Annotated in this window: 45 protein-coding genes (1 of these 45 cut by a window edge); 26 read left to right on the top strand and 19 right to left on the bottom strand. The window is 68.9% G+C overall.

Annotation, left to right across the window (positions count from 1 at the left end):
- The 3 genes from proX to J3P31_RS16190 all read right to left on the bottom strand — a co-directional run.
- Positions 1-639: the 5' portion of a glycine betaine/L-proline ABC transporter substrate-binding protein ProX gene (gene proX / locus J3P31_RS16200; RefSeq protein ID WP_210529538.1), read on the bottom strand. Its footprint begins 351 nt before the window's first position; the window shows 639 of its 990 coding nt (coding positions 1-639); the start codon lies at positions 637-639; its stop codon lies off the left edge, out of view.
- A 96-nt stretch (positions 640-735) separates the two neighbouring features.
- Positions 736-1,857: a mandelate racemase/muconate lactonizing enzyme family protein gene (locus J3P31_RS16195; protein ID WP_210529537.1), complete on the bottom strand. Its 1,122-nt coding sequence runs from the start codon at positions 1,855-1,857 to the stop codon at positions 736-738.
- A complete protein-coding gene (locus J3P31_RS16190) occupies positions 1,857-2,951 on the bottom strand; it encodes an alcohol dehydrogenase family protein (protein ID WP_246849582.1) in 1,095 nt (364 codons plus the stop codon). Before J3P31_RS16190 ends, J3P31_RS16195 begins: the two co-directional genes overlap by 1 nt.
- Before the next feature lie 354 nt (positions 2,952-3,305).
- Between J3P31_RS16190 and J3P31_RS16185 the strand changes: the two genes are divergently transcribed.
- The 5 genes from J3P31_RS16185 to J3P31_RS16165 all read left to right on the top strand — a co-directional run bounded on the left by J3P31_RS16185 (position 3,306) and on the right by J3P31_RS16165 (position 9,512).
- Positions 3,306-4,307, top strand: coding sequence for a LysR substrate-binding domain-containing protein (locus J3P31_RS16185; protein WP_210529536.1), 1,002 nt, complete (start codon positions 3,306-3,308; stop codon positions 4,305-4,307).
- A gap of 163 nt (positions 4,308-4,470) precedes the next feature.
- Positions 4,471-6,447 (top strand): oxidoreductase, encoded by a 1,977-nt coding sequence (locus J3P31_RS16180; RefSeq protein ID WP_246849583.1) that lies wholly within the window; start codon positions 4,471-4,473, stop codon positions 6,445-6,447.
- 278 nt (positions 6,448-6,725) lie between these two features.
- On the top strand, positions 6,726-7,403 hold the full coding sequence (locus J3P31_RS16175) for a response regulator (protein ID WP_210529534.1): 678 nt from the start codon (positions 6,726-6,728) through the stop codon (positions 7,401-7,403).
- The gene (locus tag J3P31_RS16170; RefSeq protein WP_246849584.1) at positions 7,403-8,815 is read left to right on the top strand and encodes an ATP-binding protein; all 1,413 of its coding nucleotides are present in this window, start codon (positions 7,403-7,405) and stop codon (positions 8,813-8,815) included. The genes J3P31_RS16175 and J3P31_RS16170 overlap by 1 nt, the downstream gene beginning before the upstream one ends.
- Positions 8,816-8,951: 136 nt before the next feature.
- Entirely contained in the window at positions 8,952-9,512 is a 561-nt protein-coding gene (locus J3P31_RS16165) for a L,D-transpeptidase (RefSeq protein ID WP_210529533.1), read from the top strand.
- 313 nt (positions 9,513-9,825) lie between these two features.
- Here J3P31_RS16165 and J3P31_RS16160 read toward each other — a convergent pair whose 3' ends face one another.
- The 5 genes from J3P31_RS16160 to J3P31_RS16140 all read right to left on the bottom strand — a co-directional run bounded on the left by J3P31_RS16160 (position 9,826) and on the right by J3P31_RS16140 (position 16,741).
- Positions 9,826-10,083, bottom strand: coding sequence for a hypothetical protein (locus J3P31_RS16160; protein WP_210529532.1), 258 nt, complete (start codon positions 10,081-10,083; stop codon positions 9,826-9,828).
- Between the two features lie 1,108 nt (positions 10,084-11,191).
- Complete coding sequence (locus J3P31_RS16155; RefSeq protein WP_210529531.1) at positions 11,192-13,675, bottom strand: PAS domain S-box protein; 2,484 nt, start codon at positions 13,673-13,675, stop codon at positions 11,192-11,194.
- A gap of 266 nt (positions 13,676-13,941) precedes the next feature.
- Entirely contained in the window at positions 13,942-15,087 is a 1,146-nt protein-coding gene (locus tag J3P31_RS16150) for an extracellular solute-binding protein (RefSeq protein ID WP_210529530.1), read from the bottom strand.
- Between the two features lie 569 nt (positions 15,088-15,656).
- Positions 15,657-15,986: an AzlD domain-containing protein gene (locus tag J3P31_RS16145; protein ID WP_210529529.1), complete on the bottom strand. Its 330-nt coding sequence runs from the start codon at positions 15,984-15,986 to the stop codon at positions 15,657-15,659.
- Positions 15,983-16,741, bottom strand: a complete 759-nt coding sequence (locus J3P31_RS16140; RefSeq protein ID WP_210529528.1) for an AzlC family ABC transporter permease — start codon at positions 16,739-16,741, stop codon at positions 15,983-15,985. The genes J3P31_RS16145 and J3P31_RS16140 overlap by 4 nt, the downstream gene beginning before the upstream one ends.
- 902 nt (positions 16,742-17,643) lie before the next feature.
- On the opposite strand from J3P31_RS16140, the gene J3P31_RS16135 reads away from it, so the two are divergent.
- Together J3P31_RS16135 and J3P31_RS21445 are read left to right on the top strand one after the other, a co-directional pair.
- Entirely contained in the window at positions 17,644-17,934 is a 291-nt protein-coding gene (locus tag J3P31_RS16135; protein ID WP_210529527.1) for a YfbK domain-containing protein, read from the top strand.
- A 671-nt stretch (positions 17,935-18,605) separates the two neighbouring features.
- Positions 18,606-19,667 carry an SGNH/GDSL hydrolase family protein gene (locus tag J3P31_RS21445; protein ID WP_210529526.1) on the top strand — a complete coding sequence of 354 codons (1,062 nt, stop codon included), beginning with the start codon at positions 18,606-18,608 and terminating at the stop codon, positions 19,665-19,667.
- Between the two features lie 83 nt (positions 19,668-19,750).
- Here the strand turns inward: J3P31_RS21445 and J3P31_RS16125 are convergent, their stop codons facing one another.
- A complete protein-coding gene (locus J3P31_RS16125; protein WP_210529525.1) occupies positions 19,751-20,845 on the bottom strand; it encodes a LacI family DNA-binding transcriptional regulator in 1,095 nt (364 codons plus the stop codon).
- Positions 20,846-21,039: 194 nt separating this feature from the next.
- Between J3P31_RS16125 and J3P31_RS16120 the strand changes: the two genes are divergently transcribed.
- The 12 genes from J3P31_RS16120 to J3P31_RS16065 all read left to right on the top strand — a co-directional run bounded on the left by J3P31_RS16120 (position 21,040) and on the right by J3P31_RS16065 (position 35,089).
- On the top strand, positions 21,040-22,659 hold the full coding sequence (locus J3P31_RS16120; protein WP_210529524.1) for an ABC transporter substrate-binding protein: 1,620 nt from the start codon (positions 21,040-21,042) through the stop codon (positions 22,657-22,659).
- Between the two features lie 89 nt (positions 22,660-22,748).
- Positions 22,749-25,286, top strand: a complete 2,538-nt coding sequence (locus J3P31_RS16115) for a hypothetical protein (protein ID WP_210529523.1) — start codon at positions 22,749-22,751, stop codon at positions 25,284-25,286.
- A 34-nt stretch (positions 25,287-25,320) separates the two neighbouring features.
- A complete protein-coding gene (locus J3P31_RS16110) occupies positions 25,321-26,256 on the top strand; it encodes an ABC transporter permease (RefSeq protein ID WP_210529522.1) in 936 nt (311 codons plus the stop codon).
- Entirely contained in the window at positions 26,253-27,137 is an 885-nt protein-coding gene (locus J3P31_RS16105) for an ABC transporter permease (RefSeq protein WP_210529521.1), read from the top strand. The genes J3P31_RS16110 and J3P31_RS16105 overlap by 4 nt, the downstream gene beginning before the upstream one ends.
- Entirely contained in the window at positions 27,134-28,129 is a 996-nt protein-coding gene (locus tag J3P31_RS16100; RefSeq protein ID WP_210529520.1) for an ABC transporter ATP-binding protein, read from the top strand. Before J3P31_RS16105 ends, J3P31_RS16100 begins: the two co-directional genes overlap by 4 nt.
- Positions 28,126-29,124, top strand: coding sequence for an ABC transporter ATP-binding protein (locus tag J3P31_RS16095; RefSeq protein WP_210529519.1), 999 nt, complete (start codon positions 28,126-28,128; stop codon positions 29,122-29,124). The genes J3P31_RS16100 and J3P31_RS16095 overlap by 4 nt, the downstream gene beginning before the upstream one ends.
- A gap of 43 nt (positions 29,125-29,167) precedes the next feature.
- Complete coding sequence (locus tag J3P31_RS16090) at positions 29,168-31,384, top strand: alpha-amylase family protein (RefSeq protein WP_210529518.1); 2,217 nt, start codon at positions 29,168-29,170, stop codon at positions 31,382-31,384.
- A 227-nt stretch (positions 31,385-31,611) separates the two neighbouring features.
- A complete protein-coding gene (locus J3P31_RS16085; RefSeq protein ID WP_210529517.1) occupies positions 31,612-32,520 on the top strand; it encodes a LysR family transcriptional regulator in 909 nt (302 codons plus the stop codon).
- A gap of 167 nt (positions 32,521-32,687) precedes the next feature.
- On the top strand, positions 32,688-33,017 hold the full coding sequence (locus J3P31_RS16080; protein WP_210529516.1) for a hypothetical protein: 330 nt from the start codon (positions 32,688-32,690) through the stop codon (positions 33,015-33,017).
- Between the two features lie 282 nt (positions 33,018-33,299).
- Positions 33,300-33,908, top strand: a complete 609-nt coding sequence (locus J3P31_RS16075) for an NADPH-dependent FMN reductase (protein WP_210529515.1) — start codon at positions 33,300-33,302, stop codon at positions 33,906-33,908.
- Between the two features lie 81 nt (positions 33,909-33,989).
- Entirely contained in the window at positions 33,990-34,310 is a 321-nt protein-coding gene (locus tag J3P31_RS16070) for a nuclear transport factor 2 family protein (RefSeq protein WP_210529514.1), read from the top strand.
- On the top strand, positions 34,310-35,089 hold the full coding sequence (locus tag J3P31_RS16065) for an SDR family oxidoreductase (protein WP_210529513.1): 780 nt from the start codon (positions 34,310-34,312) through the stop codon (positions 35,087-35,089). The genes J3P31_RS16070 and J3P31_RS16065 overlap by 1 nt, the downstream gene beginning before the upstream one ends.
- 114 nt (positions 35,090-35,203) lie before the next feature.
- On the opposite strand, the gene J3P31_RS16060 is transcribed toward J3P31_RS16065, so the two are convergent.
- Positions 35,204-35,683, bottom strand: a complete 480-nt coding sequence (locus J3P31_RS16060; protein WP_246849585.1) for an Lrp/AsnC family transcriptional regulator — start codon at positions 35,681-35,683, stop codon at positions 35,204-35,206.
- Positions 35,684-35,981: 298 nt separating this feature from the next.
- On the opposite strand from J3P31_RS16060, the gene J3P31_RS16055 reads away from it, so the two are divergent.
- Positions 35,982-36,758 (top strand): alpha/beta fold hydrolase, encoded by a 777-nt coding sequence (locus tag J3P31_RS16055; RefSeq protein WP_210529512.1) that lies wholly within the window; start codon positions 35,982-35,984, stop codon positions 36,756-36,758.
- Positions 36,759-36,959: 201 nt separating this feature from the next.
- Positions 36,960-37,601, top strand: a complete 642-nt coding sequence (locus tag J3P31_RS16050) for a VPLPA-CTERM sorting domain-containing protein (RefSeq protein ID WP_246849586.1) — start codon at positions 36,960-36,962, stop codon at positions 37,599-37,601.
- 402 nt (positions 37,602-38,003) lie between these two features.
- On the opposite strand, the gene J3P31_RS16045 is transcribed toward J3P31_RS16050, so the two are convergent.
- Positions 38,004-38,585 carry a VPLPA-CTERM sorting domain-containing protein gene (locus J3P31_RS16045; protein WP_210529510.1) on the bottom strand — a complete coding sequence of 194 codons (582 nt, stop codon included), beginning with the start codon at positions 38,583-38,585 and terminating at the stop codon, positions 38,004-38,006.
- Positions 38,586-38,938: 353 nt separating this feature from the next.
- Between J3P31_RS16045 and J3P31_RS16040 the strand changes: the two genes are divergently transcribed.
- Positions 38,939-39,394 (top strand): metallophosphoesterase family protein, encoded by a 456-nt coding sequence (locus J3P31_RS16040; protein ID WP_246849587.1) that lies wholly within the window; start codon positions 38,939-38,941, stop codon positions 39,392-39,394.
- 521 nt (positions 39,395-39,915) lie between these two features.
- Here the strand turns inward: J3P31_RS16040 and dmeF are convergent.
- Complete coding sequence (gene dmeF / locus J3P31_RS16035) at positions 39,916-40,911, bottom strand: CDF family Co(II)/Ni(II) efflux transporter DmeF (protein ID WP_210529508.1); 996 nt, start codon at positions 40,909-40,911, stop codon at positions 39,916-39,918.
- A gap of 8 nt (positions 40,912-40,919) precedes the next feature.
- A complete protein-coding gene (locus tag J3P31_RS16030; protein WP_210529507.1) occupies positions 40,920-41,195 on the bottom strand; it encodes a metal/formaldehyde-sensitive transcriptional repressor in 276 nt (91 codons plus the stop codon).
- Between the two features lie 445 nt (positions 41,196-41,640).
- Here J3P31_RS16030 and J3P31_RS16025 point away from each other — a divergent pair, with 445 nt between their 5' ends.
- Positions 41,641-44,673, top strand: coding sequence for a PAS domain S-box protein (locus J3P31_RS16025; RefSeq protein ID WP_210529506.1), 3,033 nt, complete (start codon positions 41,641-41,643; stop codon positions 44,671-44,673).
- Between the two features lie 8 nt (positions 44,674-44,681).
- Complete coding sequence (locus J3P31_RS16020; protein ID WP_210529505.1) at positions 44,682-45,053, top strand: response regulator; 372 nt, start codon at positions 44,682-44,684, stop codon at positions 45,051-45,053.
- 58 nt (positions 45,054-45,111) lie between these two features.
- Here J3P31_RS16020 and J3P31_RS16015 read toward each other — a convergent pair whose 3' ends face one another.
- The 3 genes from J3P31_RS16015 to J3P31_RS16005 all read right to left on the bottom strand — a co-directional run bounded on the left by J3P31_RS16015 (position 45,112) and on the right by J3P31_RS16005 (position 47,109).
- Positions 45,112-45,876 (bottom strand): SDR family oxidoreductase, encoded by a 765-nt coding sequence (locus J3P31_RS16015; protein WP_246849594.1) that lies wholly within the window; start codon positions 45,874-45,876, stop codon positions 45,112-45,114.
- 223 nt (positions 45,877-46,099) lie between these two features.
- Complete coding sequence (locus tag J3P31_RS16010; protein WP_210529504.1) at positions 46,100-46,630, bottom strand: MFS transporter; 531 nt, start codon at positions 46,628-46,630, stop codon at positions 46,100-46,102.
- The gene (locus J3P31_RS16005) at positions 46,555-47,109 is read right to left on the bottom strand and encodes an MFS transporter (protein ID WP_210529503.1); all 555 of its coding nucleotides are present in this window, start codon (positions 47,107-47,109) and stop codon (positions 46,555-46,557) included. Before J3P31_RS16005 ends, J3P31_RS16010 begins: the two co-directional genes overlap by 76 nt.
- 152 nt (positions 47,110-47,261) lie before the next feature.
- Here J3P31_RS16005 and J3P31_RS16000 point away from each other — a divergent pair, with 152 nt between their 5' ends.
- A complete protein-coding gene (locus tag J3P31_RS16000) occupies positions 47,262-48,149 on the top strand; it encodes a LysR family transcriptional regulator (RefSeq protein ID WP_210529502.1) in 888 nt (295 codons plus the stop codon).
- 405 nt (positions 48,150-48,554) lie between these two features.
- Here the strand turns inward: J3P31_RS16000 and J3P31_RS15995 are convergent, their stop codons facing one another.
- The 3 genes from J3P31_RS15995 to J3P31_RS15985 all read right to left on the bottom strand — a co-directional run bounded on the left by J3P31_RS15995 (position 48,555) and on the right by J3P31_RS15985 (position 55,879).
- Positions 48,555-49,691 carry an NAD(P)/FAD-dependent oxidoreductase gene (locus tag J3P31_RS15995; protein ID WP_210529501.1) on the bottom strand — a complete coding sequence of 379 codons (1,137 nt, stop codon included), beginning with the start codon at positions 49,689-49,691 and terminating at the stop codon, positions 48,555-48,557.
- Between the two features lie 202 nt (positions 49,692-49,893).
- Positions 49,894-54,558, bottom strand: coding sequence for a N,N-dimethylformamidase beta subunit family domain-containing protein (locus tag J3P31_RS15990; protein WP_210529500.1), 4,665 nt, complete (start codon positions 54,556-54,558; stop codon positions 49,894-49,896).
- Positions 54,559-54,583: 25 nt separating this feature from the next.
- Positions 54,584-55,879, bottom strand: coding sequence for a GTP-binding protein (locus tag J3P31_RS15985; RefSeq protein ID WP_210529499.1), 1,296 nt, complete (start codon positions 55,877-55,879; stop codon positions 54,584-54,586).
- 1,065 nt (positions 55,880-56,944) lie between these two features.
- On the opposite strand from J3P31_RS15985, the gene J3P31_RS15980 reads away from it, so the two are divergent.
- Positions 56,945-57,671, top strand: a 727-nt coding sequence (locus tag J3P31_RS15980) for a hypothetical protein (protein ID WP_210529498.1), incomplete at its 3' end; no start/stop codon positions are given.

Here is a 57,671-nt window from a genome sequence, read left to right as displayed (position 1 = left end):
CACCCAGTACGGCGTCCAGGTGTAGTACAGGATCGGCTGGCCCTCAGCGTGGCGGGCGATCGTGTCGGCGATGATGGCGTTGTATTCGCCCTGGTTGTGGGTCACCGTGCCGCGCAGGCCGTACTCGTCGAGGTGATGCTCGATCACGCGCTCGCAGCCCCAGCCCGGCACGCAGCCCGCGAGGTCCGCCTTGCCGTCGCCGTCGGTGTCGAACCTGGCCGCGGTGGCCGGATCCTTGAGGTCCGACACCGAGTGGACGCCCGCGTCGTAGCTGGCCTTGTCCACCAGATAGCCCTGCAGGGCCCCGTCGATCAGGTGGCCGATCTTGGTCATAACGGCGTCGCCGCCCACTTCCTGGTAGAAGGGGTCGTGCAGCGTGTTCCAGCTCGCGGTGAACAGGTCCGCGTCCCCCGAACCCACGGCGAGATGCGCGGTCTGGGCCAGCACCTCGTTCGGCTCGGCGACCGTATAGCCCAGGTCCTCGAGCGCGCGGAACACGAGCCGCGCCTGGAACATCTCCTCCAGCAAGGGCTGGATCACCGGGCGCACGGTAACGCCTTCGCCGGGCTTGTCCTGGGCCATCGCTGCCATCGGCAACAGCGTGAGCGCGAGGGTCGCAGCCAGTCTGAGCGGTTTCATGGATCGTCCTTCCCTGTCGGTTCTTGTTTGTTGTTCCGCAACGGCCATGCGGCCCGTCCGGTTGGGTCCGGGCCGGTCGGCCCAGGTCATCTCGGGTCAGCCCCAGCTCGCCACCGGAGCGCCAAGGGCGTTGTGATTCACCGTAATCCCGAGCCCCGGCGCATCGGGGACGAGCACCCCCCCGTTCATCACCGGGGCGTCGAAGCGCGCCGTCTCGAGCGTGACCATGTCGCGGCAGTCGAGGATGCAGCGCAGCAGCCGCGGCGGCACCGTCGCGCCGAGATGGGCGATGGCGGCAAAGGCGATGACCGAGCCGGTCGTGTCCTGCACGCTCATGGTGAGGCCCGCGGCGCGGCAGATGTCGCGCTGCCGGCGGGACGGGGTGAGGCCCCCGGCCGGGGTGATCTTGAGCCCGATCCCGTCCGCGGCATCGAGCGCGATGAGGCGGGCCAGCTCCTCGTCGCTCTGCGCCAGCTCGTCGAGGATGATGGGCACGTTGCAGCGGGCCCGCAGGGACAGCGTCTCCCGCCAGGTGGCGCAGGGGGCCTCCAGCACGAAGTCGAGCCCCTCCGGCAGGAGCCTCAGCATCCGCAGCGCGGTTTCCGGCACGAGTCCGCCGTTCGCATCGACGATGAAGTACTCGCCGGGCCGGCGGTCGGCGAGGCTCGCGCGGATGCGCTCGGCATCAATGGTCGGCCCGCCCTCGCCGTCGAGCGCGCCGATCTTGATCGAATGGCCCATGTAACCGCGCGCGCGATGGTCGGCGACGCGGGCGCGCATGTCCTCGGGATCGCCCATGTAGATCGAGGAGATCGTCGCCATGGGCACGCCGGTCGAGCCGCCCAGAAGCTCGCAGACCGGTCGGTTCAGCGCCTTGCCGAGCACGTCCCAGCAGGCGGCGTCGATGGCGGCCTTGGCATGGGCGTGGCCGACGAGAACTTCGTCCATCCGGTCATAGATGCGGTCGGTCTGGCGCGGGTCGCGGCCCAGGAGGTGGGGCGCGATCTCCTCGATGCCCGCGCGCGCCCCGCGCGCATGGGCGGCGACATAGGTGGAGCCGAAGGGCGTGCTCTCGCCCCAGCCCTCGGTGTCATCGTCGGCCACGACGCGCACGATGGCCGCGCCAAAGCTGCGGTACTCGCGGCCGCCGGACAGGAGATAGACACCCCCGGAATAGGGCAGCTCGACCTCATAAAGCTCAATTCGCGCGATCTTCATCAAGGAGTTCCAGTGGGAGGGATCAGAACCAGCTTGCCGGTGTGCGCCTTGGACAGGAAATCGGCCTGGGCCTCGGCAAGACGGTCGAGCGGATAGGTCCGCGCCACCACGGGCCGCACGGCGCCGGCCTCGACGTAGGAAACGAGGTTCTCGAACACCTCGTCTTCCTGGAAGGTGCAGCCGAAGAGGCTGAGGTCGTTGAGGTAGAGGGTCCTGAGGTCGATCTCGGCGATCGGCCCGGCAATGGCGCCCGCCACCGCGTAGCGCCCGCCCTTCACGAGCAGGTCGAGAAGCCGGCCCGCGCCCGGGCCGCCCACCACGTCGATCACCACGTCGATGCTGCCCGGCCCGAGCAGGGCCACCGGATCGTCCTCGCGCGCGATCACGCGGTCGGCCCCCAGCGCGCGCACCTCCTCGGCCTTGGAACGCCCCGCGACGGCGACCACCGTCGCGCCCCGCCGCCTGGCCAGCTGCACCGCCGCCGAGCCCACGCCCCCCGAGGCGCCGGTGACCAGAACCCGCTCCGCCCCCACGCGGGCGCGATGGAGCATGTTCTCGGCCGTGGACCAGGCGCAGGGCACGGAGGCCAGCTCTGCGTCCGTCCAGTCGCAGCGCACGGCGTAGGTTTCGGCGGAGGGGGCCGCGACGAACTGGGCGAAGCCGCCGTCGCATTCCGAACCGATCGTCCAGCACTCCCAGGGGCGATAGGCCACGGGGGTGCGGAGCATGTTCCGCACGAGCACCCGCTCGCCGATCCGCGCCGGGTCCACGCCCTCCCCCACGGCAACGACATGGCCGCAGATGTCCGCGCCCTGGATGCGCGGAAAGGTCAGCGGCGCGCCCGACCAGCTCGCGTCGGCGGCGTCGGCCTCCTGTGCCCCGCCGTCCGTGCCGTCGGTCACGCGCTTGGAGTACCAGCCGATGCGGGTGTTGATGTCGGTGTTGTTGACCGCCGCGGCGGCAACGCGGATCAGGAGCTCCCCCAGGCCGGGCCGCGGCACAGGCAGGTCCTGCCGGTAGACAAGCTTGTCGAAGCCGCCGTGCCCGGTGAGTTGCACGCCGCTCATCATCGGCGGGATAGGGTCAGTCGCCATGCCTGGTCCTTGGGTTGCAGATCGATCGGGGAGAGCCGGGCCGGAGCCCAAGGGGCCTGCCTGCGCGCCAAGATGTCCGCTCCCCTGCTTTGCCCAGGACGGGACGGCCGGCGCCGCTTCGGCTGCGGCGTACCGGACGGTCCTGGGAGGTCATTCCGTTGAGCGCGGGCACGGCGATGGCAGGGTCGCCGGCGACGCGCGACGGATGCAGGAAAGCGGGATGCCCCCGGTCTGGCAACGTGGGAAAAGATCACGTTTGACTTGAGCTGGGGTCAACACGACAAGGTCCGTGGCGGGCGCATCCCCTCGGGTCGGCGCACCGCGATCCCGGCGTGGGGGTTCATGGAGGTCCCATTGGTCAGGCGCTTCTACGACCTGCCGCCCGTGACCTCGCTGTCTGTCTTCGAGGCAGCGGCACGCCACGCGAGCTTCACGCTGGCCGCGGCCGAGCTCAACGTCACCCCGGGCGCCGTCAGCCGTCAGATCCGCGCCCTCGAGGAGGACCTCGGCGTCGCGCTGTTCCTGCGCCACAACAAGGGAGTGCGGCTGACCGCCTCGGGCGAGGAGCTGTTCCATGTCCTGGCCCGAGGGTTCGCCCAAGCGTCCGAGGTGGTGCGCGCCATCCGCCGGGGCGACACCGCCCGCAAGGTCACCGTCGCCTGCTCCGACGTCTTCGGCTCGATGTGGCTCCTGCCCCGCATGCCGGAGTTCTGGCGGCGCTTTCCCGAGGTCAAGGTCGACCACCTGATCTCCGACAACACGCGGGACTTCCGCCGGGCCGAGGTCGACCTGCGGGTGCGCTTCGGCTCGGGAGGCTGGGCGGAGGAAACGGCCCAGTTCCTGTTCGATGATCGCGTCTATCCGGTGTGCAGCCCCGCCTATGCGAGGGCGCATCGGGACGATGCGGCCCGGGACTGGACGAACCTGCCGCTTCTGGACGTGGAGTGGGTCGCCTCGGACTGGCTGCGGTGGGAGGACCTGCTGGCCCAGGCGGGCCTGGCCCGGCACACCGCCGACATCCGGCGCTTCGGCAAGTTCAGCGTGGCGCTGCAGGCGGCGATGGCCGAGCAAGGCCTCGTCATCGGCTGGCACCGGATCGTGGCCCCCTTGGTCAGGGACGGGACGCTGGTGCGGTTCACCGATCTGGTGCTTTGTCCGCCCGGAGGATACCACCTGACCTGGAACTCCAACCGGGCGCTGACGCCTGCGGCCACCCTGTTCCGGGCCTGGATGCTGGAGATGGCGGCCGCCGAGCGGCTGGCTCCAAGTCCTTCACCGACGGTGCGCCCGTCGCCCGACGCGTCTGGCACGGCCCATGCCGATCCTCCTGCATCGGGAAGTCCGCCCCCCGAATGATGCGACGGAGCCGCGGAAGCCGCCGGCGCGGCCACGCGCACAGGCCGCGGCGCCCGAACCCTCGGTCGGAGGATCACCTGCTTGACTCGGGATGGGCGAGGCGGCGTACTCGGCCCGGCGGGGACGACTGGCACCGGCGTCCGACCCCGTTCGGAGGACGACCTTGAGCCATCACCCCCACCTCCTGTCGCCGCTGGACCTGCGGGGCCACCGGTTGCGCAACCGCATCGTCTTTGGCGCGCACACGAACAACATGTCGGACGATGGCCTGCCGGGGCCCCGGACGGCGGCCTACCTGCTGGAGCGGGCGCTGGGCGGGGCGGGCATGATCGTGGCCGAGCCGATGCCCGTCCATCGGACGGGGGTGCTGACCCGCGGCAACTTCCGGCACGGAAGCGACGAGGTCATCCCCCACTTCCGCAAGGTGACCGAGCCCGTGAAGGACGCGGGGGCGGTCATCCTCCAGCAACTCTATCATGTCGGCGCCCATGGCGACTCGGACCTGAGCTTCGCCCCGCACTGGTCGCCGTCGGGCGACCGGAGCTACCACGACTCGGACGGCTCGCACCGCATGACCGAAGCGGAGATCCTGGAGCTGATCGACGCCCATGTCGCGGCGGCCGTCCGCTGCCGGGCGGCCGGGTTCCAGGGCGTCGAGGTCTGGGCCGCCTATCATTCGCTCCTCGACCAGTTCTGGACGCCCTGGAGCAACCGCCGCGACGACCGCTGGGGCGGCTCGCTGGAGAACCGCACCCGCTTCTCGCGCACGGTCATCGAGGGCATCCGCAGGGCGTGCGGGGACGACTTCATCATCGGCCTCGCGGTCAGCGCCTCCGACGCCCACGATGTGACCCTGTCGGTCGAGAGCCTGCTCGAGATCATCGCGCTGCACGACGCGACGGGGCATGTCGACTACGTCACCTGCGGGCACGGCGGCTATCTCGACTACGACCGGCTGATGCCGACCTTCCTGTTCGCCGAGAAGCTGACGGCCCCGGTAACCGAGCAGATCAAGGGCGTCGTCGCCCACGCCAGGGTCACCTCCGAGGCGCATGTGCGCACGCCCGAGAACGCCGAGGCCATCATCGCCTCCGGACAGGCCGACCTCGTCTCGATCGTGCGCGGCCAGATCGCCGACCCGCATCTGGCGCGCAAGGTCGAGGAAGGCCGCGCCGGGGACGTGCGGGGCTGCATCTCCTGCAACCAGATGTGCTGGGGCCGGCGCTCGCGGGACTACTGGATCTCGTGCCTGATCAACCCGAGCGCGGGGCGCGAGTTCGAATGGGGCGGCGACCGCTTCACGCGGGCCGACAGCCCGAGGTCGGTCCTGGTCGTCGGCGGCGGCCCGGCCGGGCTCGAGGCGGCGCGGGTGGCAGGCGAGCGCGGGCACCGGGTGGAACTTGTCGAGGCGGCGCCGCAGCTGGGGGGCCAGTTCCGCCTGGCGGGCCTGCAACCCCGGCGCGGGCAGATCCTCGACCTCCTCGGCTGGTACGAGCGACAGTTCGCGAAGCTGGGAGTCGAGGTGCGACGGAACACCTTTCTCGACACGGAGGAGGTGGCCGCCCATCCGGCCGAGGTGGTGATCCTGGCCACGGGCTCGCTGCCCGATGCCGACGCGCGGCAGCGCTGGCTGCCCGGCGAGGAGCGCCTCCCCGGACTGGAGGCCGGCGGCGTCTGGTCGCCCGAGGAGGTCCTGCGGCGCGAGGCACGGCTTGGCGACACCGTGGTCGTTTACGACGAGGGCGGCACCTGGCGCGGCGTCGGCACCGCCTGGGCGCTGGCCGAGCAGGGCAAACGGGTGATCCTGGTCACCCCCGACCCCTTCGTGGGCAAGGAGATCGCCCGGACGACGGCCGACGGCGCGGCGCGGGCGCGGCTCGCCCGGGCCGGCGCGCGGTTCCTGACCGAGCATGTCATCGCCCGCTGGCACGGCAACGGCGTCACCCTGCGCTCCATGCTGGACGGACGGGAGGAGACCCTGCCCGCCTCGGCGCTGGTGATGGCCACCACGAACCAGGCCTTCGATCCCTTTCCCGACTCCCTCCCTGGCAAGGAGGTTCATCGCATCGGCGACTGCGCCGCCCCCCGGCAGGCGCCCTACGCCTTTCATGAAGGACGAAAGGTGGCCCTGGGGCTCTGATCGTTCACCGGGATCATGGCCCGCCGTGGCAACCGGTCTGTGAGGAGTAGGGCAGACACCAGAAATCGCAGCGCGCGATGGCCTCATCGCGCAGGCCGGTCCGCGCCGGGGATCGGATCAGCGGCATCAGACCAGGGCATTCATCAGGGCGGCTCGCTGTCCTCCGGTCTCAGGCTCCTGTCGGCGTCGGATCACCTCCCCTTTCCTTTGGACCTTAAGCCGGGCTTAAGGATCACCGCCAATGAGAGCCCCATCCCGCCCGAGCGTGAGGTCCCATCGTGAGACTGCTGATCGTCGAGGATGACGAGGTCCTGCGGGACGGCCTTGTGGTGGGCCTGCATCTGGCAGGCTTCACCTCCGAGGCGGTCACCACGGTGGCAGAGGCCGAGGCCGCCCTGGAGATGGGCGGCTTTTCGGGCGTTGTGCTCGACCTCATGCTGCCCGACGGCTCGGGGCTGGACCTGCTGGCCCGGCTCCGCGCCGGGGGCTCGACGCTGCCGGTCCTGATGCTGACGGCCCGCGACCGCCCGCACGAACGGGTGGCGGGCCTCGACGGCGGGGCCGACGATTACCTGGGCAAGCCCTTCGACCTAGGGGAGCTCGCGGCACGCCTGCGCGCCATCCTGCGCCGCGCGGAAGGGCGGGCCGACGGTCGCATCGCCTGGAACGGGCTCGTGCTCGACCCCGCGAAGATGGAAGGTGAGATCGACGGCGACGCGCAGACCTTCTCGCCCAAGGAGTTCATCCTCCTGCGCGCGCTCCTCGAGCGCCCCGGAGCGGTGTTGGCGAAGGCCACCCTCGAAGAGCGGCTTTACGGCTGGCAGGAGGGGGTGGAGAGCAATACCGTCGAGGTCCATATCCACCGGCTGCGCAGCAAGTTGGGCGCGGGCTTCATCGAGACCGTGCGCGGCGTAGGCTACCGCCTGGCCCCCGAGGCCGCGAAGGAGACCGCCTGATGTCCATGCGCCTGCGCCTGTTCCTGATCCTGGTCCTGGCCACCGGCACCGTCTGGGCCTCGGCGGTGCTCTGGACGCGGGCACGGACCGAGGCACATGTGGAGCGCGTGCTGGATGCCCGCCTCTCCGAGGCGGCCCGCATGGTCGTCTCGCTCATCGACAGCCACGGCATCGATTTGGGCGCCACGGCCGGCTCGGTCGACACGAGTGGGGTCGATTCAGTCTTTGTGCCTGCGGCCGACTACGAGCATCGTCTGTCCTGCCAGATCTGGTCGGTCGAGGATATCCTCCTGGGGCAGTCCGAAGGCGCTCCGGACGGGCGTCTCAGCTCCAGCCCGTCCGGCTTCAGCACCAGCGAGGTCGATGGGCAGGCCTGGCGCGTCTACACGGCCGAGGACCCGGACCTCGGGATCCGCGTCATGGTGGCCGACACCATGGCCATGCGCGAGAACCTGGTGGGCAGCATCATCACCGCCCTGGTCCTGCCGGCCGGGCTCGTGCTCCCGGCCCTCCTGGGCCTGATCTGGATCAGCCTGGGTCGGGGCCTCGCGCCATTGGACCGCGTGGCCCGGATCCTTGCCGCACGCTCGGCCAGCGATCTCACGCCCCTGCCCGACGAACCTGCCGCCCGCGAGGTGCGCCCCCTGATCGAGGGCCTGAACGGCCTCATGACCCGCGTGGCCTCCGCCCGCGAGAGCGAGCGCACCTTCACGGCCTTCGCGGCCCACGAACTCAAGACCCCGCTCTCGGGGCTCAAGACCCAGGCCCAGGTGGCGGCCCTCGCCCAGGATCCGGCGGTCCAGGCCAAGGCGCTGGCGCAGATCCAGCGCGCGGTGGACCGGACCGACCGCATGGTGCGCCAGCTTCTCGACATGGCGGCGGTGGAGGCGGAGGGTCCAGGAGGCGAGGAGCCCGGCGCCGGAGTGGGCCTGATGCTGACGGGCCTCGTCGAGGACCTTGCGCCCTTGGCTCAGCAGAAGGGCGTCGGGCTGAGAACGGCACGAAATCCCACAGGTCCGCTGGTCTGCCGCAGCCCGCTCCTCCTCGGGATCGCCGTGCGCAACCTCCTCGAGAACGCCGTGGCGGCCTCGCCGCCCGGCGGCGTGGTGACCCTGACCATCGATCGTCTCGACCAGGGGCGGCGCGGCCTGATCCAGGTCCGGGATCAGGGACCGGGCATTCCCGCCGATGAGTTGGCCCAGGTCACCCGCCGCTTCGTTCGGGGGCGCCAGGCCAAGGGCACGGGCAGCGGCCTCGGGCTCGCCATCGTGGACCTCGCGACCCAGCGCCTAGGCGGACGTCTCGCCCTTGGACCGGCCGAGGGCGGGGGCATGATCGCGGAGATCGAGTTTCCCTGCGTCCCCCAGGACCTTGGCACGTCGGCTGGCGCGCCCACCCCCAGTCCTGCCTGACCGGGGGCCACCCCATCCCGCGCCGACGGCTGCGCAATGGATCGGCCAGCGTGGCTCCCCGGCAAAGTCTTAAGGTTGGCGTAAGCTTCGCTTGCGACTCAGCCGATCTCATGTGGCCGCCGAGCAGGACAGAACGATGACCCTTCCCACCCCCCGCCGGACCCTTCTGCTGGGAGCCGGCACCCTTCTGGCATCGCTGGCCGCCCCCGGCCTCTTGCGCGCGCAGGACAGCCGCCGTAACGCCTCTGCTTTCGTGACGCACGACTGGCGCGACCACTTCGAGACGCTGGGCGCCGGGGCCATCCTGGCGGACACGGGCTCCACGTCGCTGCACTACTGGAGCGGGGATGGAGAGGAGCACCGGGTCTACCCGACCTCCGTGCCGGCGAGCGACGAGCTGACCCGCCGCGGCTACACCGAGGTGGTCGAGAAGAAGGTGGCCCCGACCTGGACGCCCACGCCGTCCATGCGCCAACGCTTTCCGGAATGGCCCGCCGTGGTGCCGGGCAACGATCCCCTGAACCCGCTCGGCCCCTATGCGCTCTACCTGTCCTGGCAGTACTACCGCATCCACGGCACCCACGACACGCGCAAGATCGGGCGGCCCTCCTCGGACGGCTGCATCGGCCTTTACAACGAGCACATCACCGAACTCTTCAGCCTGGTGCGGGTCGGGACCCAGGTGCGGATCCTCTGAGGCCCGACACCCGTCGCCCTCTTCAACTCCCGAGAAACTGGCAGCGCTCAGGGTCCCCCATCCGCGCGGTCCTGAGCGCGTCAGCCTTGGATCGTTGCCTGTCCGTCGACTGGCGCACCCAAGGGGGGATATGGCAACTGAAGGAAAACCCGCTTGAGCTTGCCCTGGCAGGCCCGGGAACGGGAGCCTGCCGGAAGTTGCGGCGCTTGGGCCGCAGATTCCGGCGTGCAACCTGCTCGTCTGGATCCAGGCCTGGCAGGTTTCCTCCACCTTGCCCCGGTCCGCGACGCTCCCTGTCCCTGGGCGTCCCCCGTCACGGCAGCGCCGGCCGCCGCCCGCCGAAGCCCAGGCCCGGCCAGCGCGAACGCAGCATCTGGGCCAGTTGCGCGAGGTTCAGGACCAGGAACACCAGGTTCCACGCGACCACGTTCATCATCGGCTCGGGCTGGCTGTAGAAGTAGGCGACGACACAGGACGTGCCGACGACGGACAGCAGCCGCAACCGGAGCATGTCGGTGGTGAAGTAGCCCAGGACGAAGAAGATGTTCGCGGCATTGATCAGGACGTTCATGACAGAAGCTCGAATACAGGAACTCAAATGGCGGGCCCACCACGGCGGATGACCGGCGGCGCGGGCTCGTGTGAAATGCAGGCGGGCGGGACCACCGGGTGCGAGCGGCGCTTGTCGCCACGCCCTCCCCCGGAGAACCCTGGGCGCTCTCTCGCGCCGAACGCGTTTGGCAACAAGTCAGGAAAACAGGACCACGCGCCACCGGCGGGCCGGAGGTTCCTCGGGGCACCGGACCGTCCTGCCGGCGGCACGCCAGGCTCATGGCCCCGTCCCGCTCTCCCCGGGAGCCGTTCCGTGCTTGAGCCCTGCCACCGACGGATCCCGTGTCGGCGCACTGCCGAAAGAAGGCCAGCACCCTGGCCCCGAGGGCTGACGGCCCTTGTCGCCGCGTGGGGCGGAGGGCCCCATGCTCCGCAAGACGTTCGCGCGCTGGCCGCGTTGATCGGGCACACGCCGCCGATGGCCCACTGCACGCAACGGGCAGTTCCGTGACCGGCAGCACCCTCCGCACGTCGGGGTGCCTGCGCCGAGGAGGGCAGCTTCAGAAGGGTTGGCAGGCCTTGGTCGGTGAATGGCGGCACCGTGAAGATCTGTTGCAGGGTCGCGCCAGCATAGCGGGCACCCAAGACCTCCTGCCAGGCGCGGACGTCTGCCCTGTCGCCGGCCGGATGCGACGCGGCCACCGCCGTCACCAGCATGTCGATACGGGGACTGGGCGCCCGGCCCCGCTGCTGGCCCGTTCGACGGCCTCCCCGTGCCTGCCGTCCGCAGGTTGGGCGGCGCCCGTGCAGGCCTGCATCCCGCAGAGCACGGGATCGAGAGGGCTGAACTCGATGGCCCGGTCCATGTCCACGCGACAGTCCGAAGTCCGGCCCGCCAGCATGGCCGCGAAGCCGCTCGACCGCGGTCCGGTGCGTATCGCATCGCGGCGGACTGGCGGCTCGTGAACGACAGGCCCGCGAAGGCACCGGCGAAATGAGGGGCGAGCCGGGTGTCGCGTTCGAAGTACCCTGCCACGATGGCGTTGCCGGCCTCCGTAAAGCGGACGATGTGCGGCAGCCCGAGGTGGCAGGCGCCCCAGGCGTCGAGCCGCTCGGTCGGGCCGGACCTATCCCGCCCGATCCTCGATCATCTCGCGGATCCGCATCATCAGGGTGTCCACCGAGAACGGCTTGGTCATCATCGCCATGCCGGGCTCCAGGAACCCGCCCGCCTGGGTCGTGTTCTCGGCATAGCCGGTGATGAACAGGACCTTGAGGTCCGGGCGGGCCAGACGGGCCTGATCCGCCAGCTGCCGCCCGTTGAGGCCCGGCAGACCCACGTCCGTGACGAGGAGATCGATCCGCCGCCCCGATTGGGCGAGCCTCAGCCCCTCCGGCCCGTCCGAGGCCTCGAGGGCGTGGTAGCCCAGGTCGTTCAGGACCTCGACGATGAGCGCGCGCACCACCGGTTCGTCCTCGACCACCAGGACCGTCTCGCCCGGGCCGGCGCGCGGGACCGAAACCAGGCCGGCCTCCTCGTCCTCGGGGTTCGCCGCCCCGCGGTGACGGGGCAGGTAGAGCTTCACGGTCGTGCCCTGCCCTTCCTTGGAGATCACGCGCACATGGCCTTCGGACTGCTTGGCGAACCCGTAGACCATGGACAGGCCGAGCCCGGTTCCCTGGCCGATGGGCTTGGTCGTGAAGAAGGGGTCGAAGGCGCGCTCCAGCACCTCCGGCGGCATGCCCGACCCGGTGTCCGCGACGCAGATGGTCACATACGAGCCCGGCTTCATGTCATGATGCGCCACGCAGGCCTCGGCAAGGTCGAGGTTCGCGGTCTCGACCGTGAGCTTGCCTCCGTCCGGCATGGCGTCCCGCGCATTGAGGCACAGGTTCAGGATCGCGCTTTCGAGCTGCACGGGATCGCAAAGGGTCCGCCACAGGTTCCCGGCCAGCTTCATCTCCAGCGTGATCCCCGGCCCATGCGTCCGCTGGAGCAGATCCTCCATGTCCGCCAGGAGCCGGTTCGCCTCGACGGGCTTGGGGTCGAGCGGCTGGCGGCGCGAGAAGGCCAGCAGGCGATGCGTGAGCGCGGCCGCCCGCTGGGCCGAGGTCATGGCCGCTCCGATGTAGCGTTCGAGGTCGGCGGTCCGGCCCTGCCGCAGCCGGTTGCCCATCAGGTCCAGCGACCCCGTGATCCCGGTCAGCAGGTTGTTGAAGTCGTGCGCGAGCCCGCCGGTCAGCTGGCCCACGGCCTCCATCTTCTGGCTCTGGCGCAGCGCCTCCTCCGCCTGGGTACGCTCGGCCACCTCCTGTGCGACGCGAGCCTCCAGGATCTCGTTCAGCTCGCGCAGTTCCACCTCGCGGGCGCGCCGATCGGTGATGTCGGTGTGGACGCCCACCCATTCATGAACCTTGCCCGAGACATCGCGGGCGGGAATGGCCCGCATGGAGAACAGGCGCCACTCGCCATCCTGGCGGCGCACGCGATGCTCGTGGACGAAGGCGCGCTGCTCCGCCACCGCGAGTCGCCAAGCGTCGACCGTGGGATGCACGTCGTCCGGATGCACGGCACGGGTCCATCCATAGCCCTGGTACTCGTCGAAGGACTGCCCGGTCAGGGCGGCCCAGCCGGGCTGCTCGCCCACCATCTGCCCGGTGGTGTCGTTGGTCCAGAGCCGGCCCTGCATGGCGTCCACCGCCGCGCGGAAGCGCGCCTCGCTGAGCCGGAGCGCCGCCTCGGCCTCCTTGCGGGCCGTGATGTCGAGCACGAACTCCACCACCTCGTCGCCCACCCGACGGGCCGCGAAGAGCCCCCACCAGCGCGAGCCGTCCTTGCGGTAGTACTGCTTCTCGTAGGGCGTCGTCTCGCCCAGCGTGGTCACCTCGCCCACGGCCTTCCAGGACGGCTCGACGAACTCCGGCGGCGTGAGCTCCTGCCAGGTCTTGCCCATGGCCTCCTCGCGCGTGAAGCCGGTCATGCGCAGGAAGGCCTCGTTCATGTCGGTCAGGCCGAAGCCCTCGCCCCAGAACATCACGCCCACGGTGCTGATCGCGAGCACGTTGCGCAGCCGCTCCTCGCTGCGCCGCACGGCTTCCTGAGCCAGATGCTCGGCGGTGATGTCCCGGGACACGGCAAGAAGCTTCTCGGGTCGTCCGTCGGCCCCACCGATCGGGGCGACGACCACGTCCCACCAGCGGGGCGTGCCCTTGGCCGTGAGGGCATGTCCGCGGAAGCGCGCCTCCCGGCCCGACCTGGCCGAGTCCAGGGCCGCCTCGGCCGCCACCCGATCCGCCCCGGACCAAAGGTCCGCGAAGGGACGGCCCCGCAACGTCTCGAAGTCATCGAGCTCCATGACCGTGTGACCGCCCGGGCTCATGAACTGGAGCCGCGCGTCGAGGTCGAGCACCTTGATGCAGTCGCTGGACGCGGCGAAGATCCGGTCCTTGAGCTCGGCGCCGGCCCAGACCTCCTCCTTCGCCTGACCGGGCGGCCGGTCGGGGTCGGGCTCCCTGGCTGCCAGATCGGCTCTCAGGCGGGCGTTCTCGGCCTCGAGGGCCGCGACCCGGCGGTCCAGGCGATCCAACTCGTCAGCGTGCTGAATGGTCAAAGGGCGCATCCCCCACATGGGCTCGATCCCAAGCAGGGTCCCGGCTTAAACAATCGTTTCACCTGCGTCGACAGTTTTGACGCGCCGACGGGAGGATGCGGCACCCGGACGCGGCCGGACCGGAGCGCCCGGGGTCGGCCCCGAGAGGATGGCCCCGGGTCCCGCCCTGCCTGACGGTTCCGGCCACGGCCTGCTCCGGGCCTCGCCCGCTTACGGGACCTGGTGGCACGGGAGGGGCCCATGGGACCCTCCCGGTTTCCCGGCCCCTATTGGGCCAGCCAGGCCTGGAAGCGCCCGTCGAGCTCGTCGCGATGGTCGGCCCACCAGCCGTAGTTGAACAGGATGCTGTGGGCGGCGTTCTCCGGCGACGTCGGCATATGCGGAGTCATGTCGATGCCGAGTTCGGCGTGGGTGGACACCAAAGGCTGGGACGAGGCGCGCATCGGGCCATAGGAGATGTACTTCGTCTGGTTGGCGAGGTGCTGGGTGTCGGTGGCGAAGCGCAGGAAGTGCTTTACCCGGTTCAGCCGGTCCTCCGGCAGGTTTGCCGGAACCACGAACCCGTCGATGTCGAGGACCTCGTAATCCCAAAGCATGGCCACCGGCTGCTTCTGCTCTTCGATCACCGAGAACAGGCGGCCGTTGTAGGTCGATCCGATCACGACCTCCTTGTCGGCGAGCAGCTGGGGCGTCTCGGCGCCGGCGGTCCACCACACGACCTGGTCCTTGATGGTGTCGAGCTTGGCCAAGGCCCGTTCCACGCCCTCGTCCGTTTCCAGGCTGTCGTAGACGTCCTCGGCCGGGACGCCGTCGCAGATCAGCGCCCATTCCAGATTGTTGATCGGGCGCTGCTCAAGAGCGCGCTTGCCCGGGAAGGTCTCGGTGTCGAAGATGTCGCAGATGTCGTCCGGGGTCTGGCCGTTCCATTCAGCCACGTCGGTGCGGTAGCCGAAGGTGGTCGAATAGGCGTTCGTCGGAACGTGGCACTCGGACACGATGTTGTCGCCGAAATCCTCGCTGGCCGGGGTGCCGTCGGGCGCCGGGGCCAGCCAGTCGTCGAGGGGCACCTCCATGACGGCGCCTTCGTCGCAGAGCCGGATCGCATCGGCGCCAAGCGCGTCGACGACGTCGGCGGTGACATTGCCGGCCTCGGTCATCGCCCGAAGCTTCGCGACGGCCTCGGCCGAACTCTCGTCCCAGGTCACCTTGACGCCGGTGGCGTCGATGTAGGGCTGGACATAGGCCTTCAGCTGCATGTCCTGATAGGCTCCGCCCCAGGACATGATGACCATGGAATCCGAGCACCCCTCGCACGGAGGCAGGTCGGCGGCTGTCGCATCCTGTGCCAGAGCCGCGCCGGCCATCGGCATGAGCGCGAGCGCCGCCGAACCCATCAGCATGGTGATCTTCATTGATTGTTCCCCCTGTTCGATCTTGTTGGCTTCGTGGGCCGCACCAAGGGTGCGGCGAGCTTCATTGGCGGCCAACCCAGGACGACCGGGCCGGCCCACACCGACATGTTAGGCCATTTTCGCGGCGATGTGGCTTGCAATCATGAGGTCGGGATGCGCGCCCCAGCCGTTCGCGGATCGGGCTGCGGCCGGCCTCAGGACCGCGACAGCTGCAGGTCCGGGCCATCCTGGCCCCCGCCGCCCCCCGTGGCGGCACGCAGGATCGACCTGGCCTCTGCCGATGCCTACACCCGCTCGGGCGCCCGCGTGGCTGGCGGAACGCGCCGGCGCCACGGCTGGCCTTCGGGGCCGCGTCTGTTTTCCTGCGCCCGGAGGACCAGCCCGAGGCCTCGATTTCAAAGCGGCTGGAGTGGATCTGCGGGCGCTGCTGGACATGGTGGTTGGACTTTGGGCCGCTCGGAGTCGCGCGGCGTCCAGACCCGGACCCCAGGAGCCTGAGAACCTGTTCGCCCCCGTCTGCGCCGTGCCCCCTGACGCGGAGGCTGGGCCAGGTTCTCAGGCTCCCGGGCCTAGAGCAGGGCTTCCGCTCCCAGCACCAGGTAGAGCGCCAGCGCTCCCGCCCCCATGGCGCCCAGCACGCTGCGCGTCCACAGTCCGGCGCCGACCGTCGCCAGAGCCGCCAGGATGCGGGCCGGGTCAGGTTGGCCTGCGGTGGCCTGCGGCCAGAGCACGAGGGGCGCCACCAGGCCCGGCAGCACGGCGACGGCCGTGTAGCGCAGATGGCGCAGGACCCACTCCGGCATCGGCCTCCGCCCGATCAGTCCCAGAAACGAGAAGCGGATCAGGAAGGTCCCAACGCCCAGGACGATGATGATCGCCCATACGGTCGCGACCGTCATGCCAGTCTCCCTGTCAGGCGCCGCTCGACCTCGGCTCCGACGGCCATGGCAAGGATCGCCGCGATCAGGAGACCCAGGGAATAGGGCACCCAAGCCAAGGCAAGCGCACCCGCCACCGAGGTGACGGCCGCCGCGACCTGCGGCAGCGTCCTGAGCCCGGGGGCTACCATGGCCAGGAAGCATATCGGCACCGCGAAATCGAGCGCGAGCCAGCCCGGGATAGTGGCGCCCAAGGCGGATCCCGTCGCCGTCACCAGCAGCCACATGGGGATGGCCGGCCCCGCAGCGCCCGCGAAGTACATGAGCCGGTCCCGCATCGACCAGTGAGGGTGCCGGGGATAGGCCTGCGAGGCACAGGCGTAGCTCGAGTCGAAGAGCGCATAGGCCGCCAGCGCACGCTGCCACACCGGAGCGGCGCCCAGATGAGGGGCAAGGGCGGCCGAATACATCGCCATGCGCAGGTTCACGGCCAAGGCGGTCAGCACCACGACCACCGCAGGCGCGCCGTCCGCCATGAGGCTCACGGCCGTGAACTGCGACGCCCCCGCGATGACCCCGATCGAAAAGCCCATCGCCGCACCGAGCCCCAGTCCCGCTTCGGTGGCCGCAACTCCGAAAAGGAGCCCGAACGGCGCCAGCGCCGCCATGAAGGGCAGTCCGTCCCGCAGACCTTGGGCGAAGGCGCTTCGCCCAAGGCGCCGATCCTGACCGTCGGAGGAGGCGGCGTCCTCCGGGCCCGATCCAAGGTTGCGCATTCCGTCCCCGCGAAGGGGAGGCGCATCTTTGTCGACGCTTTCGGTCAATCCCGCTCTCCGGACAAGATCACACGGTCCCAGCCTGCGAACAGGTTGCAACCTGCTCTGCCTTATCGGTCAGGGCACGCCGGCTGCTACGGTTTATTGTGGGTCTGCGCCCTCAAAGCACCGGGACCAGAGCCCGGCAGGTCGTCCGCACGGAATTGGGCCCTTCTCGCCCGATGGCAACGGCTGCCAGACCTTCAGGCGCGCAAAGGCATTCTCGATGTGGCAGCGCTGTCGGGGACGTCCGTTGTGTCGGGCTTGCCGCAGCCCCGTTCGGCGACCAACGATGTGGAGACGTCGGCCCCGGGCCTTCAGTTCGCCACGACGTCGAGGCAGGGGCATTTGCCATTCTGGGCGTCGCCTGTCCGGGCCGGGACGATGCAGCTGGCTTTCCTTGCCAAGGGGCAAGACCACCTCGCACGACCCAACCGGCAATCACTTGCGTGAATGAGGTCTCTTTCCCCAAGCCCAAAGGCGTCAAAAGAGGCGAACTCCAATTGGGAAACCAAGCACAGTCGAAGATCGGATGAAGCACTCCGGCCTTTCCGATCGAGCGCATGGATTGCTCGGGGGTCGCTTGATCTGAACCCTGCTCGGCCGACCGGTCCACGGCGGAGGCGAGGACTTGCGCTTCCGCCTGTTTCGAGCCGGGAAAGCCGCGTCCTGGACGCCGACCTGGGCTCCGCGCCATGATGATGGGCGTCGATGCAGAGATCGACCGGCTGTCGGCCAGGGCCGGCTTTCGTCGGTGCTGACGAGGACAGGAAAAGCCTCTCCGGTCATTCTGAAGCGGCAGACTCGACCGGGATCGTTCTTGTCGCGAACGAGAAGCGGAGTGCAGTTTCGTCTCATGCTCCTTGCGGGGTGAAGATGCCGCGCTCCACGAGGTCCGGCGCGACGGCCACGACGCTGGGACGCTCCGGCTGCTCTGGAAGGAGCCGGACCAGGGCAGCAGCCTCTTGTCCGAGCTGCCGATCCGGGCCACGGGCCCGGTCTCCTCGGAGGGGCGCTTCGCCGTTGCCATCGCGGGCTTCGGCCAGTTCCTGCGCGGCTCGCCGTCCGTGGCGGGATGGAGCTGGGACGAAGCCATCGCGCTGGCCCGGGCCAACCGCAGGACCGGCTCTCCGATGATCCGTGCGCGCAGATGACCTTCGGTCGTCCGCAATCCGGCGTTCTGGCTGTCGCCCGAAGCCGCCATCAGAGCCAAGCCGCGCCGGGTTTGCCGTAGGCCGTGCGGCGACGCGTCGCTGGTCTCCTGCCAGCTTCGAAGCCGGGGACGAGCCGCTGCAGGTCCGGCTTTCGGCTTGGTGAGGTTCACCGGGACCGTTGGCACCGATCTGACGCTGCCGCAGAGGACGTCCGGACAGGACACGACATCCAGAGCGAATGACGGCCCCGCCCTGGGCGGCTCGACGCCGATCCTGGTCCAGCTACAATCTTGCTTGGACGGAGGTGAGAGGCTGGCCAACAGGCTCCAAGCCGTCCGGGAGGAGGACACATGTTCAAAGCGAACCAAGGCCGTTCGGCGGCGTTCCTGACGATGAAGCCCTGCCGAGCCCTGACTGCCATCACGATCGCTGCCCTGCTTGGCGCTCAACCCATCGGGCTGGCGGCCCAAGAGGCTGCAACCGACCCCGGGAACCAGACGTCCAGTCCTGACACTCAAGTCGAGACGACTGGCGCGGACTGAGCGGCCGGAGCGGGAAACTGGATCGACACCTGGACGGCGAGCCCGCAGCAGGACTGGGGCGATGACTTCTTCGCGGCGCCCGGGATCCCCCGCTCCCTTCGCGATCAGACCATCCGGCAGGTCGTGCGGGTGAGTCAGGGCGGCGACCGGATCCGGGTGGAGTTCTCCAACGAATATGGCGAGCATCCGCTGGTGATCGGGGAAGCGCATGTGGCCCTGGCGGGCGAGAGCGGCGCCATCCAGCCCGGCACCGATCAGGTGCTGACCTTCGGCGGCGAGCAGGGCATCACGGTGCCCCCGGGCGCGCCGGTCTGGAGCGATCCCGTGGACCTTGCCGTCCAGGACCTCGGTTCCCTGTCCGTCAGCCTCTACCTGCCCGAGGTCGCGCCAACGACGACCTGGCACAATGATGCGCGGCAGACGGCCTACATCGGCACCGGCAATGTCGCGGACGACGAGACCTTCGAGGCCACGCAGACCTTTCCTTCCCGCATCTGGCTCAGCGGCATCGCCATCGATGCGGTTCCCGGAACGCGTTCCATCGTGCTCTTCGGGGACTCGATCACCGACGGCGACGGCTCCACGCTGGACGCCAACAACCGATACCCGGATCAACTGGCCGAGCGGATCGTGCCCATGGGCGCCGAGGTGACCATTCTGAACGAGGGCATCTCGGGCGCGCGCGTGCTACGCGACCGCATGGGAGAGAATGCCCTGGCCCGGTTCGACCGCGACGTGCTCAGCCATCCGGGCGTGGACACCGTGGTGCTGATGATGGGCATCAATGACATCGGCTGGCCGGACAGCGCCCTGGTCCCCGAGGGCGAGCCCGCCCCTACGGCCGAGCAGATCATCCAAGGCTACCGGCAACTCATCGATCGTGCCCACGCCCATGACCTGCGCATCATCGGGGCAACTCTCACGCCCTTCAACAATGCGTTCGAGGGCGGGCCGCTCGAGGGCTACTACAACGAAGCAAAAGAAGCGAAGCGGCAGGCGGTCAACGAGTGGATCCGCACGGGCGGCGCGTTTGACGGGGTGATCGACTTCGATCAGGCCGTACAGGACCCTGCGAGCCCCGGCCGGATCCAGGCGGCGTTCGACAAGGGAGACCACCTCCATCCCAATGACGCAGGCTACGAGGCCATGGCCCAGTCCATCGACCTTTCGCTTCTCGGGATCGGCCAGTGATCCAGGCGACGCCCGTATGAGCCTGTCCGGGCGGGGATGGCGTGCCGTCCCCGCCTCGGGACATTCACCTGCGCCACTTGCGGCTAAGTCCGGCCAACCGCCTCGTCCATTGGCAGTCGGCCACAACGATCCGTGCTCTTGCGGAAGGACACCTCTGTTCCGAGGTCGATGATCGGCTCGGGGTTCGGCTGCCCCTGGATGACGGCAAGCGCCTCCTCGACCGCACGGAACCCGATCTCGTAGCGGGGCGTGCGCAGACTTGTCAGGCTGGGGTGGGCGCCCAAGATCATGTCGCTGTCGTTGAAGCCGGCAATGCCCAGGTCCTCGGGGACACGCAATCCCTGGGCGATCGCCTCGAACAGGACCCCCAGAGCCAGGGGGTCGTTGTTACAGAAGACGGCATCGACCCTGGGCGTCATGGCGAGAAGCTCCCGGAGCCCCGCACGGGCATGGAGGGGCGTGATCACCTCGCCGCGTTGCTGGCGCGACTGGCCCTCCGGGTCCTTGCTTGTACGGGTCATCAGCAGAGAGGGGTCGTAGAGACCCGCCTCCTCGAGGGCTCGCTGCCAGCCCTGCAGGCGCCCGACGGACCGGGTGTTCATCCAGCCAACCAGGAACAGGTAGCCGATGCGGCGATAGCCCTGATCGATGAGGTGCCGGGTCATCTTGTAGCCCGCATCCACGTGCGAGAAGCCGACGACCCGATCGATGGGATCCCCGGTCAGGTCCATCATCTGGACCACCGGGCAGCCGGCATCCGCCAGCATGCTTCGCGCCAGGGGACTCTGGTCGATGCCCGAGACGATCATCGCGGCCGGCTTGTGCCGCAGGAACTCGCCGATGAGGCGCTCCTCCTCCGCCGGGTCATAATGGGTGTTGCCCAGGTGGACCCGGAGGGGCGTAGGCTGCACGGCATCGTACACGCCCCGGAGCACGTCGCTGAAGATGTGCTGGGCAAGGGAGGGCACGATCACGCCGACCACATGCGTCCTGGTCGAGGCCAGCGCGCGAGCATTGAGATTGGGTCGATAGCCCAGATGCTCGACGGCGGCCATGACGCGCTCGCGCAGATCCACCGAGACGATCCCGGGAGTGTTGATGGCCCGTGATGCGGTGATCGGACTGCAGTGCGCCAGCCGTGCCACGTCCGTGAGGGTGGGTCGCCTATCGGCTCTCATGCGGCTCACGTCCTGACATCCAGCGTTCCATGGCAGATTGTATCACGGACATTTCTCGTTGACCAAATCACAATGACAGCGCTACCAATTCAGATGACAGCGCTACCAAACTCCGAATCAGGTCCGGCACAAGGGCCATACACAACGCGCTAGGCCGACCCGGAGGAGGGGCGGCATCCAAGGGAGGAAAATCGATGACGCTTACTCGTCGGGCCTTCGTCGGAAGGTCAGGAGCGGCTTTTGCCGGACTCGCATTAACTTCGACATTCGCAGCCAGGGCCATCGCTCAGGGCTCGGACACCCTGCGGATCGCTCTCTCGGCACGTGGCTTCCGGACGCTGGACCCGGCGCGTTCCATCCAGGGCGCCGACGAATGGGCCATCATCCACATGTTCGATACCCTGGTGGACATGCCGCTCGGCCGCTTCCCCGACAGCGTGGAGGAGGTCCAGCCGAGCCTTGCCGAGAGCTGGACGGCCAGCGAGGACAGCCGCACCTGGACCTTCAAGCTGAGGCCGGACGTCCAGTTCCACAAAGGGTACGGCCCGCTCACCTCGGAGGACGTCAAATTCAGCTTCGACCGCCTGCTCAACCCCGAGGAGCTGGGCGTGAGGTCGGCGCTCTACGAGAACCTCGAGAGCGTGACGGCCGACACGCCCGATACGGTGACCTTGCAGCTCAAGCTGCCGGATCCGCTCTTCATCATGGGCACGCTGTTGCACCACTCGGCCTCGATCGTCTCGAAGAAGGCCTATGAGGAGAAGGGCACCGAGGCCTTCGAACGCGACCCGATCGGCACCGGGCCCTACCAGCTCGAGAGCGTCGCGGAGGATCCGAGCCAAGGCATCCTCCTGGCGGCGAACCCGGACTACTGGGGCGAGGCCCCGCTCGTCCCCCGTCTCCAGACCATGTACATCGCCGACACGACGGCCCGCACCCTGGCCCTCATGTCCGGCGACATCCACATGATGGAGGGCGTGCGTGCGCCGGGATGGGTTCCCTCGATCCAGGCGCAATCGCCCGGCCTGCATTTCGATGTCGCCTCGCCCGGGTCCTTCTTCACCATCTCCTTCAACCTGGCGGCGCCGCCCTTCGACGACGTACGGGTCCGGCAGGCCGTCGCCTACCTGATCGACCGCGGCCAGATCGCCGAAGCCATGGCCCCCTTCGGCCAGCGGACCTGGGGCATCAACCCGCCCTCCTTCCCGGGCGGCTTCACGGCCGAGACGATCCCCGAGGAGATCCGCTACGAGCGGAACGTCGAAAAGGCCAAGGAGCTGCTGGCCGAAGCGGGCCACCCGAACGGGTTCTCGTTCAAGGCCTACACCTCGCAGCGCGAGGACTATTCCTCGATCATGCTGATGATCCAGCAACTCCTGCGCGAAGGCGGCGTGGAGATGGAGCTCGAGCTCCGGGACCACACGGCCTTCCATGCCGACCAGGCCACCGGCACGAACACGCTGTACCAACGCTCGGCGGCCTATCCCCCGGTGCCGACGCAAGCCATCTCCGAGCAGCTCGCCGCCACCTCCGAGGTCAAGCCGGACGGCTCCGGCGGGCCCAACTTCTCCCGGTACGGGGTCGTCGTCCCCGGCATCGACGAGATGCTGGCGGCCACGATGGCGGAGTCCGACCTTGAGAAGCGCCTGGCGATGGTCAGGGACATGGAGGTCAAGATCCTGACCGACCTGCCGCTCCTGCCGATCGTCACCAACGGCTACATGATGGTCCGGGCCGCCGACCTCGATCTCGGCTACGAGGTCCAGTCCGGCTACGCCCACTGGCGGCTGACGAAGGCCAGCTTCGCCGGCTGACGCCAGCCCGCCTCGGCGCGGGCGCGCCGGAACTCCCGCACTTCCCGCGCCCGCGCTTCCTCTGGAATCGTGATCAGGACCGCTCGCCCATGCCTTACCAACCGGATCTCCGGATCGACGACCCCGCCGGACTCGCCGCCGCTGGCGCGACTGCCTGGGCCTGCGAGGACCTTCGCCAGGCCCTGCGGAACCGACCCTCGGGCGCCGGCCTCCCGATCAGGCTGGTCGCGGACGGCTCCGGCGCCCCGGTCGAATGCCCGGACGCGGCCGAGGCCTTCGCCATCTGGCGGGACGATGAGGCGATCTCGGTCTGGGGCCACGACGCGCGTGGTCTGGTCTATGCCCTGACCGAGCTCGCGGACCGCGCGCGCCACGCCGAGGGGGACGACCCTTTCGCCGGGCCGTTCCCGCTGGTCGAGCGGCCCTCCGCCCGCATCCGGTCCATCGCCCGGCTCTTCTGCTCCGAATCCGAGGACCTGGGCTGGTTCCACGACCGGGACGGCTGGCGCGACTACCTGACCATGCTGGCCACGAACCGGTTCAACCGCTTCAGCCTGACGCTGGGGATGGGGTACAACTACCCCTATCACAACGCCTGGATCCGGGACGTCTACTTCTACTTCCCGTATCCGTTCCTCCTGGCCGTCGACGGCCACGACGTCCGCGTACCCGAGCTTTCCGACGAGGAGCGCGACCGCAACCTCGAGACCCTGAAGTTCATCGGACGGGAGGCCGCGCGGCGCGGGCTCGACTTCCAGCTGGCGCTCTGGACGCAGCGCTACGACTTCGACGACGTCCCGAACGCCAACTACACCGTCGAGGGCGTCACCCGGGACAACCTCGCGCCCTACTGCCGGGCCGCGATCACGCGGCTCCTCACCGAGGTCCCGGAGATCACCGGGCTGACCTTCCGCGTCCATGTCGAGGGCGGCATCGCCGAGGGCGAGTACGGCTTCTGGGGGGAGGCCTTCGCGGGCGTCGCGGACGCCGGGCGGCCGGTCGAGATCGACATGCACGGCAAGGGCCTGGACCACACCACGCTGGAGCTGGCCCGCCGCTCCGGCATGCCGTTCACCGCCTCGCCCAAGTACATGGCCGAGCACATGGGGCTGGCCTATCACCAGTCCTCGATCCGCGAGAAGGAATACCCGCCCGAGCAGGCCCGCAGCGAGCGCGAGCAGCTCTCCGAGGGGTCGCGCAAGTTCCTGCGCTACAGCTACGGCGACCTCCTCCGGAAGGACAAGGACTACTCGGTCCTTTACCGCATCTGGGCCGGGACCCAGCGCATCCTCCTGTGGGGCGATCCCGCGCTTGCAGGGGGCTACGGACGTCTCTCGATGTTCGCCGGGAGCGACGGGGTCGAGTGGTGCGAGCCGCTCAGCTTCAAGGGCCGCATGGGGACCGGCGTGCCGGGCCAGCGGTTCAACTACCAGCGCGAGGGGCTGGCCCCCCGGCGCGACTGGGAGAAGTACCTCTACCAGTACCGGGTCTGGGGCCGTGGCCTCTATGCCCCGGACGGGCCGGCCGACGGTTGGCAGCGGCACCTGCGCCGGGAGTGCGGCGACGCCGCCGAGGCCTGCGAGAAGGGTCTCGCCAGCGCCAGCCGGGTCCTGCCCCTGGTCTCCCTGACCCATGGCCCCTCGGCCTCGAACAACCACTACTGGCCCGAGGTCTACTCCAACCTTGCCCTGATCGACGGCATGGGGCGGCTGAACTACACCTTCGACATGCCGGCGCCCGTCCGCTTCGGCAACGCCCCCACCTTCGACTCCGAGCTTTTCGCGACGGCCCGCGAATGGGTCGAGAAGCTGCTCGCCGGAGGCACGGAGCACCGCTACACGCCCCTCGACGTGGCCGACTGGCTGACCGACCTCGCCCGGACCTCCGAGCAGGCCCTCATCTCCGCCAAGGAGGCCCGGGACTACCTGCGCCCCGAGACGCAGCGCATCCTCATCGACGTGGAGATCTGCGCCGGGCTGGCCCGCTTCTTCGCCGAACGCTACCGCGCGGCGGTCTGGGCGGAGCTGTTCGTCGCGACCAAGGCCTCGGTGCTCTTCGACCGGGTGCTCGACCACGCCCGCCGCTCCACCATGGCCTGGGACCGGATCGCCGACCTGTCGCGCGACGTCTACCACGACGACCTGACCTACGGACCGCAGGGCTGGCTGCGCGGCTCCTGGCAGTCCCGCCAGGCCGAGATGCGCAACGAACTCCTCGACCTCGAGTCGCTCCGAGGCGGGGGCCGGACCGAGAGCCTGGCCCTCTCGCCCGAGGCCGAGCGGGCGGCGGCCGCCATCGAGGCGCGCCGTCCCGTCACGACGGCCGGTGGGCTGGAGGTGCCGGAGACCTTCCTGCGCGGCGGGGACCTCACGATCCGCTACTCCGGCCCGGCGGACGCGGCGCCCGTGCTCCGGTACCGCGTCGTGGACCAGTCCAAGCGGTGGCGCGCCGATCCCATGCGGGCCGACGGCAACGGCTACGTCGCGGTCATCCCCGGCGACTATCTCGACACGCCGTTCCACCTCCAGCTCTTCGCCAGCGCCACCGTCTCGGGCGCGCCCGTCCTCGTGCCCGGGCTCGCGGGCGATCTGGCGAACCAGCCCTATCATGTGGTGATGCAGGCCTGACGGGGCCGGTCGCCATGCAACGGGAGACGCAGCCATGACCCGCTACATCGTCGTCAGGCTCCTGGACGCGATTCCGACCGTCCTGCTCGTCCTGACCCTGGTGTTCATCGCGATGCGGATCCTGCCCGGGGATCCGGCTGTCGCCGCGCTCGGGGACTTCGCGACCCCCGAGCAACGCGAAGCCTTCCGGGAGAAGATGGGGCTCAACGCGCCCTTGTGGCAGCAGTATCTGACCTTCGTCGTCAACTCCCTCACGCTCGACTTCGGCGCTTCGATGATGAACGGCCGGGATGTCCTCGGGCTGATCGCCTACAACCTGCCCTACACGATCGAACTGACCATCGCGTCCGTCCTCTTGGGTGTCCTGATCGGCGTCCCCTTCGGAGTCTGGGCGGCGACGAACCCGAACCGGGCGCCGGACTCCGCGATGCGGGGCTTCTCGCTCATCGGCTATGCGGTGCCCGACTTCTATCTGGGCGCGCTGCTCCTGATCGTCTTCTCGCTCAACCTCGGCTGGTTCCCGATCAACGGCGGAGGGGAAGGCTTCCTCGACCGGATGCATCACGTCTTCCTGCCGGCCCTGACCCTCGCCTTCATCAAGGCAGCCTTCCTCGGCCGCCTCACGCGGACCGCGCTGCTCGAGGTGCTGGGGCGGGACTACATCCGCACCGCCCGGGCCAAGGGCGCGCGCGAGCCCCGGGTGATCTACCGGCACGGGCTCCGGAACGCGCTGCTGCCGCTCACGACGGGCCTGGGCCTCACCACGCTCACCGCCCTCTCGGGATCGGTGGCCATCGAGCTCGTATTCAACCGACCCGGCCTGGGCAAGCTCCTGATCTCCGCCATCGCCGAGCGCGACTATGCCGTGATCCAGGGGGGCATCGTGGTCTTCGCCCTTTTCGTGGTCGCCATCAACCTCGCCATGGACCTCGCCTATGTCCTGGTCGATCCCCGGATCCGCGTATCATGACCGCCTCCATCGACCCCGCCCTCCAGCCCCTGGCCGCGCAGCCCTCGGCCTTCGCGACGCTCCGCCGCGTCATCTTCGACCGGCCCGCGACGATCTTCGCCCTGGTCGTCGTGATCCTGTTCATCCTGGTGGCCGCGCTGGCGCCGCTGATCGCCCCCTACGATCCGCTGGCCCAGAGCATCCTCGACGTCAACAAGCCGCCCTCGGCCGCCCATCCCATCGGCACCGACCAGTTCGGGCGCGACATCCTCTCGCGCCTCGTCTTCGGCTCCCGCAACTCGCTCATCTTCGGGTTCGTCTCTCCGGTGCTGGCCGCCATCATCGGGACCTTCCTGGGCGTGATCGCCGGCTACTTCGGGGGCCTTGTCGACCGGATCATCAGCCGGGTCATCGACCTCCTCCTGGCCTTCCCCGAGCTGCTGCTGGCCATCCTCATCGCGGCGGTCCTGGGGGGCGGCTTCTGGAACGTCGTGGCGGTCCTGACCGTGGCCTTCACGCCCGGCTTCGCCCGCGTGGCCCGCGCCTCGACCCTCGCCGTCAAGCAGGAACCCTACATCGAGGCGGCGGTGGCCGTCGGGCTCCGGACCCCCATGATCATCCTTCGCCACGTGGTGCCCAACATCGCCGCGCCCATCGTCGTCCTGACCACCCTCTGGATCGCCTCGGCCATCCGGCTCGAAGCCTCGCTGAGCTTCCTCGGGATCGGGACCCAGCCGCCGAACCCGTCCTGGGGCAACATCATCCGCGACGGGCTCAACAACCTGTTCGGCTCGCCCTGGCCGATCATCGGCGCGGGCGCGCTCATCACGCTGGTGGTGCTGGCCTTCAACCTCCTCGGCGACGCGGTCCGCGACGCCCTTGACCCGGAGGCGTCGCGATGACCCCGGACCTTCTGCGGCTGACAGACGTCACAATCGAGTTCGGCTCACCGAAGAAGCCGATCCGCGTCGTCGAGGGCGTGAGCTTCTCCATCGGGCGGGGCGAAAGCGTGGGCCTTGTGGGGGAGAGCGGCTCCGGGAAGTCCGTCACCTCGCTCGCCATCATGCGGCTGATCGGCGGGCGCGTGGTCCAGGGGCGCATCGAGTTCGAAGGGCGCAACCTTCTGGACCTTCCCGCCTCCGCGCTGCCGGAGATCCGCGGCCGCGACATCGCGATGATCTTCCAGGAGCCCATGTCCTCGCTGAACCCGCTGATGACCGTCGGCGACCAGATCGGCGAGGCGCTGCTCCTCCACGGCTGGCGCGACCGCACCAAACGGCGCGAGCGCACGATCGAGATGCTGCGCCTCGTTGGCATCCCCAACGCCGAGGGCCGGCTCGGGGCCTATCCGCACCAGTTCTCGGGCGGGATGCGGCAACGGGTCATGATCGCCATGGCCGTTGCCTGCGAGCCCAAGCTCCTGATCGCCGACGAGCCCACGACCGCCCTCGACGTGACCATCCAGGCCCAGGTCCTCGACCTGATGAAGACGGTCCGGCGCGAGCTCGGCATGGCGATCCTGCTGATCTCGCACGACCTCGGCGTCATTGCCGACGTCTGCGAGCGGGTGGTGGTCATGTACGCCGGCCGCGTCGTCGAGGAGGCCGACATCCGCACCATCCTGACACGGCCCCAGCATCCCTACACCCGGGGCCTCCTTCGCAGCGTGCCGCGCCGCGGCCACGAGGCGGAGCGCCTTTACCAGATCCCGGGGTCCGTGCCGCCCGCCGGCTCCATCCGCCAGGGTTGCCCCTTCCGGGACCGCTGCGAACTCGCCGTATCCCGCTGCGCCGAGGAGATGCCCCCCATGTTCCGCTTCGGTCCATCCCAGTCGGCGGCCTGCTGGGTCACGGCGGCGGCCGAAGGCGTCACCCAGGCAGGAGCTGCGGCATGACGGCACTGATCCGGGCCGAGAACCTCGGCAAGACCTTCGGCGCCACCGGTGGCTGGTTCGGCGGCGGTTCCGACCAGGTCCGGGCCGTGGACGGCGTCACCTTCGACGTGGACGCTGGCGAGACCCTGGCTCTGGTGGGCGAGTCCGGCTGCGGCAAGAGCACGCTCGGGCGCCTGCTCCTGCGGCTGATCGATCCCACCGACGGGACGATCCGGTTCGAGGGGCAGGACGTGACCCGGCTGTCCTCGGCCGAGATGCGGATGATGCGGCAGCGCATGCAGATCATCTTCCAGGATCCCTTCGGCTCGCTCTCGCCCCGGCGCACCATCGGGCAGATCATCGGAGAGCCGCTCGAGATCTTCGGTCTAACCCGGGGGCGACGGGCCCGCCGCGACCGCGTGGCCGAGCTGCTCCAGCAGGTGGGCCTGCCGCCGGCCTACATGGACCGGCTCCCCCGGCAGTTCTCGGGGGGCCAGCGCCAGCGGGTCGGCATCGCGCGCGCCATCGCCGTGAACCCGGCCTTCATCGTCGCGGACGAGCCCGTCTCGGCGCTGGACGTCTCGATCCAGGCGCAGATCATCAACCTCATGCAGGACCTGCAGCGCGATGCGGGCTTCTCGTACCTGTTCATCGCGCATGATCTGGCCGTGGTGCGCCACATCGCCGACCGCGTCGCGGTGATGTACCTGGGCCGGATCGTCGAGGTCGGCCCCAAGCGCCTGATCTACGACGCGCCCCAGCACCCCTACACCCAGGCCCTGCTGTCGGCGGCCCCCGAGCCCGAGGTCGACACCGTCTCGCGTCGCATCATCCTGAAGGGCGACGTCCCGAGCCCGTCGAACATCCCGCCCGGATGCTCCTTCCACACCCGGTGCCCCATCGCGCAGGAGGTCTGCCGCCGGGACCGCCCCCCTCTTGCGCAGGTCGCGCCGGGCCAGCTGGCCGCCTGCCACTTTGCGCGACCGAACCCGATCCCCACAGGCAACGCGGCCTGAGCGCCGCCGCCGCCCGCCCGATCCCCACGACAAGGACTCCCCCATGGACCACGCTCCCTGGTATCGCACGACGCTGCGCTGGGCTCAGACCAACCTCACCGAGATCGATCCCACCCGCTACGACGCCGGCTTCTGGCGTGAGCACTGGCGCCGCACCCGCGTCCAGGGTGTCATCGTCAACGCGGGCGGCATCATCGCCTACTACCCGAGCGAGATCCCCTTCCATCATCAGGCCGAGACCCTCGACGGGCGCGACCTTTACGGCGAGATCGTGGCCGCCGCCCGCGAGGAGAACCTGGCCGTCATCGCGCGCATGGATTCGAACCGCGTGGTCCGGGAGCTTTACGAGGCGCATCCCGACTGGATCTGCGTGGATGCGGAAGGCCGGCCCTACAAGCAGGCCGACAAGTTCGTCACCTGCATCAACTCGCCCTACTACTCCGATCACCTGCCCCAGGTGATGCGAGAGATCATCGCGCGTTCCAGCCCGGACGGGTTCGCCGACAATTCCTGGGCCGGGCTGCCCCGGACCAAGATCTGCCATTGCCTGAACTGCCGCCAGCGCTTCGCGGCCGAGGGCCATGACCTCCCCGAGCGCGAGGACTGGGACGACGAGGCCTATCGCGCCTGGGTGGCCTGGAACTACCGCCGCCGGACCGAGCTTTGGGATTTCAACAACGCCGTCACCATGGAGGCGGGCGGACCGGACTGCCGCTGGATGGGGATGCTTTCGGGCGAGGTCCTCAACAATTGCAACCGCTTCATCGACCTGCGCGAGATCCTGGCCCGCTCCGAGATCGTGATGCTGGACCACCAGCGACGGACGCCCGAGGACGGCTTCGAGCAGAACACCGAAGCCGGCAAGCGGCTCCACGAGCTCCTCGGATGGGACAAGCTCATCCCCGAGAGCACGCCGCAGTACCAGCTCGGCTCCCCGGCCTTCCGGCTGTCCTCGATGCCGCCGGCCGAGGTGCAACTTTGGACCCAGGCCGCCTTCGCCGGAGGCATCCAGCCCTGGTGGCATCATATCGGCGCCGCGCACGAGGACCGGCGCCAGTATCGGACCGCCGAGCCCATCTTCCGCTGGCACGAGGCGAACCAGGACATCCTCGTGAACCGCACGCCCCTCGCCCGGATCGGCGTTGTCTGGAGCCAGGCCAACCACGACCTCCATGGCCGCGACCGGCCCGAGCAGCGGACCCTCGATCCCTACCGGGGCATGGTGCGGGCCTTGTCTCGCGCCGGCCTCGACTGGCTGCCGATCGAGGTCAAAGACATCGCCCGGGCCCAGGGCCGCTTCGACGTCCTTGTCCTGCCCAACCTCGTGGTGATCGACGGGGACGCGGAAGCCGCGCTCCGGGCCTATGTCGAAGCCGGGGGCTCGCTGGTCGCCACCGGCGAGACGGGCCGGAGGGACGGCCAAGGCCAGTGGCGCGACGCGCCTGCCCTGTCCGACCTTTTCGGCCTCGTTCCCGACGACGAAACCTTGGGGGCGGACACCACCCCGGACCCGAGCATCGAGATCCCGCTCCGCCACTCCTACCTTCGCCTCGCGCCCGAGCGGCGCCACGACGTCTATGGCCCGCGGGACGAGGAGGCCCCGGCCGAGGTCCTGCCGCGCCATCCCGTCCTCGATGGCCTGGACGACACTGACACGCTCCCCTTCGGCGGCCTTCTCCCCTCCATGCGCGCCGAGCCGGGCACCACGGTCCTCGCCACCTTCATCCCCGAGTTCCCGATCTACCCGCCCGAGACCTCGTGGATGCGGACACGGCGGACACAGATCCCGGCCATCGCCGTCCGCGATGGTCCGAACGGCTCGCGCCTTGCCCACGTCCTTGCCGACCTGGACCGCTGCTACGCCCGCGAAGGCTCGTTCGAGCACGCGCAGGTTCTGTCCAACGCCGTCCGCTGGGCGCTGAGCGGCCAAGCGCCGGTCGAGGTCAGCGCCCCCGGCGGCCTGGTCGCAGCGACGGCCTATGCCCAGGAGGGCCGCTGGATCGTGCACCTGACGAGCCGCATCGTCACGGCCCCGGTCCCCGGCCGGCAGGATCACGTGATCCCGATCGGGCCCGTCGAGCTCAAGGTCGATATGGGCCGCCGGGCCGGCTCCAGCGTGCAGTTGCGCGTGTCCCAGGATCCATCATCGATCGAGGTGGACGGCACGAACCTGACCATCACCCTGGACCGGGTCGTCGGGCACGAGGTGGTCGTCATCGAGGCCGGGGACCTCTCCCGATCCGGGGACGACGGAAGGTGAGCGGCGCCTGACGGGGCGCGGGGGCACCAGCGGCTGGGCGGCACGCTGGCCTCTTGCCCCGGAACCTCCTGCAGGGCGTTCGCCGACATGCAGCGCCCGAGGCCCCGCACGCACACGGCAAGCGAGCCAGCCGCCCCCCGGCCCATGGCTCGCCTTGGCCGAGTTGCGTCTCCCTGATCGAACAATCATCCTCCCGGATCATCGACGCGGGACAGGATGGCGGATCCATGCAGGACCTGAACGACCTTGCGTTCTTCCATGCCGTGGCCACGCATCAGGGCTTCTCCGCGGCGGCCCGAGCGACCGGCCTGCCCAAGGCCACGTTGAGCAAGCGGGTCGCCCTTCTCGAGGAACGTCTGGGGATCCGGCTCCTTGAGCGGACGACCCGGCGGCTTCGCCTGACCGACGTGGGACAAAGCGTCTATGAGCAGGTCGACGCCATGCTGGCCGGCGCGGAGGCGGCCGAAGCAGTGGCCGCCCGCGCCCAGACCGAGCCCAATGGGATGGTGCGGGTGAGCTGCCCGCAGGGACTCATCCAGGATCTCCTGATCGACATCCTGCCCGGGTTCCTGTCGCGGCACCCCAAGGTGCGCGTGCAGATCAAGGTGCTCAACCGCAGGGCCGACCTGGTGGAGGATGGCGTCGACATCGCCCTTCGCGCCCGGGCAAGCCTCGACACCGATCCCAACCTGATCGTGCGGGCGCTTGGTCGGTCCACGCTTGTGCTGGTCGCCAGCCCCGCGCTCCTCGCCACCGTCCAAGGCGGGATCACCATCGACCGCCTTGTCGAGCTGCCCTGCCTGTCGATGGACGGCGAGCGCGACGAGGTGACCTGGGACCTGATCGGCCCGGCGGGCGAAACCCGCGTGATCCAGCACCGGCCGCGCCTGATATGCACGAGCTTCGATGTCCTGCGCGCGGCCGCCCTCGGCGGGGTCGGGGTCGCGCATCTGCCGGAACATGCCGCGCGGGCACCCATCGCCTCTGGCCAGCTCGTGCATCTCCTGCCCGAGTGGCATTCGGCCTTCGGGATCATCCATGCCGTGTTCTCGTCGCGAAAGCAGCTCGTGCCAGCGGTTCGGGCCCTGATCGATCATCTGGCGGTGGAAGTGCCCCGACGGGCGTTCCCGCTCTAGGCCGGTCCGACCGAACCGGTGGCGCACCCTGCCCCGACGCGGCCTCCTGGCCATCCCGACCAGTCGATTGTCTTCATGCAGAGACACGGCATCCAAAACGGCCGACTTCTGCCACTGATTGTCCAGAAGTAGTTCATGAGCACACCAAGCCCATGAAAGGACACATCATGACGAAGCTCCTTCCCTCCCTCGCGATCAGCATCCTGCTCGGCGCTGGCGCGGCGTCCGCCAGCAACACCTTTGCGCTGAGCGAGGTGCAGGGCTCGCAGACCCTGATCGAGCTCGGCACCGTCGTGGCCGGCGACCATGGCCGCGTGGCGATCCATGACTACCATGCCGGCCAGAAAGGTCGTCTTCTGGGTTCCGCGGCCGTGCGGGCGGGCGCCAACAGCGACGTGAAGGTCTCGCTCACGCCGTCCACGACCGACAAGGTCCTGGCTGTTCTCCTCGTGGATGGGCAGGCCGTCGCCCAGCAGATCATCAGGATCCACAACTGAGTGCGAGCGCCGGTGGCCGCAGCCGGGCCTCCGTGGAACGTCGGCCGTTCGACGTCTCGCGGGGCCAGCCACACGACATCGGTCAAAGACGCCGGATCGAACCGTCGAGGCTCCTGACGGCCGGAGACGCACCGGGATCCCGCTGGCCGTCTCCCGACAGAGACGCGGCGTTCCGATCCGGCGACTTCTTCCGATTCCTGCCCCCGCTAGGTCGGCCCCCAGAGAACGTGTCGAGCCAACCCCAACCCCGGCCCAAGGGCCGCAGACAGTAGAGTCCTGCCCATGACCACCACTCCCAAGATCGCCCTCGTCATCGGCTCCACGCGCCAGTCCCGCTGGGCCGACAAGCCCGCGCAGTGGATGCTCAAGAAGATGCGGGAACGGGGCGACATCGACGTCGAGCTCGTGGACCTGCGCGACTTCGACCTGCCCTTCTTCGACGAGGTCGCGTCCAACATGTGGCTGCCGTCCAAGGATCCCCGCGCCACCCGCTGGCAGGAAACGGTGGCGGGCTTCGACGGCTACGTGTTCGTCGTCGCCGAATACAACCGCTCGATCACCGGGGCGCTCAAGAACGCCCTCGACCAAGACTATGTGGGCTGGAACCGCAAGCCCATGGGCGCCATCGGCTATGGCGGCGTGGGGGCCGCGCGCGCGATCGAGCACCTGCGCCTCATCGCGATCGAGGCCCAGATGGTCCCCGTCCGCTCCGCCGTCCACATCGGCGGGTCCGAGTTCTTCCGTGTCAGCGCCTACAATCCGAACGCCGAGCCCATGGAGGCCATCGAGGCCGCCATCGGCGGTTCGGCCAAGGACATGCTCGACCAGGTCGCCTGGTACGCCCGGGTCCTGAAGCAGGCCCGCCAGGCCGAAACGAGGCAGGCGGCCTGACCGGACATCCGCCGGCCCGCCCGCAAGACCTGGGTCGCGAGCCGACGGTACGACCAGCAGTTCAAGCGAAGGAGTCCGAAGATGCAACTTTCCCCAGCTGTCGACGCATTCTTCCAGGCCGAGAAGCGCAGCGACGCCTCCGCCCTCGCGGCGGCCTTCTCGCCAGACGCCACCGTCAAGGACGAAGGGGCGGAACATGCGGGATCCGAGGCCATCCTTGCCTGGTGGCAGGCCGCCAGGGCCAAGTACCGGCACAGGGCCGAACCGCTCGACGCGACCACGGCGGACGGACGGACCGTCGTGCGCGCCCGCGTCACCGGCGAGTTCCCCGGGAGCCCGGCAACCTTGACCTTCGCCTTCACGCTGGCCGGCGGCCGCATCGCCCGGCTGGAGATCGGGTGATGCGGGACTTCATCTCCCTTGCGGGCAAGCGCGCCCTTGTCACGTCCGGCACCAAGGGCGCCGGCGCAGCGACCGTGCAGCTGTTTCGCGATCTCGGGGCGCAGGTTCTCACCACGGCGCGGTCGCGGCCCGGGACGATGGCCGAAGACCTCTTCGTCGCCGCCGACCTGACCACGCCGGAGGGCTGCGCGACCGTCAGCGAGGCCGCGCGCGACCGCCTGGGCGGCGTCGACATCGTGGTCCACATGCTCGGCGGCTCCTCCGCCCCGGCCGGGGGCTTCGCTGCGCTCTCGGAGGCCGATTGGCGCAGGGAGCTCGACCTCAATCTCTTTCCGGCGGTCCGCCTCGACCGCGCGCTCCTGCCGGCGATGATCGCCCAAGGGAGCGGCGTGGTCGCCCACGTCACCTCGATCCAGAGCCGGCTGCCGCTGCCAGAGGCCACGACCGCCTATGCCGCCGCCAAGGCCGCGCTCTCGACCTACAGCAAGGCCCTGTCGAAGGAGGTCTCCCCGCGGGGCGTCCGCGTGGTCCGGGTGTCGCCCGGATGGATCGAGACCGAGGCCTCGGTCCATCTGGCGGAGCGGCTCGCGCGGGACGCGGGGACCGATGCCGCAGGCGGGCGGAAGATCATCATGGACTCGCTCGGGGGCATCCCGCTCGGCCGCGCGGCCCGGCCGGCCGAGGTCGCCAACCTCCTGGCCTTCCTCGTCTCGGACCGCGCCGGCGCGATCACCGGCTCCGAGCACCTGATCGACGGCGGAACGGTCCCGACCGTCTGACGTCCGGTCGCGCCGCCACCGCCCGACCAGTCCCGCCGCGACGGCGGCGTCCATGCATGGAGACGAACCATGGACCGGAGCACCACCCCTCCCCTGCCGCTGGCCGGCCCTGGGTCAGAACGGCAGCCGCGCGTTCTCCTTGACCTCCTTCATGACGAAGAAGGTCCGGGTCTGCCGGACTCCGGGAAGGGCGATCAGCTTCTGGGCATGGAGCCTGTTGAAATCCGCCATGTCGCGAACGCGGATCTTGAGCAGGTAGTCGAAGTCGCCGGCCACGAGGTTGCAGTCGAGCACGTCCTTGAGCGCCAGGACCGCCTGCTCGAAGGCCGCGAAGCTCTCGGGCGTCGAGCGGTCGAGCACCACGCCCACCATCACCAGGGCGCCGAGGCCAACCGCGGCCGGAGCAACGACGGCCCGCACTTCGGTGATGTAGCCCGCGTCGAACAGACGCTGCGTGCGGCGGTGACAGGTGGCGGGGCTGACGCTGACGCGGGCCGCCAGCTCCGCATTGGTCAGCCGTCCTTCCGCCTGCAGGTGGCGCAGGATCCGCAGATCGATTCGGTCCAGATCACCCTTGGAAGGATCTTCCATCATGCAGCTTCCATCCGGAACATCTGATCGTTCTATCCTGACATACCCTGTCAGGACGGAAATTGCTGCGCGAAGTTAGAGAGCACCTTTCCCGGCTTCTTCGGTAGATTCTCCCTGCGGATCGACGGAGCGCCTACGGCTCCCTCGGTCAAGCGCAACTGAGACACTCCAAGCCGTGACCCTGCCGGGCAAGCCCGGCGACCGCCGGACTGACGCCTGTCAGCCCGGGTGAAGAGGACGCGTGCCTGCGCGTCCGAAGCAACCGCCGCCCCGTGCGGCCAACCCAAGAGGAGACCAAGAGATGACCCTGAGACAGACGACCCTGCTCGCTGGCGGAGTGCTTGCGATGGGACTCACAGGCGCTGTTGCTGCCCGGGCCGAGCCGATCCGCAACGTCGTGATCGCCCATGGGGCGCTGGCGGACGGCTCCGGCTGGCGCAAGGTGCATGACCTCCTGACGGCCAAGGGCTTCGCGGTCACCGTCGTGCAGCCCCCGATGACCTCGCTCGAGGATGACGTGAAGGCAACGCGGCGCATCCTCGACATGCAGGACGGCCCTTCGATCCTGGTCGGCCACAGCTACGGCGGCATGATCGTGACCGAGGCCGGGCGCGCGGACAACGTGGCCGGGATCGTCTATGTGGCGGCCTTCCAGCCGGACGCGGGCGAGACGCTGCTCGACCTTGCGGGCCGGATGCCGGCCGCCACCACCGGCATCACCGCCACCCCGGACGGGTTCCTCTATCTCGACCCGACGGTGTTTGCCGCGGACTTCGCCGGCGACCTGCCCAGGGAGGAGGCGGAGTTCATGGCCCGCTCCCAGGTCTTCCCGGCGGCCGCGGCCTTCGGGACCCCGGTCGGAGAGCCCGCCTGGAGATCCAAGCCAAGCTGGGCGCTGATCGCGACCGAGGATCGGGCCATCAATCCCGACCTGATGCGGACGATGGCCGAACGGGCCGGCAGCACCGTGGTCGAGGTCGCCGCCAGTCACGCTGTCTTCGCGTCGCAGCCCGAGGCGGTCGCTCACCTGATCGAGGAGGCTGCCATGGCGCTTGCTGATCAGACCCTCGCGCAATAGCCTCGACGGCCCCCAAGGCGCGGACCTCGGTCCGGCAGGGCGCCCTCGACGGCCTCGATCCGCCAAGGTGCGTCCCTGAACCACTGCTGGACCGAGCATCAGTCACGGGATTGCCGGCGCTTCAGGGTTCCGTGTGGACATCCGCCACAGTACTGCCGCAATCTGGGCGGGCGCGACTGAGCGCCCGTCATGGAGTTCCAGATGAAACGATGTGCGGCGACGTTGGCGGCAGCGCTGACGATGGCGGCTGGCGCGAGCCAGGCTGGGACTATCACTTATGATTACCAGGGACTGACGCTGACCTGCCGAGATGGCGAGGTCTGCTTCGATGAAACGCGCTACCCGCAGACCAGCCATTCGGGTTTCTCGGCGCATCTTGCCATCAACGAGGACCTGCTGCCGGTCGACACCCTGGCGGGCGCCAACCTTCTGATCCGCACGGACGGCATCGATCTCACGACCACCCTTACCTCCGGGGAGCAGACGGTCAGTTGGAAGACCACCGGGCGAGTGCTTCCCAAGTTCGACTGGCTCACGGCCTCCGGGTCCTTCTTCGGTGACCTGCGGGAGTCTGTGGTGGGCGGGTATCTCTCGATCACATTCGGGACCGACCGCTATCGGCGCGTCACGAACTGGTCCGGCGTCTTCGACCAAGGTGTCGTCTTCAGCTCCACTGGCTCGGAAGGGGATTTCTTCGGCATGGAAGGGTCGCATGACCGGCTCGGGACCTTCCATGGCTCCTACTGGAAGGTCGCGCCCGTGCCGCTGCCCGCCTCGGGTCTTCTCCTGCTGGCGGCGCTGGGCGGGGTGGCCGGGCTGCGGCACCGGCGCAAGGCGAACTGATGAGCCATGCCTGCGGGAACCAACCCACCCATCGGGGTCCCTTAGGCCGAACGGGCGTGAGTGGGTCGAAACGCCCTGGCCTTTCCCTTGGCTAGCGCCAAAGGACAGGGGCATGGTCCGGAAGGCCAATGAGCCGGCCAGAGGACATGTTTGCAAAGATCATCGTGAGCAAGCTGAAGGCCGGCGCCAGTTCGGCTCTTGCACGCTGCAGTCCATCATCCGCCCGACGAAACGGTCCGAGTGACGCAAGAGCCCGGCCGTAGCAGCAGTCCAGGACAGAACGGCCCAGGCCGAGCTCGCTACCAAAATCTTCATCGGGGATCTCCCGATCTGTGTGGGCTGCAGCCTGCGCTGGAGAGCCAGCCCGCCAGGGGCTTGGGTCGTGCGAGGTGCGCGCAACCTTCAGCGCCGACGGCGCCGCAGGAGGCCCAGGGCACCGAGGCCGACCAGCACGAGCGCGCCCGAGGCGGGCAGCGGCACGGGCAGGGCCTTGGGAAGGTCGTAATGCGGCCGGCCCTGGATCCAGTCGGGCAGCGGCCGGCCCCATTGGCCGGTGAACCGGCCGGTGTAGTAGAACAGGCTGCGCCGGGACGGGTCTGGGCAGTCGACCGAGGCGTAGGTGTCGTCCCAGCAATAAGTCGAGCCGTAGTAGGCCGACTTCGCCACGCCGCCGGCGATCGGGAGATAGACGATCCGGTTCGGGTCGTCCTCCCAGAGGCGACCGTATTCGTCCTCGTAGCCCTTGTGCCGATAGATGTAGTTGACGGCGATGTAGTCGCCGTGAAGGCCAGCCTCCTCCAAGACCGAGTTCAAGCCCGGCCAGGGGCCGCCTTCGTAGCTCACGTTGATCTGGCCCATCTCGTTACGCTCGATGCGGATGTCGTAGCCCGCAAAGGAGTAAACGTTGGGGTCGTCGACGGTTGTGGCCGAGGCGGCGCCTCCGATCGTCGCAGCCAGGGCCACGGCGGCAGCAAGAATCTTCAACCTGATCTCCAGCAATGGAATGTGCGCTCAGTTGGAAACACTCTATCCGGACCGGAAGCGTTAGCTAGAACTTTTATCCCGAATGCGTGATCAGTCCGTGATTAGCAGGAGCATTGTTGTCATCTCAGTCGGACGCCTGCTGCACCGACGCGCTCCATCGGCTCGTACGGCGCCTCGTCGCTTGCAGGTCCCGCAGTCGAGCCGGAAGCGAAGTGAGCGCCGCGGGCGGGACCCGAGCGATGCCCAACGTCGCATCCAGAGCCGGTGGCAGGCCTGGGCTGGCGCGGCCAGGGTTGCTAGGATTGTCGTCGACGAGCTTGGGACGGCGCGCAGGGACCATGAAACCCGGGGTCATGATCGGCATCATCTCTGACACGCATGGCCTCTTGCGCCCCGAAGCGCTGGAGCCGCTCAGGGGAGTCGACCACATCATCCATGCCGGCGACATCGGAGCCCCTGAGATCATCGCCACGCTCCACGGGCTTGCGCCCACCACCGCCATCAGGGGCAACATCGACAAAGCGGCTTGGGCTCAACTTTATCCCGCCAGCACCACTCTTCGTCTGGGTGGCCTCGGTATCCACGTGGTGCACGACCTGGCCGACCTGCGTCCCGATGCCCTGGAGCCCGACATGTCCGTGGTGGTCTACGGCCACTCGCACCGCGCCAAGGTCGAGACGCGGCGTGGGGTGCTGTTTCTGAACCCGGGCAGCGCCGGTCCGAAACGCTTCAAGCTTCCGGTCACGGTGGCGACCCTCGGGATCGATTCCGGTCACTTGACGCCCGAGATCCATGTCCTTGCAGTGTAGCGATCACGGAGGAGCGCCTGACGCGGGCGGCCCCGCAGGGGCGCTCCATGCACATCGGTCCCGCCCTACCCACGCATGACAACCGCTCCCGCCAGTCATTCTCCCAGGCATGGGGCCTGCGCCGCCCAATGAGGCAACAACCGGAGTGCGCCCGTCCACCCACATGATCCACATCCGCAACAGGCCTCCCTGGGCGTCTTGCGCACCAGGCCAGCAACCCTGAGCAGCTTGAGGCCGGGATGGGCCTCCAGGACGCGCTCTACGCCCATGGTCCTGGCCCCATTGGGCAGCGCCGCGGCAGGGATCTTCCCGAGCGCCGCAGCAGGAGAAGGGGTGTCGGCAGGAGTGCAGACGCCACGCTGCGGTTCAAGGGTGCCCCGGTCTCCATCGGCTCGGTCCCGCAGCGTTGCGAGGTTCATCCATGGTCCGGGATGCCCTGAGCGCCCGGCCAGCAGGGGCGTTCGGTCGCCTGACGCGAGGCAAAGGCCCCCCGCAGGCGGATCAACAGCGTGAGCCGCCCTTCAGCGCACCTCGACAGTGACATGCGCCAGTTCGTGCACGGGCCTGAGCCGGGCGTGAACCGCCTCGACATCGACCGGGCCCGTGACGCTGACGATGGCCGCATGGGCGTCGGGCCCCACGCGCCAGAGATGGAGGTCGGTGATGCGGGCGTCGCCCGCGCCTTCCACCTGCTCGCGCACCTCCTCCTCCAGCGCGGGATCGGTGGCATCGAGCAGGACCAGGGCGGAGTCGCGCACGAGGCTCCACGACCAGCGCGCGATCACTATGGCGCCCACGATCCCCATGGCCGGGTCGAGCCAGACCCAGCCCAGCGTGCGGCCCGCGATCAGCGCCACGATGGCCAGCACCGAGGTGAGCGCGTCGGCCAGGACGTGAAGGTAGGCCGCCCGCAGGTTGTTGTCGCCCTGGCGCCCCAAGGGGCCGTGCGCCTGCTCGTCCTCGTGATGGTGGGGGCCGTGATCGTGCGAGTGGTCACGGTGATGGCCGTGATCATGCGGGTGGTGCCCGTGATGATGGCCATGGCCGAGCAGAAGGGCGCTGATCAGGTTCACGGCGAGCCCGAGCACGGCCACGAGGATGGCCGACCCGAAGGCCACCGCCTGGGGCTCGAGGAGCCGGGCCAGGGACTCGATCGCGATGGCAACCGCCACCACGCCCAGGAGCAGCGCCGAGGAGAAGCCGGCCAGGTCGCCCACCTTGCCGGTGCCGAAGGTGAAACGCGGGTTGCGGGCATGGCGCCTGGCAAAGGCATAAGCCGCCGCCGCGACGCCCAGAGCGCCCGCATGGGTGGCCATGTGGACGCCATCGGCCAGCAGGGCCATGGAGCCGGTCAGATAGCCCGCCACGATCTCGCCCACCATCATGAGGGAGGTCAGCCCGACCACGGCCAGGGTCCGGCGGGCATTCGCATCGTGGTCGCGGCCCAGGAACACGTGCTCGTGGGTCAGGGCGTCCCGAGCATGGTCATGGTCGTGAATGGCATGGTCGTGGGGCATGGGCGTCCTCACCTCGCGTAGCGGCGGATGGCAGCGATCAGGTCCTCGGCGCCTTCGGCGCGGGCCGCCTCGGAAAGGTCGGGGTGGGCCACGTGCTCGCGCACATGGTCCTCGACCAGCTCGTCCATGAGCCCGAGGACGGCACCGCGGATGCTGGCCACCTGATGGAGGACGACCGAACAGCCTGCCTCCTCGGCGATGGCCTTCTCGATCGTGGCGACCTGGCCGGCGATGCGACGCACCCGGGCGAGGAGGTGGTCTTTGTTGGTCTTGGTATGGGACATGGGATACCCCCCTATACCATCCTGAGGGCAGGAGAAACCCGTCGCGCCGTGGCAGGTCGCCGCACGGCTCCTGCAAAGCCTGATCCCTAAAGCCGTCCTGAGGGCGCAGGGACCCTGCACGGATCTCCGGACCGCGCGAGATTCCGGCGGGGTGCTCTGACAGGTGGGGGACCACCTTGGTCGTCCCAGTCATGGCGCATCGTCATGGACATGGCCGCTCGCAACTCCGGCCCAAGGCGGTGGACGACCACCGGGGCCATCTTCCGTCACCGAGGGTCCCCGTTCCCTGCCACTGGGGTTCGGCTGGGGCTCCGCACGGCCCGGAGGGCCTGCGCAGGACCGGCCCGAGCGCCGGGAGCCATCCTGCTCCTGGCCATGAAACCCAACCTCGCGCGCTCCTGTTCTCCCCGGAGGCCATCGAGGTCTATGGAAGCAGGTGCCCGCCATGCCCGACCGCGACAGAAGCGAGACCCTGCTGAGGCAGCGCAAGGTGCTGGCCGACTTCGGCGACGTGGCGCTCCAGTCCGAGGACCTGGACGCGGTGCTGGCCGAGGCCTGCCGGCTGGTGAGCGCGGCCCTGGGCACCGGCCGCGCCAAGGTCCTGGAAATCGAGCGCGGCCGCCAGACCCTGTTCGTGCGCGCCGGCGTGGGCTGGGCCGCGGGCGTAGTGGGCCAGCTGCGCCTGTCGATGAAGGAGCACTCCTCGGAGACCTTTGCCATCGAGGCGGGCGAGCCCGTCGTCACGCAGGACATCGCCCGCGAGGACCGCTTCGACGTGCCCGATTTCATGAAGGACGAGGGCGTGGTGGCGCTGGTGAACGTGCCGATCTTCCTGCCGGGGCGGCGGGCCTATGGCCTACTCCAGGTCGACGACACCGAGCCCCGCGACTTCGACCAGGACGACATCGAGTTCCTGCGCACCTACGCCACCATCCTGGGACCGGTGATCGACCGGCTCTTCAAGCTCCGGGACCTGCGCGCGACGGAAGAACGCTTCGGCGCCTTCGTGACCGCGAGCAACGATGTGGTCTATCGCATGAGCCCCGACTGGCGCGAGATGCGCGAGCTTCAGGGGCGGGGACTCCTCGCCGAGATGCCCAGGCCCACCGGGAACTGGCGGGAGCACTACGTCCACCCCGAGGACCGGGACAGGGTGCACGCCGCCGTCGACGAGGCGATCCGAACCCAGGGCCTCTTCGAGATGGAGCACCGGGTCAGGCATCCCGAGGGCCGGACCGCCTGGGTGCTGTCGCGGGCCGTGCCGATCAAGGACGCGGACGGCCACATCGTCGAGTGGCTGGGCGCCGCGCGGGATGTCACTGCCCGGCGCGAGGCTGAGAAGGCGCTGCGCGAGCGCGAGGGGCGGCTCCAGAGCGTGCTGGGGGGCATGGGCGAGGCCTTCGGCCTCATGGACCGCGACTTCCGCATCCTGATCTTCAACGAGGCTGCGCTGCGGCTGGAGACGCGACCCCTGTCGGAGATCGTCGGCCGCAGCCATTGGGAGGTCTACCCAGGCTCCGAGGACAGCGAGATCGGCCGCCGGTTCAAGCGTGCCTTGGCCGAGCAGCAACCTGTCTCCCTCGAGCACCGCTACACCTGGCAGGACGGCACCGCGCGCTGGCTGGAGATGCGGGCCTATCCCGTGCCCGAAGGGCTCGCGGTGTTCTGGCATGACATCTCCGAGCGCAAGGAGGCCGAAGCGGAGCGCCTGAGCCTGGCCCTGCAGAACGCCGAGATCCTGGAAAGCATCTCGGACGCATTCTACGCCGTCGACCGGGACTGGCGCTTCACCTACGTGAACCGGGAGACAGAACGGTGGTGGGGCCGCTCGCGCGAGGAGCTCCTGGGCCGGGTCTACTGGGAGGAGTTTCCCCAAGCCGTGGGCTCGGAGCCCTACAAGGCGCACCGGCGCGCGGCCGAAACGCGCGAGGTGGTCCGGCTGGAGTCGGTCTCCCCCATCCTGGGCCACTGGGTGGACATCAGCATCTTCCCGACCCCGGACGGCGGGCTGTCAGTCTACTTCCGCGACATCACGGACAAGAAAAAGGCCGAGGCCGAGCGGCTGAGGTCCGAAGCGGCGTTGCGCGAGAGCGAGGAGCGCTTCCGCGCCATCGTGGAGACGGCGACCGACTACGCCATCTTCACCACCGACGCGGAGGGCCGCATCGCGATCTGGCCCAAGGGGACCCAGGAGGTGTTCGGCTGGTCTGCCGAGGAGGCGGTGGGCCAGCCCATGGAGATCACCTACACGCCCGAGGACCGGGCGGCGGACGTGCCCGCGAAGGAGCGGCAGACGGCGCAGGAGGAGGGCCATGCCCCGAACGTGCGCTGGCACCTGCGCAAGGACGGGGCGCGGGTGTTCATCGACGGGGTGGCGCGCCCGCTCACGAACCCGGACGGCACCGTCACCGGCTTCGTCAAGGTGGGCCAGGACGTGACCGAGCGGCGGGCCACCGAGGAGGCGCTGCGCGAGAGCGAGGCGCGCTTCCGGCAGTTCGGGGAGGCGTCCTCGGACGTGCTCTGGATCCGCAACTGCGAGAGCCTGGCCTACGAGTATCTGAGCCCCGCCTACGAGACGGTCTATGGGCTCCCCCGCGAGGAGGCGCTGCGCGGCAACCAGGTCTTCCGCTGGGTGGAGCTGGTGCATCCCGAGGACCGGGAGAAGGTGCTGGACCTTCTGCGGCGCGTGCGGGCGGGCGAGAACGCGACCGAGACCTATCGCGTCATCCGGCCCTCGGACGGTCAGACCCGCTGGATCCGCAACACCGACTTCCCGCTGCGCGATGCGGACGGCCGCGTGCAGCGGATCGGCGGCCTCTCGCACGACACCACCGAGGAGATCGAGGCCCGCGAGCGGCTCGAGATGCTCGTGACCGAACTTCAGCACCGCACGAGGAACCTGATCGGCGTGGTGAGCTCCATCGCCAACCAGACCATGGCGCACACGGGCCCGACGGAGGCCTTCCGCGAGGAGTTCAACCACCGCATGGCCGCGCTCTCGCGCGTGCAGGGATTGCTGTCCCGCGCACAGGTGGAGCCCATCACCCTGCACGCGCTCCTCAGGCTGGAACTGGACGCCTTGGGGGCCAAGGAGGGCGAGACGGTCCGGCTCGAGGGTCCCGCGGTGAGGATCCGCCCCACCATCGTGCAGACCTTGGCCCTGGTCATCCACGAACTGGCCACCAACGCCCGGAAGTATGGCGCCCTGTCGGGTCGAGGAGGGAGGCTCAGCGTGATGTGGCGCCTCCACCAGGTTGAAGGCCAGCGGCAGGTCCATATCGAATGGCGCGAGGAGGAGCTGCCGCCGACGCAAACGGGCCCCTCCTCCGCCGCCGAGCGGGGGGGCGGCTACGGGCGGCGGCTCATCGAACGGGCGCTCCCCTACTCATTGGGCGCCCAGACCACCTACGAGCTGGGAGACGCGGAACTCCGCTGCACCATCGACCTCCCGCTCGACCGCGAGCCGCAAGGCCGATAGGGTAAGCCATGGCCAGCGCCAGGACCCTTGCCGGACAGAAGATCCTCATCGTCGAGGACGACTTCTTCATCGCCGACGACTTCACCGCCATCTTCGAAGGCGCGGGGGCCGTGGTGGTCGGACCGGCGGCCACCCTGGCCGAGGCCATCGCCCTGATCGACCGGACGGAGCGGCTCGACGGGGCGGTCCTCGACATCAACCTGCAAGGCGAGATGGCCTATACGCTGGCCGACGCCCTTAGGGGGCGGGGCGTGCCAATGGTGTTCGCCACCGGTTACGACCGGGGTGCCATTCCCGAACGCTACGCCGACGTGCCCCTCTGCGAGAAGCCTATCGACCCTCGGCAGGTGGCCAGGGCGATCTTCGGTTCACGGGCGTAAGGCCGAACTTCCGTCCACCACCACCACCACCACCTGCTACGGGGGCGGCGTTCACGCCTCATGCACAGGTCAACCCGTCAGGTCCCGAAGCCGAGTAGGCCGGCTCCGGTCCGGCCGCCTCTCCGCACCCGACGGAGCCCCATCTCACCAGGGGCTGGTTGGCCGGCCCGACAGTGAACTCGTTGACCGTGGTGTCCGCCGGCTGGCCGATGGCGAAGGCCACGACATTGGCGATCCGGTCCGGCGAGATCCCGAACCTGTCGTAGATGCCCTGCATCGCTTCGGACGTTCCCTTGTCGCTGATCGTGCCCAGCAGCTCGGTGTTGATGGCGGCCGGGTAGATCGTCGCCGTGCGGATGTTCGTCCCCTCCATGGCGGACTCCATGCGCAGGACCTCCATGGAGTCGCGCAGGAACCACTTCGTCCCGCCATAGACCGCGCCGTTCGGATAAGCCTTGAGCCCGGCCACCGACGAGGTCGCGATGACGTGCCCGGACTTCCGCTCGGTGAAGGTGGGCAGCACGGCCACGACGCCGTTCAGCACGCCCTTGATGTTCACGTCGACCATCTGGTGCCAGTCGTCGGTCTTCAGCGCGGAAAGGGGCGAGTTCGGCATGATGCCGGCATTGAGGAAGATGACGTCGACGCCGCCGAAGGTCTCCTGGGCAAGCTTCACGATGGCGTCGTTGTCGGACGGACTGGTCACGTCCAGCTCCTGGTGGACGGCCTGACCGCCGTCTCTCGCGGTCTCGTCGGCGATCCGCTTCAGGTTGTCCGCGCGCCGCGCGCCAAGGACGACCTTGGCGCCCTGACATGCGAGCAGCTTCGCGGTCGCTTCGCCGATGCCCGACGATGCCCGACGATGCGCCGGTAATGATGACGACCTTGTCTTTGATCATGATGGGCCTCTGCTGCGGGAGGCGTGGGTGGAGGCGATCACCTCGCCGGGAAAGTTGGCTGGTCGTCTCCTCGATCGCCCGGTCGCGGCGGCGAGGGCACGTCGAAGACGTTGGGCTCCGGCCATGAGCGGGGCCGCTCGGGCGAAGCTAGGCAGGCGGAAGCGCGCGGGCGCTGACGAACGCGACCACCGACCCAAGGGCCAGGATCGCGGCGCTGCCCGTGACGTCCGCGACCGGACCGGCCGCATCGAAGACCAGGCCGCCGACGGTCGCACCAAGGGTGATGGCCAGCCGGATCACCGCGACCTGAAGTCCTCCGCCGGCCTCGGCGTCCTCGGGCAGGGTCCGCGCGAGCCAGGTGCCCCAGACCACCGGCCCGCCCGTTCCGATCAGGCCCCACAGCGCCAGGAGACCAGCCACGGCCCAAGTGGAGGCCCCGAAGAGTGCCAGGGCCAGCGCGAGCCCGGCCATGACCAGCGGGACCGCCACGAGCGTGACGGACAGGCTCGCCCGGATGGCGTGGGCGGTCAGAAGGGTGCCGACGAGGCTCGCCACGCCGTTGACGAGGAGGAGGGCCGACAGCCTGGACACGCCGACGCCGGTCACCTGCTCGAGGAACGGTCGCAGGTAGGTGAACAGCGCGAACTGCCCCATGACGAACAGCAGGATCGCGCCCATGCCGACCCGCAACCGGCTGTCCCTGAGGAGCCGAAGGACGTTGCCGGTCTGGCCCTGCCCGCTTGTGGGCAGCCGCGGGAGAGCCATGGCCTGCCAGAGGGCGGCGGCGAGAGCCAGCGGTCGGTCATCAGGACGAGGAAGTCGGGCGCGAGCGCGACCACCGTGCCCGAGACGGCCAGGAGCAGGGCCATCCCGATCACGACGATGCGCCGGTCGAGGCGGCCCACGACCACCATGATGAGCAGGCTGGTCATCACGGCAAAGAGGCCAAAGATGGAAATGGCTTGGCCCGCCTGCCCCTCGGTCAGCCCGAGATCCTGCGCGATGGGCGTGAGCAGGCTCACCGGCATGAACTCGGAGGCGATGAGGACCACGACGCAGAGCGTCCTAGCAAGCACCGCGCCCCAGGCCGGCCGGACCGAGCCATACGCGGGCTCCGAGGTCGCGGAGCTGGTCACGTTGGTGCCGATGACCGTCATGGGTCGGGAGTCCACTTCAGGTTGGCGGCAGGAGATCCGGCGCCCGAACGCCGCCGAGCCTGCCGTCCGTGGCGATGACGCGGGACATAGACCCCGACAGCTCTTGTGATCAGGTGCGTCAGATCGCTTGAGCCTATGGTTGGATGCCATAAATGCGCCGCGAGGACCTGACCGTGTTCCTGGCCGTGGCCGAGGAGCGGAGCTTCACCCGCGCTGCGGCACGGCTCGGGCTCACGCAGTCCACCCTGAGCCACGCGATGCGCGCCTTCGAGGAGCGCCTGGGCGTGCGGCTCCTGACCCGCACCACGCGGAGGGTCGCGCCGACGGAAGCGGGTGAGCGGCTCCTGCGCGCCGCGCGGGCGGGACTCGAGGCGATAGAGGCGAAGCTCGCGGCGCTAACCGAGCTACGCGACACCCCGGCGGGCACGGTGCGGATCACCACCAGCCAGCACGCTTACGAGACAATCCTCTGGCCCGCGCTCGCGCGTCTCCTGCCGCTCTACCCGGACCTGCGCGTCGAAGCCGTCATCGAGCACCGCTTCATCGACATCGTGGCCGAGCGCTTCGACGCCGGCATCCGGCTTGGCGAGGCGGTGGAGCGCGACATGATCGCGGTCCGCATCGGGCCCGACCTGCGCTGGATCGTGGTCGGGGCGCCGGCCTACCTGGAAGGGCGGGATAGGCCGGTGATGCCGCAGGACCTGACGGCGCACCGTTGCATCAACTACCGCCAGACCACGTCGGGGAGCCTCTACGCGTGGGAGTTCGCGAAGGAGGGCCGGATTCTCGACGTCCGGGTCGAGGGGCCACTGGCCGTGAACGACGTGACGCCGGCGCGCGAGGCGGCCGTGGCAGGCCTGGGCCTGGCCTACCTGCCCGAGGACGTAGCGGCAGCGGCTCTGGCCGAGGGTCGCCTTGTCCAGCTGCTGGCGGACTGGTGCCCGCCCGCCCCGGGCTGTCACCTCTACGACCCAAGTCGACGGCAGATCGCCCCGGCCCTGGCCGTGGTGATCGAGGCCCTCCGGCGGCAGGCCCGCTGATCAGGCAACGCACGCGGCAGGTCCGTGGGCCTTGGCTGCGGCGGCGCAGACGTCTCAGGATACGCATCGTCTCATCTCGCGCCCTTCCTGCGGCCCACCAGGAGGTTCCTTGGCAGCGACTGCCCCCTCGGCAGCCTGTTCAACTTCCTCCTCCTGACGGCGGACCTTTCCTGCTTTCCGGCGGCTCTCATCGAGGAGCCGGATCAGCAACTGGTCAGGTTGATCCGGGGCCCTGTCGCGATCGACAAGCCAGCCCGTCAGCTCCAGGCGCACCAGGCGCCAGCCCAGCTGATCGGGGATGATCGGTCGGGCGCGTTGATCGTCAGGGGACGGCCCTCGCTTCTGCGGGTCGTCACGGCACCAGCTCGGCACGGCGAAGTACTGAGAACGGAGCCGCCCACGCCATCAGACCAGGCGTACCCCCTCGCTCCGAGGGGATGCCTCTAGCCGGAGCACCACGTCCTCGGCAAGCGCGAGCGCCGAAGTCAGGCCGGGCGATTCGATCCCGAACAGGTTCACGAGCCCCTCAAGGCCATGCTCGGCCGGTCCCATGACCGCAAAGTCGGCCTGTGGTTCACCGGGGCCGCTCAGCTTTGGACGGACGCCTGCATAGCCGGGGCTCAGGCGGTCGGGATCGATGTCGGGCCAGAAAGCACGCGCTGCGGCAAGAAACGCGGGCTTGCGCCCCGGATCGATGCTGTAGTCGACGTCTTCGATCCATTCCACGTCCGGCCCGAACCGGGCACCGCCCGCCAGATCGAGAGTGAGATGAGTGCCCAGCCCCCCCGGCACCGGCACCGGATAGATCAGGTGCGAGAACGGCACCTTACCCGAGTAGGTGAAATAGACGCCACGGGCGTAGCGGACTCTCGGCCGGAAACGGGCGTCCAGCCCTTCGGTATGATCAGCCAGCGTCCTGGCGTGCAACCCGGCTGCGTTGATCACGTTACGCGCCACTGCCATGGGTTCCGCTTCGCCACCAAGATGAAGGCCCCAGCCCCCCGGCTGACGTGACAGATGCGTAACCTCCGACCGGCCCACGAATGATCCCCCGGCGGCGGAGATCTCCTCAAGGAAGGACGTCATCAGCGCCCGTGAATCAACGATGCCCGTCGATGGCGAGAGCAGCGCAGCCTGGCAGTCCAGAGCAGGCTCCAGAGCGCCGACCTCGGCCCGCCCCAACCGCCGGAGGTCCTCCACGCCCGCTCCACGCCCGTTCGCCTCGATGGCATCAAGGACCGCCTCGTCGGATGGCCGAGTGGCGAAGATGATCTTGCCCAGTTGCCGGTGAGGCACGCCCCTGCGCCGGCAGTAGTCGTAAAGCAGAGCTTTTCCACGTACGCAGAGCGCCGCCTTCAGCGAACCCGGAGGATAATACAGGCCCGCATGTATGACCTCGCTGTTGCGCGAACTTGTGTGCAGGCCGAAATCCATCTCACGATCGAGCACGAAGACTTCGTGGCCCAAGACAGCCAGCTGACGTGCAATCGCGAGGCCTATGACGCCCGCGCCGACCACTACCGAGTCGATGATCTCAGTCATGCGGAAGACATACCGGGCCTTGGCTCCTCCTCAAACGTCCGGATGGTCAGGTCACCGGCCCTCCGCCCGGAGCTCTGGACTGCGTTGAGCTGGCTGATCATCCAGCACGACCTGGGCCAAGGACGGGAACACGATCCTGGAAGGATCGAAGATCAGCGGGGCGCGGGCGACGCGGTCCCGGCGGACAAGACACCCGGATGGCTCAAAGCACGAAGTCATCCCGCGTCAGGATCAGGGTGGCGTCCAAGCGGATCTCCATGTCAGCGCGGCCATCGCCGTTGATGTCGGCAAAGATGCGGGTCTGTCCGGGGACGCTCGTCGTGTCGGCCCGCAGCTGCCCGGCCACCCGGGAGAAGGCGCTGTCGCCGATGAACGTGAAGTCCTGGTTTCCGGTCACCAGCGAGTTCGCATCGATGGCCGACAGGTCGATGTCGTCGAGACCGACGTCGAAGCCGAGGATGGTATCCGCCGTCGTGCCCCGGCTGTCGGTCGCCGCGAAGTAGACGAAGTCGTCCTCGCCGGCTCCGCCCGACAGGCTGTCGGCCCCGGCCCGCCCGGCAAGGCGGTCCCCTTCCGGACCGCCCAGGATGGTGTCGTTGCCCGCGCCGCCGTCGACCAGGGTCAGCCCGGACCACCTGATCTCCGCGTAACTGATGACGTCGGCCCCGGCCGTCCCCGAGAGCGTCACATTGGCGAAGGTGGTGGTCACCACTTCGACGTTCGCGAGGTTGCCCACCGAGACGGTGATGCCCGTGGTCCCGATCTCGACCGTGTCGAGGCCGCCGCCGCCGTTGATCTGGTCGGTCCCGGGACTCGGGCCGATGAGAAAGCGGTCGTCGCCCAGACCGCCATTCAGCACATCGCTGCTGGTGCCGCCGTCGATCACGTCGTTGCCGGCGCCCCCGTCCAGGCTGTCCGTGCCGCTGCCGCCCAAGATCGTGTCATGGCCCGCCGAGCCGACCAGGGTGTCGTTGCCGGAGGCCATGTCGATGGCGGTAATCCCGGTGAGCGTGACGCCCGCCAGATCGAAGGTGTTGGCCGCGCCGGTTCCGACGACCTTCACATTGGCAAGGCCATTGGCCGAGATCTGTTCGATCCCCGAAAGGCTGGAAAGGCGGATGAGGGTGCCGGCAACGGTGGCGCGGAGAAGGTCGGTCCCGGCTCCGCCGTTGATCGCGTCCTCCCCAGCCGTGGTGCCGGTGACCTCGATGATGTCCTGGCCCTCGCCGGTGGAGATGGTGTCGTTGCCCGCGCCGCCGTTCACCAGGTCGTTGCCGCCGAGGGTTGTGATGGAGTCGGAGCCCGAGAGCCCTTGCACCTCGTAGGAGCGGTTGTCCGGAGCGGTATAGATGTCGCTGCCGTTGGTCAGGGTCACCTTGAGGCGCGCGGCCTCGGTGACGTTGACCTGGAGCGTTTCGGAGGCGGTGGAGCCGTCGGCCGAGGTGGCCATCACGATGATCTGGTGCGAAGGGGTGCTCGTGGAGAAGCTTGCGCCCGTGGCCACGGTCACCACGCCAGAGGTGGGATTGACGACGAAGCGGCCGCCCGCATCGTCGGTGAGAGAATAGGTGATCGTATTGGTCGTGGCGTCCCCATCGGAGGCCAGGGCCGTGATTCCGACCGTGGTCCCCGCGGCCGCGCCCACATTCACCACGTTGGCAGCGGTGTTGCCGTCGACAGGCTTCGTGACGTCGAACTCGTCCACGTCGATGAGCTCGATCCCAAAGCTCTTGTCCAGGCTTGCTCCGTCCGCGTCCGTCACCCGCACGGTGACGCTGTAGGAGGCCGCCGCTTCGCGGTTGAGCGCCGCGCCCACGGCCACGACCAGCTGGTTGCCGCTGAGGACGAACCGCCCGCCTTCGGAGTCCACGAGCCGGTAAGTCAGGGTGTCGCCGCTATCGGGGTCAGTGCCCATCAGGGCGCCCACCACCTGTCCAGCCGTGGCGGCCTCGGACACGGTGGCGTTGCTGAGCACCAGCGCCACCGGCGCGTCGTTGACGTCGGTGACGCGGACTTGGACGTTCGTGAAGACCGCCGCGGAAAGCCCGTCGGTGACGCTGAGCCTCAGGTCGTAGATGTTGTCCGCCCCCACATCGCCGGGCGCCTCGAAGTTTGGCGGCACCTTGAACGTCAGCGCCCCGGTGGAGGCGTTCAGGTTGAACAGAGCTGCATCCGCCCCCCCGGCGATGGCATAGGTGAGGGCGTCGCTGTTGGCGTCCGTGGCCTGGACCGTGCCGACGGCAAAGCTGTTCTCCGCGACCGTGAAATCGCCTGTCGCAAAGACCGGCGGGCTGTTCGGTGCGGTCGGATTGGGGCGGAAGGTGACATCGGTCCAGTAGTTGGTGGCCCGATAGGTGTTGCTGGGGACCACAAGCCCTGTGCCGTACTCGTAGACGCCGTTCCCGGCCACACCGGTCCCGGTATCCTGGGGAGCATGGACCATGACGAAGGGGTCGGAGAAGGCGTTGTCGTCCAGGCCGTCGAACGCGACATCGTTGGCGGGCGCAAAGAAGCCTTCGGTCGCGACGTAGTTGTTGGCCGTCTTGTACGAGACGATGTAATCCACCCCAGCCACCAGACCGACAGGCACGGACAGGTTCGCCACCTGCCAGCCGGACTGCCCGGCCGTGGAGGTGAAGGTCACGGTTCCCAGCAATGCGCCGTCGCTGGCGCGCCACAGGTGGCCTTCGCGAACATCCGTGTCGCCGGCATCCGAGGTTCCTCGGTAGTACTTGAGCTGGGTTACCGTGCCGGCCTCGCTGACGTTGAAGCGCATCCCCAGTTCAAGGCTCTGGCCGTCATTGTAGGTGCGGGTCGCCGCAGGCAGCGCCACACCAGGGTCGAACAGGCTGAAGGTGGCGGGCCGGGGCGGGGCCGTCACGGTGACCGTGTCCTGGTCGAGAGTGAGCCCGGTGACGTTCAGGCTGTCATCGATGGCGCGGACACGGATGTCGTAGGTGCCCTGCACCGTAGGACGCCACTGATAGCTCCAGTTCGTGGTGCCTTGCGCCGCCTTCCAGGTCTGGCCGCCGTCCAACGAGACCTCGACCAGCGCCACCCGTCCATCCGTTGTGGCGGCAATCCCGTCGTTGTCCGTGGCGGTGCCGGTCAGGGTCAGGGTCGACAGCGCGGCCACCTGGGCGGGCAGGTCGACCATGTCGGCGCGGGCGCCAGTGATGTCCGTGGACTTCACCGCGACTTTGAGCAGCGGGTCCAGGGATCCCGGCTGGATGTCCATGTCCGCGAACATGTTGACGGCGAACTGCTTCAGGAGTGCGCTCTCGATGGTGGCGCCATAGGGCGAGCTGTCGTGCTGATTGCTCAGCCCCCAGCTCCAGAACACCGTGCCGGAGGCAAAGACCAGGGCACCGCTCTCCGGGTCGCGGTAGAGCGTCAGGTTGTGCGTCGCTCGCCCGGGCGCCGTCCTGTTGCCCTGGTCCTGGAGAACCGAGCTCCAATCGACGGTGGTTTCCGACAGCTTGATGAGCCCGGCAGGCCGGTTGGCATCGTCGGGGGACACATCCCATTCATAGCCCAGCACGCCGGGCGCGACGTTCATCTCGCCGTCCGTGGCCGCCGTCCCGCGCCAGACGCGCAGGCCGCCGAAGCCGGCAGGAATGTTCAGAGCGGCTCCGGAGCCTCCACCGGCGTCATCGGCCAGGAAGAGCTGGCCCGTCAGCTGCGTTTCGGCGCAGTGGCAGTTCGGGTAGAGGCCGGAGATGGGGTCGGGGGCGGTGCCTCCCGCGATGTAGTTCCCGGCGGCATCCTGCGCGGCCAGGAAGCGGACGTCTCGCCATGTGCCGGTCCAGGTGTTGGACGGATCGATGTTGGCGTAATCCTCCGGCCCGGCATTCGGGTCGCCATTCGCCCAAGTTTCCTTGTAGCATACCAAAGTGCGGTAGGGCGTGCCGTCGGCGCTGATCGAGGTTTCCCAGCGCGTTTTCCAGTACACTTCGTTGCCGGACCAGAAGAGCAGGTTGACGCCCGCATCGCGTGCGGCCTCGACATTTGCCCGCTGCCCGCCCGACCAGTACTCGTCATGGCCAACCGAGATGAAGGCCTTGTAGTTCTTCAGGTAGTCCGCGCCCAGCCGATCCGTGTCCACGCCCGAGATGTAGGAGGTGCTGTAGCCGTTCTTCTCCAGCCAGGACACCGCCGCATAATCGGCCCCAAAGAGGTAGTCCTGCGGACCTGAGGCCGGGCTTGTCCCGTCTCGCGTGATGAAGGGACGGTTGTAGCTGACGGCATAGGCCCGGTTCTGGGCGCCCCCGCCCGGATCCGCCACGGCGGGGTGGCTTACGGTGCCGCTGGCGTCGCCGTAGAAGTTGGCTCCAACCTGACCGTTGTTGCCGAACCAGCCATTGTAAGCCTGCCAGGTCGTATCGGAGGTCTGCAGCACCACGTCGGCGGCAACGCCGTCGTTGCGCACCACGAAGGGGATCTGGTTGGTCGCTCCGCCGACGGGGTTGCCCGCCGCATCGAGCCGTTGCAGGCGCGCAAGATAAACTCCTGAGACCGCGTCGGCCGGAACGTCCCAGTGATCGGTGATCGACCAGTTGCCGGCGTCCTTGAGTCCGCGGGCCGGGTCATAAAGGGCATTGGGCTGCACCTTGGCGTCCGTGTTGACCCAGGATGCCACCTCGCGTGCGCCGGAGCCGCCATAGTACCCCAAGCGGAAGATCTCGACCTTGTAGTCGCTGCCGGCGCCGCCGTTGACGTTGACGCTGAAGTCGACGCCATGGCCCGCGTTCACGCTGAAATCGCGGGCGAACCCCTCGATCTGCTTGCTCGAGGCCGCATCCCAGTAGGAGCGGTCCATCCTTCCATCGGTCCGTGCGTTCTCCAGCACGATGCGATTGTCCGCCATCACGCCCTCCCAGCCATCTCAGTTCTCAGGGCGGCCGAAGGGGCCGGCCAGTGTCGTTCCTTGGTGGCGGTCCACCCGCCGAGAGCATCCGGCTCAGCTCTCCCGGCCCTTCGGCATCCAGGCGCGAGCCGCCGCCAAAGGGGTGGGGCCGGCGAACCGGGACCCCGGGCGTCAGGCGCCCGACGTCGCGGATCAGGCAAGCGTCGAGCGCGGCCTGAAGACGCTGCTTCTGCAACCCCGTGCCGATGAACACGAGCTCTTGCCGACGATCGCCGAAGGGCACCTGCCATTGCGTGCGGATGCGATTCAGGCTGGCCGGATCTCTCGGCCAGGCCTGTGGCGGCACCGCAGCCCACCACCGCCCCCCGGGCTTGATCACCGTCACCGCTCCGGCCAGGCTGAACTCAAAGGCGAGGTCCGGCTGCGTGGCCACCCAGAAGTGCCCCTTGCCGCGCAGCACGCCACGTAGATCGCTGGTCAGCAGGTCGCGAATGCGCTCCGGTTCGAACGGCGCCCGGGCGCGGTAGACGAAGGAATCGATGCCGTACTCCAGGTCCTCTGGCTTGTGATCGGCGAAGCCGTAGAGTTCGCGCACCCAGCGCGGGTTGCGTCGGGCCTCTTCAAAGGCGAACAGGCCAGTATCCAGCACGGCGCCGACCGGCACGCGCCCATGATCGGCTTCGATCTTGCGGGCCCGTGGGTTCAACCCCGCGAGGATGCGTCGCGCGGCAGCCAGGGCCTCCGGTGGGGCGGAGGACACCTTGTTGAGCACGATCACGTCGGCGAACTCGATCTGTTCGACCAGCAGTTCCACCAGGCTACGCTGGTCGCCGTCGTCGCGGGTCTCTCCTCGGTCCCGGAGGAAGTCGTGACTGTCGAAGTCCCGCAGGAGGTTCACGGCATCGACCACCGTCACCATGGTATCAAGCTCGGCGACATCGGCCAGCGAGCGTCCGTCCTCATCGCGGAACGCGAAGGTGGCGGCGACCGGCAGGGGCTCGGAGATCCCGGTCGACTCGATCAGGAGATGATCGAAGCGACCTTCGCCGGCCAGTCGCCGCACTTCGGTCAGAAGGTCCTCGCGCAAGGTGCAGCAGATGCAGCCGTTCGTCATCTCGACGAGCGCTTCATCGGTATGACTGAGCGCCGCGCCGCCGGTGCGAACAAGGTCAGCGTCGATGTTGATCTCCGACATGTCGTTCACGATGATCGCGACGCGACGGCCGTCACGGTTGTGCAGGACGTGATTGAGGAGCGTCGTCTTGCCGGAGCCCAGGAAGCCGGACAGGACCGTGACAGGCAGGCGTGGACCTTGCGACATGAAGCCTCCGCCAGATCAGAGACACAGGTGTATGGGCCGACATTCCTGCCCGGACCAAGTGCCGCAGAGGGCGTAGCTTCCACGGAGATGTACCCATAAGTGGTAGAGGCTCGGTCAGGCGGACCCGGGTCGGCCCTGAGGCCCTTGCAAGGCGAGTGTTCGGCGTGAACACCGGCCCGCACGAGGCAACGCGAGGCTTTCGACATTCACCTTCGCGGAGGGGCGGGGGACCGCGAGGACCGAGCAGGCGCCTGCCGCGCCCGATCGGCCAGGCTGAAAGTCGCCGGGAGATGCGATCCCCCGATCTGACCTTTGGGACCCCTGGGCCTTCCGTCGCTGACCGGTTGTCCGCGCGCCCTCCCCTCGTGCAGCTTCGCGCCACCACGACCAAGGGAGGACGAGAGGGCGCCGGCGCGGAACGTTGCCGGGAGCCACGCCCGCGCACGCCGGCGGCGTCCAAGGGCATTGCGGGACGTGATCGAGCCGGGCCGGGCCGGAACCAGCGCGAGCCAAGCCGCGATGGCGCCTCCCTCGTCAGCGATGACGGGGCCTTGTCATCATGGATCCAGCCTCGGGCACCACGATGGCCGCTCACCTGTACCCTGCCGCGTCTGAATGAGTCGTGGGCCTGCGCTCGCCCGTCCTTCGACGGCAGAATGGGCCATGAGCCGCCATCCTCCGGGACTGGGCGACGAGCGCGCACCAACTCTGCCGGTTCGGGAACACGCCACCTGCAGGTCTGAAACAGGATCGGCGGGGTTCCTGGTCCTGGGTCGCGTAACAACCGGGTCCATTTCGGGACTCCACGCGGGAACGCGATCGCTTCGGCACCTGCCGCCCCGTTCTTCGGGGGCCGCTCCTGCCCGATAAGGTGGGCGAACCGGTCTCCAGTCTACGCCCTACGATGGGTCGCGGGACCCTTTCGCAGTATGGCGCCTCGCCCGAAGGCGGAGCCCATGGCCAGCCGACCGTGGAGAAGCCCTGTGCATCGGGGGGAAAGGTATCGAACGCGCCGTCGGGCGGGGCCGGCCCTGCGAAAGGAGTAGTCGAACGCCGCGAACCCTCATGGTGAAATCGCTCCTGTTGCTTGTGCAATCGCTGAGGCGGATCATGTCACCAATGGTTTGGACTGCCGCTGCTCTCGCTGTCCTGGGGGGAGCGAGCTGGGCAGGGATGGAATGGTATCGGGCGCCGGACACCAGACCTTCGGCAGCGCCGGTCTGCCAGCCAGCCACGACCGGACAACAGCCCGGCGGTGACGGCAGCAGGTACAAGGTCGTCGACGGAGTGACGGTCGGGGACAACCTTTTCCTGCTGGCCTGGGCTCGTGACGGTTTGGGGGTGCTGTGCCTCGACTCCGGCACCGATGCCTGGCAGCCTGTTGGGCCTAGCAACCCGGACTGGTCCGAAGGGAATGGCTGGTCGGACCCGGCCAACATCGGGACGTTTCAGACGGTTGGGCTGGGCGATCAGCTCTATCTCCTGGCGAGGGCCGACACAGGCATCAGGACCCTGCGTTTCCGGCCCGAGAGCGGCACCTGGGAGACGGTGACGACCAACAGCCCGGACTGGTCGGACGGAAACGGCTGGACCGATCCGGCGAACTACGAGACCATCCAGGCGGTCGGGGTCGGCGATGACCTCTACCTGCTGGCGCGGGCCAATGCAGGAATGGTGACGCTGCGGCTGGACCGCAGCAAAGGCACCTGGGAGACGGTGACGACCAACAGCCCGGACTGGTCGGACGGAAACGGCTGGACCGATCCGGCGAACTACGAGACCATCCAGGCGG

Origin of the sequence: Rubellimicrobium arenae (assembly GCF_017916275.1) — a bacterium.
Taxonomy (GTDB): Bacteria; Pseudomonadota; Alphaproteobacteria; order Rhodobacterales; family Rhodobacteraceae; genus Rubellimicrobium; species Rubellimicrobium arenae.
This window is presented reverse-complemented; position numbering and strand designations above follow the sequence as displayed.

Coding starts and splice junctions, on each gene's coding strand:
- J3P31_RS16195 (WP_210529537.1), bottom strand. CDS start 1,857: ATGAAGATCGCGCGAATTGAGCTTTATGAGGTCGAGCTGCCCTATTCC.
- J3P31_RS16190 (WP_246849582.1), bottom strand. CDS start 2,951: ATGGCGACTGACCCTATCCCGCCGATGATGAGCGGCGTGCAACTCACC.
- J3P31_RS16170 (WP_246849584.1), top strand. CDS start 7,403: ATGTCCATGCGCCTGCGCCTGTTCCTGATCCTGGTCCTGGCCACCGGC.
- J3P31_RS16165 (WP_210529533.1), top strand. CDS start 8,952: ATGACCCTTCCCACCCCCCGCCGGACCCTTCTGCTGGGAGCCGGCACC.
- J3P31_RS16160 (WP_210529532.1), bottom strand. CDS start 10,083: ATGAACGTCCTGATCAATGCCGCGAACATCTTCTTCGTCCTGGGCTAC.
- J3P31_RS16150 (WP_210529530.1), bottom strand. CDS start 15,087: ATGAAGATCACCATGCTGATGGGTTCGGCGGCGCTCGCGCTCATGCCG.
- J3P31_RS16145 (WP_210529529.1), bottom strand. CDS start 15,986: ATGACGGTCGCGACCGTATGGGCGATCATCATCGTCCTGGGCGTTGGG.
- J3P31_RS16140 (WP_210529528.1), bottom strand. CDS start 16,741: ATGCGCAACCTTGGATCGGGCCCGGAGGACGCCGCCTCCTCCGACGGT.
- J3P31_RS16125 (WP_210529525.1), bottom strand. CDS start 20,845: ATGAGAGCCGATAGGCGACCCACCCTCACGGACGTGGCACGGCTGGCG.
- J3P31_RS16120 (WP_210529524.1), top strand. CDS start 21,040: ATGACGCTTACTCGTCGGGCCTTCGTCGGAAGGTCAGGAGCGGCTTTT.
- J3P31_RS16115 (WP_210529523.1), top strand. CDS start 22,749: ATGCCTTACCAACCGGATCTCCGGATCGACGACCCCGCCGGACTCGCC.
- J3P31_RS16110 (WP_210529522.1), top strand. CDS start 25,321: ATGACCCGCTACATCGTCGTCAGGCTCCTGGACGCGATTCCGACCGTC.
- J3P31_RS16105 (WP_210529521.1), top strand. CDS start 26,253: ATGACCGCCTCCATCGACCCCGCCCTCCAGCCCCTGGCCGCGCAGCCC.
- J3P31_RS16100 (WP_210529520.1), top strand. CDS start 27,134: ATGACCCCGGACCTTCTGCGGCTGACAGACGTCACAATCGAGTTCGGC.
- J3P31_RS16095 (WP_210529519.1), top strand. CDS start 28,126: ATGACGGCACTGATCCGGGCCGAGAACCTCGGCAAGACCTTCGGCGCC.
- J3P31_RS16090 (WP_210529518.1), top strand. CDS start 29,168: ATGGACCACGCTCCCTGGTATCGCACGACGCTGCGCTGGGCTCAGACC.
- J3P31_RS16085 (WP_210529517.1), top strand. CDS start 31,612: ATGCAGGACCTGAACGACCTTGCGTTCTTCCATGCCGTGGCCACGCAT.
- J3P31_RS16080 (WP_210529516.1), top strand. CDS start 32,688: ATGACGAAGCTCCTTCCCTCCCTCGCGATCAGCATCCTGCTCGGCGCT.
- J3P31_RS16075 (WP_210529515.1), top strand. CDS start 33,300: ATGACCACCACTCCCAAGATCGCCCTCGTCATCGGCTCCACGCGCCAG.
- J3P31_RS16070 (WP_210529514.1), top strand. CDS start 33,990: ATGCAACTTTCCCCAGCTGTCGACGCATTCTTCCAGGCCGAGAAGCGC.
- J3P31_RS16065 (WP_210529513.1), top strand. CDS start 34,310: ATGCGGGACTTCATCTCCCTTGCGGGCAAGCGCGCCCTTGTCACGTCC.
- J3P31_RS16060 (WP_246849585.1), bottom strand. CDS start 35,683: ATGATGGAAGATCCTTCCAAGGGTGATCTGGACCGAATCGATCTGCGG.
- J3P31_RS16055 (WP_210529512.1), top strand. CDS start 35,982: ATGACCCTGAGACAGACGACCCTGCTCGCTGGCGGAGTGCTTGCGATG.
- J3P31_RS16050 (WP_246849586.1), top strand. CDS start 36,960: ATGAAACGATGTGCGGCGACGTTGGCGGCAGCGCTGACGATGGCGGCT.
- J3P31_RS16040 (WP_246849587.1), top strand. CDS start 38,939: ATGATCGGCATCATCTCTGACACGCATGGCCTCTTGCGCCCCGAAGCG.
- dmeF (WP_210529508.1), bottom strand. CDS start 40,911: ATGCCCCACGACCATGCCATTCACGACCATGACCATGCTCGGGACGCC.
- J3P31_RS16030 (WP_210529507.1), bottom strand. CDS start 41,195: ATGTCCCATACCAAGACCAACAAAGACCACCTCCTCGCCCGGGTGCGT.
- J3P31_RS16025 (WP_210529506.1), top strand. CDS start 41,641: ATGCCCGACCGCGACAGAAGCGAGACCCTGCTGAGGCAGCGCAAGGTG.
- J3P31_RS16020 (WP_210529505.1), top strand. CDS start 44,682: ATGGCCAGCGCCAGGACCCTTGCCGGACAGAAGATCCTCATCGTCGAG.
- J3P31_RS16010 (WP_210529504.1), bottom strand. CDS start 46,630: ATGGGCGCGATCCTGCTGTTCGTCATGGGGCAGTTCGCGCTGTTCACC.
- J3P31_RS16005 (WP_210529503.1), bottom strand. CDS start 47,109: ATGACGGTCATCGGCACCAACGTGACCAGCTCCGCGACCTCGGAGCCC.
- J3P31_RS16000 (WP_210529502.1), top strand. CDS start 47,262: ATGCGCCGCGAGGACCTGACCGTGTTCCTGGCCGTGGCCGAGGAGCGG.
- J3P31_RS15995 (WP_210529501.1), bottom strand. CDS start 49,691: ATGACTGAGATCATCGACTCGGTAGTGGTCGGCGCGGGCGTCATAGGC.
- J3P31_RS15990 (WP_210529500.1), bottom strand. CDS start 54,558: ATGGCGGACAATCGCATCGTGCTGGAGAACGCACGGACCGATGGAAGG.
- J3P31_RS15985 (WP_210529499.1), bottom strand. CDS start 55,879: ATGTCGCAAGGTCCACGCCTGCCTGTCACGGTCCTGTCCGGCTTCCTG.